The organism is Rhodococcoides kroppenstedtii, assembly GCF_900111805.1.
Lineage (GTDB): Bacteria > Actinomycetota > Actinomycetes > Mycobacteriales > Mycobacteriaceae > Rhodococcoides > Rhodococcoides kroppenstedtii.
In genome coordinates this window covers 1-57,671 of sequence record NZ_FOJN01000005.1, presented here as the reverse complement: position 1 = coordinate 57,671, position 57,671 = coordinate 1, and the positions used below count along the sequence as shown (strand labels likewise).

At 70.2% G+C, this 57,671-nt stretch carries 47 protein-coding genes and 1 tRNA gene (1 of these 48 running past the window's edge); 23 read left to right on the top strand and 25 right to left on the bottom strand.

The genetic code is table 11. The annotated features are described in order from the left end of the window. From BMZ18_RS07420 to BMZ18_RS07405, 4 genes are all read right to left on the bottom strand, one after another. A protein-coding gene (locus tag BMZ18_RS07420) for an SDR family oxidoreductase (protein WP_068363280.1) crosses the window boundary here: on the bottom strand, window positions 1–1,062 show its 5' portion. It extends 186 nt beyond the left edge of the window; only the first 1,062 of its 1,248 coding nucleotides appear in the window; the start codon lies at window positions 1,060–1,062; its stop codon lies off the left edge, out of view. 162 nt (window positions 1,063–1,224) lie between these two features. Continuing rightward, window positions 1,225–2,262 carry a non-homologous end joining protein Ku gene (ku, locus tag BMZ18_RS07415; RefSeq protein WP_068363282.1) on the bottom strand — a complete coding sequence of 346 codons (1,038 nt, stop codon included), beginning with the start codon at window positions 2,260–2,262 and terminating at the stop codon, window positions 1,225–1,227. 43 nt (window positions 2,263–2,305) lie between these two features. Further along, window positions 2,306–3,439, bottom strand: coding sequence for a lycopene cyclase family protein (locus tag BMZ18_RS07410; protein ID WP_244516454.1), 1,134 nt, complete (start codon window positions 3,437–3,439; stop codon window positions 2,306–2,308). Window positions 3,440–3,441: 2 nt separating this feature from the next. After that, the gene (locus BMZ18_RS07405) at window positions 3,442–4,212 is read right to left on the bottom strand and encodes an SDR family oxidoreductase (RefSeq protein ID WP_068101180.1); all 771 of its coding nucleotides are present in this window, start codon (window positions 4,210–4,212) and stop codon (window positions 3,442–3,444) included. Between the two features lie 100 nt (window positions 4,213–4,312). Here BMZ18_RS07405 and BMZ18_RS07400 point away from each other — a divergent pair, with 100 nt between their 5' ends. After that, window positions 4,313–5,944 (top strand): ABC-F family ATP-binding cassette domain-containing protein, encoded by a 1,632-nt coding sequence (locus tag BMZ18_RS07400; RefSeq protein ID WP_068363289.1) that lies wholly within the window; start codon window positions 4,313–4,315, stop codon window positions 5,942–5,944. On the opposite strand, the gene BMZ18_RS07395 is transcribed toward BMZ18_RS07400, so the two are convergent. The 3 genes from BMZ18_RS07395 to acnA all read right to left on the bottom strand — a co-directional run bounded on the left by BMZ18_RS07395 (window position 5,931) and on the right by acnA (window position 10,904). Beyond that, entirely contained in the window at window positions 5,931–7,418 is a 1,488-nt protein-coding gene (locus tag BMZ18_RS07395) for an acetyl-CoA acetyltransferase (RefSeq protein ID WP_068363292.1), read from the bottom strand. The genes BMZ18_RS07400 and BMZ18_RS07395 overlap by 14 nt on opposite strands. Beyond that, window positions 7,415–7,984 carry a TetR/AcrR family transcriptional regulator gene (locus BMZ18_RS07390; RefSeq protein ID WP_068101187.1) on the bottom strand — a complete coding sequence of 190 codons (570 nt, stop codon included), beginning with the start codon at window positions 7,982–7,984 and terminating at the stop codon, window positions 7,415–7,417. Before BMZ18_RS07390 ends, BMZ18_RS07395 begins: the two co-directional genes overlap by 4 nt. A 115-nt stretch (window positions 7,985–8,099) precedes the next feature. Continuing rightward, window positions 8,100–10,904: an aconitate hydratase AcnA gene (gene acnA / locus BMZ18_RS07385; RefSeq protein ID WP_068101190.1), complete on the bottom strand. Its 2,805-nt coding sequence runs from the start codon at window positions 10,902–10,904 to the stop codon at window positions 8,100–8,102. Between the two features lie 317 nt (window positions 10,905–11,221). On the opposite strand from acnA, the gene BMZ18_RS07380 reads away from it, so the two are divergent. Both BMZ18_RS07380 and BMZ18_RS07375 read left to right on the top strand, forming a co-directional pair. Continuing rightward, the gene (locus BMZ18_RS07380; RefSeq protein WP_068363294.1) at window positions 11,222–11,806 is read left to right on the top strand and encodes an Rv1476 family membrane protein; all 585 of its coding nucleotides are present in this window, start codon (window positions 11,222–11,224) and stop codon (window positions 11,804–11,806) included. A gap of 312 nt (window positions 11,807–12,118) precedes the next feature. Further along, a complete protein-coding gene (locus BMZ18_RS07375; RefSeq protein WP_074922067.1) occupies window positions 12,119–13,708 on the top strand; it encodes an NlpC/P60 family protein in 1,590 nt (529 codons plus the stop codon). Window positions 13,709–13,727: 19 nt separating this feature from the next. Here the strand turns inward: BMZ18_RS07375 and BMZ18_RS07370 are convergent, their stop codons facing one another. Continuing rightward, window positions 13,728–15,635: an HNH endonuclease signature motif containing protein gene (locus BMZ18_RS07370; protein WP_074922065.1), complete on the bottom strand. Its 1,908-nt coding sequence runs from the start codon at window positions 15,633–15,635 to the stop codon at window positions 13,728–13,730. Between the two features lie 280 nt (window positions 15,636–15,915). Between BMZ18_RS07370 and BMZ18_RS07365 the strand changes: the two genes are divergently transcribed. The 6 genes from BMZ18_RS07365 to BMZ18_RS07340 all read left to right on the top strand — a co-directional run bounded on the left by BMZ18_RS07365 (window position 15,916) and on the right by BMZ18_RS07340 (window position 21,825). Further along, a complete protein-coding gene (locus BMZ18_RS07365; protein WP_083400186.1) occupies window positions 15,916–17,103 on the top strand; it encodes an AAA family ATPase in 1,188 nt (395 codons plus the stop codon). Then, window positions 17,100–18,050: a DUF58 domain-containing protein gene (locus BMZ18_RS07360; RefSeq protein WP_068101199.1), complete on the top strand. Its 951-nt coding sequence runs from the start codon at window positions 17,100–17,102 to the stop codon at window positions 18,048–18,050. Before BMZ18_RS07365 ends, BMZ18_RS07360 begins: the two co-directional genes overlap by 4 nt. Beyond that, window positions 18,047–19,042: a VWA domain-containing protein gene (locus tag BMZ18_RS07355; protein ID WP_068101202.1), complete on the top strand. Its 996-nt coding sequence runs from the start codon at window positions 18,047–18,049 to the stop codon at window positions 19,040–19,042. Before BMZ18_RS07360 ends, BMZ18_RS07355 begins: the two co-directional genes overlap by 4 nt. Before the next feature lie 85 nt (window positions 19,043–19,127). Beyond that, window positions 19,128–19,856 (top strand): 3-oxoacyl-ACP reductase FabG1, encoded by a 729-nt coding sequence (gene fabG1 / locus BMZ18_RS07350; protein WP_068101205.1) that lies wholly within the window; start codon window positions 19,128–19,130, stop codon window positions 19,854–19,856. A gap of 40 nt (window positions 19,857–19,896) precedes the next feature. After that, window positions 19,897–20,721, top strand: coding sequence for an NADH-dependent enoyl-ACP reductase InhA (gene inhA / locus BMZ18_RS07345; RefSeq protein WP_068365776.1), 825 nt, complete (start codon window positions 19,897–19,899; stop codon window positions 20,719–20,721). Window positions 20,722–20,772: 51 nt separating this feature from the next. After that, complete coding sequence (locus BMZ18_RS07340) at window positions 20,773–21,825, top strand: ferrochelatase (RefSeq protein ID WP_068365775.1); 1,053 nt, start codon at window positions 20,773–20,775, stop codon at window positions 21,823–21,825. A gap of 4 nt (window positions 21,826–21,829) precedes the next feature. On the opposite strand, the gene BMZ18_RS07335 is transcribed toward BMZ18_RS07340, so the two are convergent. Continuing rightward, a complete protein-coding gene (locus BMZ18_RS07335; RefSeq protein ID WP_068365774.1) occupies window positions 21,830–22,636 on the bottom strand; it encodes an Rv1486c family protein in 807 nt (268 codons plus the stop codon). A gap of 114 nt (window positions 22,637–22,750) precedes the next feature. Between BMZ18_RS07335 and BMZ18_RS07330 the strand changes: the two genes are divergently transcribed. From BMZ18_RS07330 to BMZ18_RS07320, 3 genes are all read left to right on the top strand, one after another. Next, window positions 22,751–23,572 carry a DUF3097 domain-containing protein gene (locus tag BMZ18_RS07330; RefSeq protein WP_068365773.1) on the top strand — a complete coding sequence of 274 codons (822 nt, stop codon included), beginning with the start codon at window positions 22,751–22,753 and terminating at the stop codon, window positions 23,570–23,572. A 139-nt stretch (window positions 23,573–23,711) separates the two neighbouring features. Then, complete coding sequence (locus BMZ18_RS07325; RefSeq protein WP_068101217.1) at window positions 23,712–24,143, top strand: NfeD family protein; 432 nt, start codon at window positions 23,712–23,714, stop codon at window positions 24,141–24,143. Then, window positions 24,144–25,343, top strand: a complete 1,200-nt coding sequence (locus BMZ18_RS07320; protein ID WP_082833830.1) for an SPFH domain-containing protein — start codon at window positions 24,144–24,146, stop codon at window positions 25,341–25,343. Between the two features lie 16 nt (window positions 25,344–25,359). On the opposite strand, the gene BMZ18_RS07315 is transcribed toward BMZ18_RS07320, so the two are convergent. From BMZ18_RS07315 to BMZ18_RS07305, 3 genes are all read right to left on the bottom strand, one after another. Continuing rightward, on the bottom strand, window positions 25,360–25,875 hold the full coding sequence (locus BMZ18_RS07315) for a hypothetical protein (RefSeq protein ID WP_068365772.1): 516 nt from the start codon (window positions 25,873–25,875) through the stop codon (window positions 25,360–25,362). Next, window positions 25,872–26,471, bottom strand: a complete 600-nt coding sequence (locus tag BMZ18_RS07310) for a hypothetical protein (RefSeq protein WP_068101226.1) — start codon at window positions 26,469–26,471, stop codon at window positions 25,872–25,874. The genes BMZ18_RS07315 and BMZ18_RS07310 overlap by 4 nt, the downstream gene beginning before the upstream one ends. Window positions 26,472–26,564: 93 nt before the next feature. Next, window positions 26,565–27,278 carry a TVP38/TMEM64 family protein gene (locus BMZ18_RS07305; RefSeq protein WP_139203874.1) on the bottom strand — a complete coding sequence of 238 codons (714 nt, stop codon included), beginning with the start codon at window positions 27,276–27,278 and terminating at the stop codon, window positions 26,565–26,567. A gap of 277 nt (window positions 27,279–27,555) precedes the next feature. Between BMZ18_RS07305 and BMZ18_RS07300 the strand changes: the two genes are divergently transcribed. From BMZ18_RS07300 to meaB, 3 genes are read left to right on the top strand one after another with little or no spacing between them, the layout of a single operon-like run. Next, window positions 27,556–29,430 (top strand): methylmalonyl-CoA mutase family protein, encoded by a 1,875-nt coding sequence (locus BMZ18_RS07300; RefSeq protein ID WP_068365778.1) that lies wholly within the window; start codon window positions 27,556–27,558, stop codon window positions 29,428–29,430. Between the two features lie 14 nt (window positions 29,431–29,444). Then, complete coding sequence (scpA, locus tag BMZ18_RS07295; RefSeq protein WP_068365777.1) at window positions 29,445–31,700, top strand: methylmalonyl-CoA mutase; 2,256 nt, start codon at window positions 29,445–29,447, stop codon at window positions 31,698–31,700. Window positions 31,701–31,702: 2 nt separating this feature from the next. Then, a complete protein-coding gene (meaB, locus tag BMZ18_RS07290) occupies window positions 31,703–32,719 on the top strand; it encodes a methylmalonyl Co-A mutase-associated GTPase MeaB (protein WP_068365771.1) in 1,017 nt (338 codons plus the stop codon). Here the strand turns inward: meaB and BMZ18_RS07285 are convergent. The 5 genes from BMZ18_RS07285 to BMZ18_RS07265 all read right to left on the bottom strand — a co-directional run bounded on the left by BMZ18_RS07285 (window position 32,695) and on the right by BMZ18_RS07265 (window position 38,026). Continuing rightward, a complete protein-coding gene (locus BMZ18_RS07285; RefSeq protein WP_068365770.1) occupies window positions 32,695–33,693 on the bottom strand; it encodes a nucleoside hydrolase in 999 nt (332 codons plus the stop codon). The genes meaB and BMZ18_RS07285 overlap by 25 nt on opposite strands. Continuing rightward, window positions 33,690–35,030 carry a CoA transferase gene (locus BMZ18_RS07280; RefSeq protein WP_083400185.1) on the bottom strand — a complete coding sequence of 447 codons (1,341 nt, stop codon included), beginning with the start codon at window positions 35,028–35,030 and terminating at the stop codon, window positions 33,690–33,692. The genes BMZ18_RS07285 and BMZ18_RS07280 overlap by 4 nt, the downstream gene beginning before the upstream one ends. 4 nt (window positions 35,031–35,034) lie before the next feature. Beyond that, window positions 35,035–36,297 (bottom strand): saccharopine dehydrogenase family protein, encoded by a 1,263-nt coding sequence (locus BMZ18_RS07275; RefSeq protein ID WP_068101239.1) that lies wholly within the window; start codon window positions 36,295–36,297, stop codon window positions 35,035–35,037. Between the two features lie 21 nt (window positions 36,298–36,318). Beyond that, entirely contained in the window at window positions 36,319–37,815 is a 1,497-nt protein-coding gene (locus BMZ18_RS07270; RefSeq protein ID WP_068361382.1) for a glutamate-cysteine ligase family protein, read from the bottom strand. A 125-nt stretch (window positions 37,816–37,940) separates the two neighbouring features. Continuing rightward, window positions 37,941–38,026: transfer RNA gene (locus BMZ18_RS07265), tRNA-Leu, on the bottom strand. 137 nt (window positions 38,027–38,163) lie between these two features. Between BMZ18_RS07265 and BMZ18_RS07260 the strand changes: the two genes are divergently transcribed. Continuing rightward, the gene (locus BMZ18_RS07260; protein ID WP_074922062.1) at window positions 38,164–39,540 is read left to right on the top strand and encodes a M20/M25/M40 family metallo-hydrolase; all 1,377 of its coding nucleotides are present in this window, start codon (window positions 38,164–38,166) and stop codon (window positions 39,538–39,540) included. Window positions 39,541–39,583: 43 nt separating this feature from the next. Beyond that, window positions 39,584–40,111 (top strand): YbhB/YbcL family Raf kinase inhibitor-like protein, encoded by a 528-nt coding sequence (locus BMZ18_RS07255; RefSeq protein WP_068101245.1) that lies wholly within the window; start codon window positions 39,584–39,586, stop codon window positions 40,109–40,111. 52 nt (window positions 40,112–40,163) lie between these two features. Here BMZ18_RS07255 and BMZ18_RS07250 read toward each other — a convergent pair whose 3' ends face one another. From BMZ18_RS07250 to BMZ18_RS07240, 3 genes are read right to left on the bottom strand one after another with little or no spacing between them, the layout of a single operon-like run. Further along, the gene (locus BMZ18_RS07250) at window positions 40,164–41,231 is read right to left on the bottom strand and encodes a quinone-dependent dihydroorotate dehydrogenase (protein ID WP_280141955.1); all 1,068 of its coding nucleotides are present in this window, start codon (window positions 41,229–41,231) and stop codon (window positions 40,164–40,166) included. Window positions 41,232–41,254: 23 nt separating this feature from the next. After that, a complete protein-coding gene (locus BMZ18_RS07245) occupies window positions 41,255–41,488 on the bottom strand; it encodes a DUF5703 family protein (RefSeq protein ID WP_371828492.1) in 234 nt (77 codons plus the stop codon). Window positions 41,489–41,512: 24 nt separating this feature from the next. Continuing rightward, complete coding sequence (locus tag BMZ18_RS07240) at window positions 41,513–42,478, bottom strand: NHL repeat-containing protein (protein WP_211267467.1); 966 nt, start codon at window positions 42,476–42,478, stop codon at window positions 41,513–41,515. 199 nt (window positions 42,479–42,677) lie between these two features. On the opposite strand from BMZ18_RS07240, the gene BMZ18_RS07235 reads away from it, so the two are divergent. Continuing rightward, window positions 42,678–43,058, top strand: a complete 381-nt coding sequence (locus BMZ18_RS07235; RefSeq protein ID WP_235606526.1) for a hypothetical protein — start codon at window positions 42,678–42,680, stop codon at window positions 43,056–43,058. Here BMZ18_RS07235 and BMZ18_RS07230 read toward each other — a convergent pair. Further along, on the bottom strand, window positions 43,055–43,993 hold the full coding sequence (locus BMZ18_RS07230; protein ID WP_068361376.1) for an aldo/keto reductase: 939 nt from the start codon (window positions 43,991–43,993) through the stop codon (window positions 43,055–43,057). The genes BMZ18_RS07235 and BMZ18_RS07230 overlap by 4 nt on opposite strands. A gap of 92 nt (window positions 43,994–44,085) precedes the next feature. Here BMZ18_RS07230 and BMZ18_RS07225 point away from each other — a divergent pair, with 92 nt between their 5' ends. The 5 genes from BMZ18_RS07225 to mshC all read left to right on the top strand — a co-directional run bounded on the left by BMZ18_RS07225 (window position 44,086) and on the right by mshC (window position 48,463). After that, window positions 44,086–44,931, top strand: coding sequence for an undecaprenyl-diphosphate phosphatase (locus BMZ18_RS07225; protein ID WP_170851471.1), 846 nt, complete (start codon window positions 44,086–44,088; stop codon window positions 44,929–44,931). Window positions 44,932–44,954: 23 nt separating this feature from the next. Then, window positions 44,955–45,659: a histidine phosphatase family protein gene (locus BMZ18_RS07220; RefSeq protein WP_068361373.1), complete on the top strand. Its 705-nt coding sequence runs from the start codon at window positions 44,955–44,957 to the stop codon at window positions 45,657–45,659. Between the two features lie 111 nt (window positions 45,660–45,770). Next, on the top strand, window positions 45,771–46,367 hold the full coding sequence (locus BMZ18_RS07215; protein WP_068101265.1) for an Rv2134c family protein: 597 nt from the start codon (window positions 45,771–45,773) through the stop codon (window positions 46,365–46,367). Then, window positions 46,364–47,176 (top strand): Rv2133c family protein, encoded by an 813-nt coding sequence (locus BMZ18_RS07210; protein ID WP_068361383.1) that lies wholly within the window; start codon window positions 46,364–46,366, stop codon window positions 47,174–47,176. The genes BMZ18_RS07215 and BMZ18_RS07210 overlap by 4 nt, the downstream gene beginning before the upstream one ends. A gap of 45 nt (window positions 47,177–47,221) precedes the next feature. Next, complete coding sequence (gene mshC, locus BMZ18_RS07205; protein ID WP_068361370.1) at window positions 47,222–48,463, top strand: cysteine--1-D-myo-inosityl 2-amino-2-deoxy-alpha-D-glucopyranoside ligase; 1,242 nt, start codon at window positions 47,222–47,224, stop codon at window positions 48,461–48,463. Window positions 48,464–48,579: 116 nt separating this feature from the next. On the opposite strand, the gene BMZ18_RS07200 is transcribed toward mshC, so the two are convergent. The 4 genes from BMZ18_RS07200 to BMZ18_RS19340 all read right to left on the bottom strand — a co-directional run bounded on the left by BMZ18_RS07200 (window position 48,580) and on the right by BMZ18_RS19340 (window position 57,402). Further along, window positions 48,580–52,695 (bottom strand): TIGR02680 family protein, encoded by a 4,116-nt coding sequence (locus tag BMZ18_RS07200; RefSeq protein ID WP_068361367.1) that lies wholly within the window; start codon window positions 52,693–52,695, stop codon window positions 48,580–48,582. Next, window positions 52,692–54,026 carry a DUF2398 family protein gene (locus BMZ18_RS07195; protein WP_074922061.1) on the bottom strand — a complete coding sequence of 445 codons (1,335 nt, stop codon included), beginning with the start codon at window positions 54,024–54,026 and terminating at the stop codon, window positions 52,692–52,694. The genes BMZ18_RS07200 and BMZ18_RS07195 overlap by 4 nt, the downstream gene beginning before the upstream one ends. Continuing rightward, window positions 54,023–55,522 (bottom strand): TIGR02677 family protein, encoded by a 1,500-nt coding sequence (locus BMZ18_RS07190; RefSeq protein ID WP_068361362.1) that lies wholly within the window; start codon window positions 55,520–55,522, stop codon window positions 54,023–54,025. Before BMZ18_RS07190 ends, BMZ18_RS07195 begins: the two co-directional genes overlap by 4 nt. A gap of 230 nt (window positions 55,523–55,752) precedes the next feature. Continuing rightward, window positions 55,753–57,402 (bottom strand): hypothetical protein, encoded by a 1,650-nt coding sequence (locus BMZ18_RS19340; RefSeq protein ID WP_139203873.1) that lies wholly within the window; start codon window positions 57,400–57,402, stop codon window positions 55,753–55,755. Window positions 57,403–57,671: the final 269 nt, after the last annotated feature.

The following is a 57,671-nucleotide window of genomic DNA, read 5'->3' as shown; positions in this document are numbered from 1 at the left end:
CGGGGGGATGTGCTGGTTCACGCGCCGGACGAACTCGTCGAACGGCACCAGATCGAGGCCGAGAGCGTCGGCGAGCACGGCGTTCGAGTACGGCTCGGGGTTCGACGGCACGAGGTACGCGAGCGGGGAGTCGGCGAGCGCGTTGTCGGCGAGGACCTGCGTCAGCACGTCCACCGGTGCGTAGTTCATGCCCGGCCCGTCCCACAGCGCGCCGACGCTGTTGCCCAGCTCGATGGCGCGCCAGAAGCTGTAGACGCGACCCGGGTCCTTGCCGACGGTGGTCGATCCGAGCACGTACGGGGACTCGCACAGCGTCACCGAGGCGAGCGCGTCGGCGTTCAGCCACCGCAGCAGACGGCCGTTGATCCACTTCATCTGGCAGTAGCCCGAGTACCACCACGAGTCCGGGCGCAGGAAGTCCTCCGGATTGCAGTAGAGGAAAGCCCCGATGGAGCCCATGTAAGTGAGGTGCTTCCGGCGCGACTCGAGGGTGAACTGCACGACGCGCAGCAGGGACTCGAACCAGTCGCGGCGCAGGTCGAGGTAGGTGGCGTCGTAGTCGGTGCTGCTGGCGGAGTTGAAGACCTGGTCCACCGTCTCGCGGAGATGGACGAAGGTGGCCTCGTCGAGACCGAAACGGGTTCGGGTGGGCACCGCTTCGATCACGGTGATCTTGGACCGGTCGATGTTCGTGATGTCGTAGCGCGCGACGGTCTCCTCGAACCGATCGGCCGCGGGCACGTCCGTGCTTCCGCGGACACCGGCGTAGACGGTGGTGACATCGTCACGGGTCGACAGTTCCGCCACCAGGTGCGCGCCCACGAAGCCGTTGGCGCCGAACACCAGGGCGACCTCGTGCCGCGGCTCGGGCATGTCCGCCACCGCGTCGGCGGTCGCGGAGTCGAGGACCGGTCGCAGCAGGGTGGCGTCGCCTGCGCTCAGAGCGGCGATGTCCGCGTACTTGCGCGGAAACAGCAGCGACGGTGCGTCCGCGGTCAGTGCCACGACCGGACTGACGAGATGGGCGTCGTTTGCGACGGTCGTGAACTCGTGCTCGAACATGTGTCTCTCTCCCCGACTGGTTCCCCCGACAGCCGACTCGGCCGACGTCGACCACGTTCGTTGCGTGGCGTCAGGAAGGAACTCTAAAGACGGGTTCTCTGTGACATAACACCTTCGGCGTTGTGAGGCTTACGGATACGACACCGGCGAATTGTGTTCGTGTCACGCGCCTTTGCGTTCGCTGTGGTCCGCTGCACCACTGCTTTTCTTGGCGGGAGCCTTCTTCGCGGCAGTCTTGTTCGCGGCAGTCTTCTTCGCCGCGGTCTTCGTGGCCGCCGTCTTCTTCGCGGGAGCCTTCTTCGCCGCGGTCTTCTTCGTCGGGGTCTTCTTCGCCGGGGCCTTCCTGGCCGGAGTCGTATCGGTGTCCTTCTCGGAGTCACCGTCACGGCTGTCCGACGCGCGCCCGCGCCCGGACCGGCCGGCGGCCTCGACGCTGCGCTGCAGTGCGGCAACCAGATCGACGACCTCGGCGTCCTCGCCCGTGTCCTCGTCCTCGCGCTCGGCGTGGACGACCTTCTCACCGCCGTTCTCGATGGCCTCGTCGAGAACTTTCCGCAGCTCGATCTGATAGTCGTCCGTGTATTCCGACGGGTCGAAGTCGCCGGACATGCTCTCGACCAGCGCACCCGCCATCTTCAGTTCCTGCGGCCGCGGCGCACTCACGCCGTCCAGTGAGCCGAACTCGGCGGCGCGGACCTCGTCCGGCCAGAGCAGGGTCTGGATCATGAGTACGTCCTCGTGCACCCGCAGGGCCGCGAGCCGGGTCTTCTGCCGAAGGGTGAAGTGCACCAACGCCGTTCGATCCGTCTCGGTGAGGGTGTCCCGCAACAGGACGTACGCCTTGGGCGACGTCGAGTCCGGCTCCAGGTAGTAGCTCTTGTCGTAGAGAATCGGGTCGATCTGTTCCGTCGGGACGAACTCGAGCACCGGGATCTCGTGCTTCTCGGCGGCAGGGAGCGAGGAGAAGTCCTCGTCGGTGAGAATCACGCGATCGCCGTCGGGCGACTCGTACGCCTTGTCGATGTCGGCGTACTGGACGGATTCGCCGCACACCGAGCACTTGCGGTCGTACTTGATGCGACCGCCGTCCTTGCCGTGGACCTGGTGGAACTTGATGTCGTGGTCCTCGGTGGCGGTGTACACCTTCACCGGCACGTTCACCAGCCCGAAGGCGATGGCGCCTTTCCAGATCGATCGCATGGTGTCAATCTTGGGCCACGGATCGTCACGGCGCCACCACCCGTCACGGCAACCACGGAACCGACACGCGTGCGCGTCGGCCGACGGTGCGGACGATGGCACGTCGGTGGCCTGATCCGGCCCCGCGAAAGAGCTCGCCCATGGCCCGCGCCGTCCCCGGGAGGTCGCCGTCGCCGGAGAGGTAGGCGCGCTGCGCGGCCACGGGGAGCTCGAAGAACCGGTCGAAGAAGTCCGCGAGCTCGTCCGGCGGCAGACCCAGCAGCACCTGTGCGCCGAGTCGCCGCAACGACGTCACCGCGGCGGTGGCCCGGGAGGTCACCGGGGTGCCGTCGACGACGTGGCGGGCGAGCGCGTCGGCCCGGCGCAGGGACGACGCGACGCTGTACCCGGTGGCCGGGTGCAGCGCCGCGCTGCGGGCGCCCGTCACCTCCACGCCGGCCGGCGTTACCGACGGCGGGGCCATGGCGAACCGCACGCGTTCGACGGCCTCGTCGCCGCGGAGCGCGACGCCGCGATGCTGCAGGCGGCGGTGCAGTCGCGCGGCCAGCTCGGGTTGGTCGGGTCCGGGCTCGCCGACGAGCGACGTCTCCTCGAGCAGCACCCGATCGGCGTCGAGCTGCACGCCGTAGAGGAACGTGGGGTGTTCGTGCGGGTCCGTGCCGTTGTCATGCCGCCAATCCATGACCAGGGTCTCGGCGCCCCCCAGCGCCGGTTCCGCGACCTCCGGACGCACGATCACCCCGTACGCCCGTTGCTCGGGGACTCCCGGCCCGACGGCCGAACCGCGCGCGTCGATCACGACGCCCGCGCCGAGGCGGCCCCCGCTGCGGAGTGTCACGCCCCGCGCATCGACGCTCACCGCGACGTCCCGCACCACGGCGGCCGGGTCGACGGTCAGGGCCCGCTGCAGGGCCACGGTGTCGAGCACCGTGTAGGCGCGGGCCACGTGGTGCCGACGGGCGCCGACGACGGTGGCGGACCGGGTGGTCGTCGCGCGTACGTCGGCCGGGAGCCACGCCGGCAGTTCGTCGTCCCACATCGCGTAGGTCTGCGTCCACCGTCGATCCGGGTGCGGGTCGACGAGGACGACGACGGCCCCCGCCGCCGCAATGCGGTGCGCCGCGGCGCGTCCGGCCGGTCCCGCACCGACCACCACGGCGTCGGGTGAGGGGAACACGGTCAGAGCGATCCGGTGGCCAGCAACCCGCCGTCGACTCGCACGGTCTCGCCCGTGATCCAGGAGGCGGCGTCGGAGGCGAGGAACCCGACGAGCGCCGCGACGTCCTCGGGCGTGCCCAGTCGCTTCATCGGGTAGCCCTGCGACGCCGCGTCCTCACCGCCGGCGACGAGGGCCTCCGCGAACTTGGTCTTGACGACGCCGGGCGCGACCGCGTTGACGCGGATCCGGGGTCCGAGTTGCCAGGCGAGCTCCTCCGTCAGCCGGATCAGGGCGGCCTTCGAGGCGCCGTAGGCGGCGATGACGCCGGTCGAGCGCAGGCCGGCGACACTCGCGAGATTGACGATCGCGCCGCCGTGCTCACCCATCCAGGCGTGGTAGGCGCGCTGCGTGTACCCGAGGGTGGCGACGACGTTGACGTCGAAGATCTTCTTGACCCCGTCCAGGTCGGCGTCCATGAGGGCGCCGTAGACGGGATTGATCCCGGTGTTGTTGACGAGGATGTCCAGCGATCCCAGTTCCGCGACGGTCCGGTCGACGGTGGACTGCCGGGAGTCCGCGTCCCCGGCGTTGCCCGCGATGGGCAGGACGACGCCGCCGGGCACCGCGGCACGCAGGTCCTCCGCCGCGGCGTTCAGCTGGTCCTCCTTGCGCGCGGTGATGGTGACCGCGGCGCCGCGGGCGAGCAGGTCGGCGGCGACGGCCTTGCCGATGCCGCGACTCGCTCCGGTGACGAGGGCGACGCGGCCCTGCAGATCGGTGTGGGTGCTCATGGCGCAGACGTTAGCGGAGTCACTCTCGGGCGGTGAATTCACTGGTTCGCGGCGGATAGAATGAGGGTTTGCCGCACCGTCGACGTTGGGAGTTCGTGCCGTGATCACCGCCACCGACCTGGAGGTTCGTGCCGGTGTGCGCACCCTTCTCTCCGCCCCGGGGCCCGCGCTGCGGGTGCAGGCGGGCGACCGGATCGGCCTGGTGGGCCGCAACGGCGCGGGCAAGACGACGACGCTGCGCATCCTGGCGGGGGAGGGCGAGCCCTACGCGGGGTCCGTCACCCGCGCGGGCGAGCTGGGATACCTCCCGCAGGACCCCAAGGAGGGCGATCTCGACGTCCTGGCCAAGGATCGCGTCCTCTCCGCGCGTGGCCTCGACTCGCTGCTCCGGAAGATGGAGAAGCAGCAGGCCCTGATGGCCGAGGTCGCGGACGACGAACGCCTGGACAAGGCGGTCCGGAAGTACGGGGAACTCGAGGAGCGGTTCGCCTCGCTCGGCGGGTACGAGGCCGAGAGCGAGGCCGCCCGCATCTCCAACAGCCTGGGCCTGCCGGACCGCATTCTCGCTCAGCCGCTGCGCACGCTCTCCGGCGGTCAGCGTCGCCGGGTCGAGCTCGCCCGCATCCTCTTCGCCGCCTCCGACGGCAGCGGCGGCCGGTCGGGCACCACCCTCCTGCTCGACGAGCCGACCAACCACCTCGACGCGGACTCCATCACCTGGCTGCGCGGGTTCCTGCAGAATCACGAGGGCGGGTTGATCGTCATCAGCCACGACGTCGAGTTGCTCGCGGACGTGGTGAACCGCGTGTGGTTCCTCGACGCCGTCCGCGGCGAGGCCGACGTCTACAACATGGGGTGGAAGAAGTACCTCGACGCACGCGCCACCGACGAGCAGCGACGACGCCGCGAGCGCGCCAACGCGGAGAAGAAGGCATCGGCACTGCGGGCGCAGGCGGCGAAGATGGGCGCCAAGGCCACCAAGGCCGTCGCGGCGCAGAACATGGTCAAGCGTGCCGACAAGCTGCTCGCGAACCTCGACGAGGAACGCGTGTCGGACCGGGTGGCGCACATCCGATTCCCCGAGCCGGCGCCCTGCGGCAAGACACCGCTCATGGCGTCGAACCTCACCAAGGTCTACGGCTCGCTCGAGATCTTCACCGGCGTCGATCTGGCGATCGACCGGGGATCGCGCGTGGTGGTGCTCGGACTCAACGGCGCGGGCAAGACCACGCTGCTGCGCATCCTGGCGGGGACGGAGAAGTCCGACTCGGGCGGTCTCGAGCCGGGCCACGGTCTGCGCATCGGCTACTTCGCGCAGGAGCACGACACGCTCGACGACATGGCCTCGGTCTGGGAGAACGTGCGCCATGCCGCGCCCGACACTCCCGAGCAGGAACTCCGGTCGCTGCTGGGTGCGTTCATGTTCACCGGGCCGCAGCTCGAGCAACCGGCCGGCACGCTGTCCGGCGGTGAGAAGACCCGTCTCGCGCTGGCCGGCCTGGTGTCCTCGGCCGCGAACGTGTTGCTGCTCGACGAGCCGACCAACAACCTCGACCCCATCTCGCGCGAGCAGGTCCTCGAGGCGCTGCGCAGCTACAAGGGAGCGGTGGTGCTGGTGACGCATGATCCCGGAGCGGCCGAGGCGCTGTCGCCCGAACGCGTGATCCTGCTGCCCGACGGCACCGAGGACCACTGGTCGCAGGACTACCTGGACCTCATCACGCTGGCCTGACAGCCAGCACTCCGTTCTCGTCGGTCACCTCGATCGTGCGCCCGACCAGCGGGAGCGCATCGGGCCACGCGCCGGACGCCGTCGTGCGTCCGGCGACGCGGCGGCCGTCCGCGGTCTCGGCGATCAGCAGGGTCGCGTCGGGAGTGCCGTCCCGTCCGTAGGTGGTGGCCGCGGTGAGGACCCTGACCGGTCCGCGGTGATCGGTGACGACATCCGCCGCTCCCGGTGCGATCGTGACGACGTCGCTGTCACCCACCCGTCCTTCGGGGCGCGGTTCCGCGCCGAGCAGGACGACGTGCTGGTGCGTCAGGTACCCACCGTTGGCGTGGACCAGAGCCGGGCCGGCGGTGCGATCGCGGCGGAGCCGGCGTACCGCCTCGGCGATGCCGTGGAGGCTGTAGCTCGACAGGGGACCCCCGAAGAACGAGTGGCCGCCCAGCAGCGTGGGCAGCAGGTCCTCGGCCGCGCCGATCGACTGCAGCTCTGCCAGCAGCAGTTTGGGAACGATCGGGAAGCAGCTGTAGGCATCGACGAGGGCCGGCGGACCCGCGACGCCCAGGCGCTCCATCACGGAGGCGAGAGCGGGGGAGTGCTCGAAACTGCTGCGCCGCACCACGTCCGGGGTGTCGGCGGCGCCCGCACCACCCCACACGTGAACGACGCGATCCTCGGGAACGCCCTTCTCACGCGCGGTCTGCAGCGAGCACACCACCACGGCCGCGGCCTGGTCGACGAAGGGCATGGCGTTCATCGACAGCGGATAGGCGTCGGAGACGGCCCGGTTGTCCGCTGCGACGGAGGCGATCTCGTCGGCGGTGCGGGCACCCGGGTTCCAGGCCGCGGGGTGGTCCGCGGACACCGCGGAGAACCGCGCGTACAGTTCGGCCGACTCTGCGCGAGCACGCTCGGCGGTGAGACCGAGGGCGTGCGCACGGGCGTTCTCGAACAGCGGGTAGATCTGGACCGGAGCGAGGATGCCCGCGCGCTGCATGGCTGCGCTGCCGAGGTCCTCCGGGTCGAAGGCGGGCGGTCCGCCGGGTTCCGCGGTCCACCCGGCGTCCACCGGATCCCGACCGGCCTTGCCCAGCCCCCGCAGCGACGCCTGCGCCTCGCCGCCGACCACGAGAGCCACGTCGTCGGATCCGTCGGCGATCCCGTCGGCGACGGCGTTCAGCAACGCCACCGGCCAGTGTCCGCCGACCGTCGTCGTGAACGACGTCCGCAGGGTCCACCCGTGACGACGGGCGAGCAGGCCGGGCAGATCGTCGTACCGCCAACTGGTCGTCCGGACGGCGTCCACCCGCGTCACTGCGTCCGCCAGTCCCGAGGCGCCGGTGTCTCTCAGCGCACGCTGGACGGCGTCGTCGACGAGATCGAGCGGTTCCGCCGGTGTCGGCGGCCGGGTCGCCGAGCCGCGGGAGAGGTCGGCGACGCCGACGATCACCGGCAGTCGGCGTGGATCGATCCCGGTCATGCGCGCTCCCGTCGGACGGATTCCTCGACCAGGTCGAGGACGGCGGACAGGTCGTCGGTGTCCTGCCCGGAGGCCAGGCGGGTCACCAACCCGTCCATGACCAGGTCGAGAAAGCTCAGCAGGACCGTGGTGGGCACGTCGTCACGCAGTCGGCCCGCGGACCGCTGACGCTCGAGGCGCGCGAGCACGGCCCCACGCAGTTCCACCGAGCGTTCCGTCCATCCGGCCCGGAACTCGGCGTCGGTCTTGAGGCGGCGCGCGATCTCGAGACGCGTGCCGAGCCAGTCGAAGTCCTCGGGTGCGGCCAGCATGTCCCGCATGACCTGTACGAGGCCCTGGTCCGCGGCGACGTCGGCCATACGGTGGGCGTCGTCCCGCGCGAGGGCGAGGAAGAGCCCGTCCTTGTCCTTGAAATGGTGGAAGATCGCGCCGCGGGACAGCCCGGTGGCCTCCTCGAGCCGACGGACGGTGGCGCCCTCGTAGCCGTACGCGGCGAAACAGCGCCGGGCACCGTCGAGGATCTGACCGCGACGAGCGGCGAGGTGGTCCTCGCTGACCTTCGGCACTTTCCGTCTCCTGTTCTTCTCGGGGCACCATCGCAGAACGCGCACGACCGCCGAGCGATCGTGCGCGTTCCGCGTGGGGTGTCCGGCTACGGACCGGTCGATATCCTGGTCGGACTCAGCCGATCATGTTGCGCAGCACGTACTGCAGGATGCCGCCGTTGCGGTAGTACTCCGCCTCACCGGGGGTGTCGATGCGAACCACGGCGTCGAACTCGATCTTCTCGCCGTTCTCCTTGGTCGCGGTGACGTGCATCGTCTTGGGCGTGCGGCCCTCGTTCAGCTCCGTGATGCCGGAGATGTCGAAGGTCTCGGTGCCGTCGAGCTTCAGCGACGCCGCCGACTCGCCCTGCGGGAACTGCAGCGGCACGACGCCCATTCCGATGAGGTTGGAGCGGTGGATGCGCTCGAACGACTCGGTGATGACCGCCTTGACGCCGAGCAGGCGCGTGCCCTTGGCCGCCCAGTCGCGCGACGAGCCGGAGCCGTACTCCTTGCCGCCCAGCACGACCAGCGGGATGCCGGCCTCCTGGTAGTTCTGCGACGCGTCGTAGATGAAGGCCTGCGGGCCACCGTCCTGCGTGAAGTCGCGGGTGTAGCCGCCCGAGACGTCGTCGAGGAGCTGGTTGCGCAGACGGATGTTCGCGAACGTGCCGCGGATCATCACCTCGTGGTTGCCACGTCGCGAACCGAAGGAGTTGTAGTCCTTGCGCTCCACGCCGTGCTCGTCGAGGTACTGCGCCGCCGGTGTTCCCGGCTTGATGGCACCGGCCGGCGAGATGTGGTCGGTCGTGACCGAGTCACCCAGCAGCGCCAGGACGCGGGCACCGGTGATGTCGGAGACGGGCTCCGGATCCTTCGGCATGCCGTCGAAGTACGGAGGCTTCCGCACGTAGGTGGACTCGCTGTCCCACTCGAACGTCTTGCCGTCCGGGGTGGGCAGTCCGCGCCAGCGCTCGTCGCCCTTGAAGACGTCGGCGTAGCCCTTGGTGTACATCTCCTTCGAGATCGACGAGTCGATCGTGTCCTGGATCTCCTTGGGGGAGGGCCAGATGTCCTTCAGGAAGACGTCGTTGCCCTCGGAGTCCTGACCGAGCGCGTCGTGCTCGAAGTCGAAGTCCATGGTGCCGGCCAGTGCGTACGCGATCACCAGCGGCGGCGAGGCCAGGTAGTTCATCTTCACGTCGGGGGAGATGCGTCCCTCGAAGTTGCGGTTACCGGAGAGCACCGCGGTGACCGTGAGGTCGTTGTCCTGGATCGCCTCGGAGATCTTCGGGTCCAGCGGGCCCGAGTTGCCGATGCAGGTGGCGCAGCCGTAGCCCACGAGGTAGAAGCCGAGCTTCTCGAGGAACGGCCAGAGGCCGGCCTTGTCGTAGTAGTCGGTGACCACCTGCGAGCCGGGCGCCATCGAGGTCTTGACCCACGGCTTGCTGGTCAGGCCCTTGTCGACGGCGTTCTTCGCCAGCAGGGCCGCACCGAGCATGACCGACGGGTTGGAGGTGTTGGTGCAGGACGTGATCGACGCGATGGCGACGGCGCCGTGGTCGAGAACGAAGGAGCCCTGCTCCTCGGACTGCACCCGCACCGGGTTGGTGGGGCGTCCCTCGGAACCGTTCGCGGCGGAGTGCAGCGGTGCGGCGTCGTCGTCCGCGAAGGACAGCGTGGCCGGGTCGGAACCGGGGAAGGTCTCGTCGAGGGCCTCGTCCAGCTTGGACGGCGTCGCATCGGTCTTCTCGCCGCCCACGTAGTTGTGGATGTCCTTGCGGAACGCGGTTTTGCTGTCCGAGAGCAGGATTCGGTCCTGCGGACGCTTGGGTCCGGCGATGGAGGGGACCACGTCGCCGAGGTCGAGCTCGAGGTACTCGGAGTACGCCGGCTCGTTCTCGGGGTCGTGCCACATGCCCTGTTCCTTGGCGTACGCCTCGACCAGGGCCAGCTGCTCCTCCGAGCGACCGGTGAGCCGCAGGTAGGAGACCGTCTCGTCGTCGATCGGGAAGATCGCGGCGGTGGAGCCGAACTCGGGGCTCATGTTGCCCAGGGTCGCGCGGTTGGCCAGCGGCACCTCGGCGACACCCTTGCCGTAGAACTCGACGAACTTACCGACGACGCCGTGCTGGCGCAGCATGTCGGTGACCGTGAGGACGACGTCGGTCGCGGTCACGCCCGGCTTGATCTCACCGGTGAGCTTGAAGCCGACGACGCGGGGGATGAGCATGGAGACGGGCTGGCCGAGCATGGCCGCCTCGGCCTCGATGCCGCCGACGCCCCAGCCGAGCACACCGAGGCCGTTGACCATGGTGGTGTGCGAGTCGGTGCCGACGCAGGTGTCGGGGTAGGCCTGACCGTTCCGGACCATGACGGTGCGCGCGAGGTGCTCGATGTTGACCTGGTGCACGATGCCGGTGCCGGGCGGGACGACCTTGAAGTCGTCGAACGCGCCCTGGCCCCAGCGCAGGAACTGGTAGCGCTCGCCGTTGCGCTGGTACTCGATGTCGACGTTGCGCTCGAAGGCGTCGGCGCGACCGAAGACGTCGATGATGACGGAGTGGTCGATGACCATCTCGGCGGGGGCGAGGGGGTTGACCTTCTCCGGATCGCCGCCGAGAGCGGTGACAGCCTCACGCATGGTGGCGAGGTCGACGATGCAGGGCACACCGGTGAAGTCCTGCATGATCACCCGGGCCGGGGTGAACTGGATCTCGATGGACGGATCGGCGGACGCATCCCAGTTCGCGATCGCGTCGATGTGATCCTTGGTGATGTTGGCGCCGTCCTCGGTGCGCAGAAGGTTCTCGGCGAGAACCTTCAGTGCGTAGGGCAGCTTCTCGGTGCCGGGGACGGCGTTCAGACGGAAGATCTCGTACGAGTTCTCTCCGACCTCCAGCGTTCCCTTCGCGCCGAACGAATCGATACTTGCGCTCACGTCAGCTCCAGTCGTCTTCTCTTCGCTACCGCCGACGGGGCTGTGTCGACGGTCTACGAGAGGAAGCGGGTCACCCGCGATCGGGTCGGATCGGGCTGGATCCGGCGCCGCTGCTCTCTCGGTTCGATCCTAACAGTACGCTTGTCCTGTAAGAAAGGCGCGAACCGTGTCCGGTCGGCGCGCCGTGGACCGGCGTACGGCCCTCATCGTTCTCCACCGGCGACACAGGTGCAACGAGCGGGGTCCGGGAGCCGACCGTGCCGTAGGGTTCAGGCGCGATGTCGCTCTCACATTCCGTCCCGGTTCACGCTGCCCCCGTGGCGGCGGAGATTCCGCCGTTCGTGGACGTTCCGTCGACCCTGGCCGACGTCGCCGACGACGGCGTTTCGGCGCCGGCCGAGTTGGTCCCCGGCCTCGAGTCCGTCGTGGCACGGGCGCAGGACGAGGGCATCACCCTGAACGTGGTGGTGCTCGAGGAGCCGGCCCGGCTCGACTCGCACCTGCGGGATCTGGCCACCGAAGTGGGCGCCGCCGACGGGGGCACCGTCCTGGTGCTCGGTCCCGGCCAGGTGGGCACGTTCAGCGACAGCATCGACCGCGTGACGCTGGAAGCAGGCCAGGACAGTGCCTACACGTCCGACCCCGTCCTGTCGGCGAACCAGTTCCTCGACGTCGTGGTCGCGCCGGGTCCGTCCTGGACCGGGCTGACGCTCGCCCTCGTGGCCCTGGTCGCGCTGGTCCTGGGTGCCACGGGGTGGGCCAACGCACGCCGGTTCCGGGCACGGCAGGACGGATCCGCACAGGACGCCGACATGCCCGGTGCCGCGGGAACGACCGCAGTGTCGGATACGGCCGACTCGAGGCATGTCACCACCACGGACGCCGTGCGGGCGAACGACTAGGGAAATCTCCCGAAGAAATTTTGTCCGGCCATTTCCGGACAACCACCTGATCAGCGCAGATGCCGATGTCGAACGACAACTGTGTCATTTGTGACTGGAGTTCCCTCAGCGGTCAGAGTGTCGTACGGTTCTCGTGGCACTGCTTGGGGAAGAAGTGTCGCAGAGGGGCGTTCGTGGTCTCCGGGTCGTGCGTGTCGGGCGTGACGATCGGTGTCGATCCGTCGTATCCGTGCTGCGTCGTGCCTTCCCTCGGCGCTGCGGGGTGACACGCGCGGCCGACACCAGCGCGGTGGGGACACGAGGGAGACACAGGTGAGTCGAACCGGCCTGAGGGGTCGACGGAGCGCTGCGGGCCGTGCCCGGCGTCGGTCGATCGGTGTCGCGGTCCTGCTGGCACTCTCCGTCGCGACGGCAGTCAACCCGCCCCTCGCCTCGGCCGTCCCGCCCCCACCCCCCAATCCGTCGGACGCCGACATCGCCGGCGCGCAGGCACGGGTCGGCGACGGCATCGCCCGCGTCAGCGACCTCATCGACCGCGTCGCCGCCGCGAACCAGCAACTCGCTGCGCTCGACGCCGCCGTCGCCGTCAAGCGCGAGGACGTCAACAAGGCCCTCGTCGACCTCCAGAACGCGCGCTCCGCGGCCGACGCCGCGGCCGCCGCGGTGACCCTGGCGCAACGCGCGCTCCAGGACGCCGGCCAGGTCATCACGGATGCGCAGCGCAAGTTCGACAGTGCCGCCGTCACCGACTACATCCGCGGCACCGGAGCTGCCGGCGCATCGTCCCTTCTGGACGCCGACGGGCCGCAGGACGTGCTCGACCGCGCCCAGCTGCTGCGGTTGCTCTCCGCGAAGCAGAACGCCGTGCTCGACGGCCTCCAGCGCGCCCGCACCGAACAGGCCAACCGGGACTCGGCCGCCCGAGCGAGCAAGCTCGAGGCGGACCGCGCTTCCGCCGCCGCCGACGCGAAGAAGGCCGAGGCGGAACAGGCCATCGCCGCTGCGGTCGCCGCGCAGCAGGACCAGTCCGCACGCAAGGCGGCCGTCGAGGCCAACCGCGACGCGGCCGCCGCCGAGCTGGAATCCGCCCGTGCCGGCGCCGCAGGCCTCGAAGGTCAGCGTGACGCGTACACCCGGTGGGACGCCCAGCGCCAAGCAGAGGAAGCCGCCGCGGCCGAGGCCGCTCGGCAGGCCGAACAGGCGGCCGCAGCAGCCGCAGCACGGGTCGCCGCCGATCAGGCCGCAGCCGACCGCGCAGCGGCGGCGGCTGCGGCCGCCCCCGACCACACCGACCTCGTCGGGGCGACCCGACCGGAGGCCGGGACGTCCTCCGGGTCCGGCACGAGTACGTCGGGTGGCTCGGGGACCTCGGGTGGCTCGGGGACCTCGGGTGGCTCGGGGACGTCGGGCTCGGGCACGTCGAGCGGGGGCACGACCACGCCGAGCAAGCCGAGTGTCGGCAAGCCCGCGGTGACCGGCAGTGCGGCGATCGAGTTGGTGATCGACCGCGGCATGTCGGTGCTGGGGACGCCGTACTCGTGGGGTGGGGGTAACGAGAACGGACCCACCAAGGGCATTCGTGACGGCGGTGTCGCGGACAGCTACGGCGACTACAACAAGGTGGGCTTCGACTGCTCCGGGTTGATGATGTACGCCTTCGGCGGCCTGGGCATCTCCCTTCCGCACTACACCGGCTATCAGTACACCGCGGGCAAGCAGGTTCCGTCGTCGCAGATGAAGCGCGGCGACATGCTGTTCTGGGGTCCGGGCGCATCGCAGCACGTGGCGCTGTACCTCGGTGACGGCACCATGCTCGAGGCGCCGCAGTCGGGCGACGTGGTGAAGGTGTCACCGGTGCGGTGGAGCGGCATGACGCCGTACGCCGTGCGCATGGTGGAGTGACCCACGCCGACCCTTCCCGTCAGAACGGGGGCGGGGTGTCATCGGGTGGGTGACGCTTCGGGGCGTTGCGGATTCGGTTGCGGTTACGTTCCTGTCGGCGGCGGGCGTGTTTCTGTTCGGTGCGTGGGGCAGGTCGTTGGCGCTCGGTGGGTTTCGGGGGCGGCTTGCGCGGGGTCGGCGGGTTGCCGAAGACGATGGCGTCCAGTCCGGGGTGGACGTCGTGGCCGGTGAACGCCGGTCCGAGGACGGTGCGCCCGTCGGGGATGGTGATGGTGCGGATCAGCCGGCTCGGGTCGGCCGGGTCGGGGTACTGGTCGTCGACGAAGTCCCCGAACGTTTTCAGTAGGTGGTGGAAGCGGCATTTGGCGCCGAGTCCGGTCGCGTCGGTACGCCCGCCCCGCTCGGGGTGGGTGTGGTCGTATTCGGTGATGTGGTCGAGGTCGCCGTCCCACGCGGGTCGGTTGCAGCCGGGCCAGGTGCAGAACAAATCCCGGGCACGGATGTACGCGTCGAGGGCGGCGGAAGGCCGGTAGGGGTTCGACGGTTGCGTCGCCGGCAGTGGGGTGTCGGTGCCGTCGCCCAATGGTCGGATGACGGTGCGGGGGTCGGCGGCGAGGTCGCGGACGTGGCCGCCGGAGATTATGCCGATGCCGGGGAGGAATCCGACGCCGTCGACGGTGTCGAGGCCGACGGGCTCCTCGCACCTCCGTGAGTTGTCACCGGCTCCGGCGGTATCGATCCGATCGGCGTCCGCGGTGACGTTCGGCCGGTCCGAGAACTCCGGTTTCGCCGCAACCGTTTTCGTAGCAACCGTTTCCGTAGCAACCGTTTCCGTAGCAACCGTTTCCGTAGTATCCGGTTCCGCCGTAACCGGATCCGTCGTAACCGGTTTCGGTGCGATCGTCTCGGCTCCGGCCGCGTTCGCGGTGGGATCGGCGCCGGGCCGCAGCGGTACATCCGAGTGGCCCATGTCCGGTCGCGCTGGGTGCTGGGTCGACCGGCAGACTCGCTCGGCCTCCGGCGCCGGGACGGGGCCGTCGAGGGTGGTGGTGTCGGTGACGAGGTGGATCACGATTCGCGGCGCGGTCGCCGCGAACTTCTCCAGGTCGATGTTCTTGTAGCGGCAGTCGGTGATGGGGCGGTCGCAGTCACACCCGAACTCCGTCTGGGTGACCAACGCGTAGTGCGCATCGGACGCGCGCGCCGCCTTGGAGCGGGTGTCCTTCGGGCACACCTGCTCCGCCAGTCGCCGCACAGCCTCGGCGAGAGCGGCGACGTCTTCGGCCGACCGGGTGTCCATGGCGGTGGCCATGCCGTCGCGGCCGGTCTCGACGGTGAACTCCCGATTCTGCTTCGCGGCGTCTCGGCGTTCGCGGACGGCGTCGGGATCACGGCGGTGCACCATCTTGTCGACCATTACCTCCATCCGCGCCGGCGACCACGACCCGGGTCTGCGGAGGGCGCGGGCGATGTCGGCGTCGACCAGGGCGGCGTAGCACTGCCCGTCGATCAGTTCGGTGCGGGAGACGATGGTGCGGATGTGGTGCGGGGTGACGACACCGTCCCGCAGGCATTCCGCCACGAGAGGGAGCCGGTCCCGCAACGCGACGGCGTCGGTGAGCAAGGTGCGGGCGGCCCCCTGGGTGATCGACAGGGTGGTGGCGATGGTGGCGGCGCAGCGGGTGAACGCATCGAGCTCGCGTCGGTCCTCGTCCTCGAACGGCTCGACCAGTTCGGCGTGCATGGCGGCGGCGAGTCGGTATTCGAACCACTTCAGGTAGGCGACGCCGGCGGCAGCGTGGACCAGAGTGTCCAGCGCCCGGGCGGAGGGGAGGTCGGTGGTGGCGGGAAGACCGAGCGCAGCGTGGTCGAGCGCAGCCCACGGAACGGTGCCCGTCGCACCTGCCCCCACCTGCACACCGACCATGCCTTCGACCCCCCAGTCGCTCGTATGTTCGAGTGTACCGGCACCCACCGACACGGTCCATGACACGCACGCACGAACCCCGTGGCTCCAGCGGGGGAGTAGGCCGACGGCGTTTCGCAGAGCACCCGGGCCGCCCGTCGTCACCGCTACCGGTCGTCTGTCGGTGACACCTGCCATAGTGGGGGAGGTCAGCAGTGCACACAGGGCATCCGGCGCGCGGTGTCCCGGGCAGAAAGCGGTGGTTCCGAAGGTGACCTCACGAGAGACCGACACGACCGACATGGCGCGGGACGTGCAGACGCTCGAGAAGGCCGTCTACGAGGTCAAACGGGTCATCGTGGGTCAGGACCGGCTGGTCGAGCGCATCCTCGTCGGGTTGCTGGCCCGCGGCCACGTGCTGCTCGAAGGTGTTCCCGGCGTGGCGAAGACGCTGGCCGTCGAGACGTTCGCGACGGTGGTCGGCGGCTCGTTCTCCCGCGTCCAGTTCACCCCTGACCTCGTCCCGACCGACCTGATCGGCACTCGGATCTTCCGGCAGGGCAAGGAGGAGTTCGACATCGAGCTCGGCCCGGTGGTCGCCAATTTCGTTCTCGCGGACGAGATCAACCGCGCACCCGCCAAGGTGCAGTCGGCGCTGCTCGAGGTCATGGCCGAACGGCACGTGTCCATCGGCGGTCGTACGTACCCGATGCCGGATCCGTTCCTGGTGATGGCCACGCAGAACCCCATCGAGAACGAGGGCGTCTACCCCTTGCCGGAGGCCCAGCGTGACCGATTCCTGTTCAAGGTGGTCGTCGATTACCCGTCGGTGGAAGAAGAGCGGGAGATCGTCTACCGCATGGGCGTCGCACCGCCGACGCCCCAGCAGGTGCTGAACCCCGACGAGTTGGTGCGGTTGCAGAAGATCGCGGCGTCGGTGTTCGTGCACCACGCACTGGTCGACTACGTGGTTCGGGTCATCGCGGCGACGCGCAACCCCCGCGACGTCGGGCTCGACGACGTCGCGTCCTGGATTGCCTACGGTGCGTCCCCGCGCGCGACACTGGGCATCATCGCGGCCTCCCGCGCCCTCGCGCTGCTGCGCGGTCGCGACTACGTGGTTCCCCAGGACGTCCTGGAGGTGATTCCCGACGTGCTGCGCCACCGGCTCGTGTTGTCCTACGACGCGTTGGCCGACGAGGTGACCCCCGAGCAAGTCATCACGCGCGTTCTGCAGACCGTGGGCCTTCCGCAGGTCGGGGTCCAGGCCGTGCCCCAGCAGACCCGACCGCCCCAGCAGGGTCCCGCGCCTCAGCAGGGCCCGAACCCCCAGCAGGTCCCGGCACCGCAGCAGGGCCCGAACCCCCAGCAGGTCCCGGCACCGCAGCAGGTCCCGGCACCGCAGCAGGGCCCGTCACCGCAGCAGGGCCCGTCACCGCAGCAGGGCCCGGCATCCCAGCAGGCTTCGGCGACCGATTCGTCGCGGTGACGGACACCGAGCATGGTCGGCCCCCGTCGTTCGCGTCGGGGTCGCTGGAGGATCCCCGGCTGACGTCGGCGCTGCGCACCCTGGAGCTGACGGTTCGTCGTCGTCTCGACGGCGTGTTGCACGGCGATCATCTCGGCTTGATCCCCGGTCCGGGTTCGGAGCCGGGTGACGCCCGCGAGTATCAGCCCGGCGACGACGTCCGTCGGATGGACTGGTCGGTGACGGCGCGGACGACTCAGCCCCACGTTCGTCAGACCGTGGCGGACCGGGAGTTGGAGACGTGGCTGGCGATCGACCTGTCCGCCAGTCTCGATTTCGGAACGGCCGGTTGCGAGAAGCGCGACCTGGTGGTGGCGGCGGCCGCGGCGATCGCGCACCTCACCAGCGGTGGCGGCAATCGCCTGGGCGCGGTGATCACCACCGGCGACCGCGTCGTACGCGTACCCGCGCGCGGGGGACGGCCCCATCTGCAGTCGCTGCTGAAGACCATCGCCACCACGCCCCACGCCGCGGAGGGCACTCGCGGCGATCTGGCCGGCGCGATCGACTCGCTCCGACGCCCGGAACGTCGGCGCGGCCTCGCCGTCGTGGTCAGCGACTTCCTCGGATCGACCGACTGGGAGCGCCCGCTACGGGCGATCGCGGCGCGTCACGACGTGCTCGCCGTCGAGGTGTTGGACCCGCGCGATCTCGAGCTTCCCGACGTCGGTGACGTGGTGCTGCACGATCCGGAGTCGGGGCGCACCCGCGAGTTCTCCGTGACGCCGCAACTCCGATCCGACTTCGCGCGCGCCGCGAGTGATCACCGGCGCGACGTCGAGAAGATCCTGCGTGGTTGCAATGCACCGCGGTTGACCTTGCGGACGGACGGCGACTGGATCGCCGACGTCGTCCGATTCGTGTCCCGGCGACGCTTCGGCGCGAGCGTGGGGGCGAGCACGCGATGAGCCTCTCCGGATTCTCTGCGCCCTGGTGGTTGCTGTTCCTCCTGGTGGTGGTCGGCCTCGTCGTCGCCTACGTGTGGGCGCAACGCCGGCGGGTGCGCAACACACTCCGCTTCACCAACCTGGAACTGCTCGAGCGGGTCGCCCCCGCCCGCCCCGGCCGATTACGTCATCTCCCCACGGCGCTGATGCTCGTCGGACTGCTGTTCCTCGGGATCGCACTGGCCGGTCCCACGTCCGACCAGCGGGTACCCCGCAACCGCGCCACCGTGATGCTGGTGGTCGACGTGTCGTTGTCCATGGAGGCCACCGACGTCGAACCGACCCGCCTGGCCGCTGCTCAGGAGGCGGGCAAGCAGTTCGCCGACGGGCTCACGCCCGGCATCAACCTCGGACTCGTCGCGTTCGCGGGGACGGCCTCGGTGCTCGTGTCCCCGACGGTCGACCGGGACGCGACCAAGTCGGCCATCGACCGGTTGCAGCTGGCCGAGCGGACGGCGACCGGAGAGGCGATCTTCACGGCCATGCAGTCCATCGACACCCTCGCGGCGGTGCTCGGCGGTTCGGACGCGGCCCCGCCCGCCCGCATCGTGCTGCTCTCCGACGGGAAACAGACGGTGCCGGACGATCCCGACGACCCGCGGGGCGGGTACACCGCGGCCCGGGAGGCCGAAGCCAAGGGCATTCCCATCTCGACGATCTCCTTCGGCACCAGCTTCGGCACCGTCGACATCACCGACGAGCAGGGCGACACCCAACGCGTCGCGGTCCCCGTCGACGACCCGTCGCTCGAGGAGATCGCGAACCTGTCCGGCGGCAGTTTCTTCACCGCGTCGAGCCTCGAGGAACTCACCGAGGTCTACGACACCCTCGAAGAGCAGATCGGATTCGAGACCACGCGCGGCGACGCCAGTCGGCCTTGGCTGATCGCCGGAGTCCTGTTCGTCACGGCAGGATTCGTCACAGCATTGTCGCTGCGCCAACGGGTGCCCTGACGCACGTCGGTAGAGTACCGGCGGGCCGTCCGGCCCTCGATCGTCCGCGCTGCGGCCGTCGTCCCCGAGAGAGAGTCGAGAGTTCATGTCGTCCGCACCCGAATCGTTCGTCGCCCGGTCCGTCCTGGTCACGGGAGGCAACCGGGGTATCGGACTCGCCGTGGCGCGTCGGCTCGCGGCGGACGGGCACAAGGTCGCCGTCACCCACCGCAGCTCGGGTGCCCCCGACGGTCTGTTCGGCGTGCAGTGCGACGTCACCGATTCGGACTCGGTCGATGCCGCCTTCACCGAGGTCGAGAAGCACCAGGGTCCGGTCGAGGTGCTGGTCGCCAACGCCGGCATCACCGACGACACCCTGCTCATGCGCATGAGCGAGGAGCAGTTCACCTCGGTGATCGACGCCAACCTCACGGGTGCGTTCCGGGTGGCCAAGCGGGCCAGCCGGTCGATGCTCCGGGCCCGTTTCGGCCGCTTCGTCTTCCTCGGCTCGGTGGTCGGCATGGCCGGTGGCCCCGGCCAGATCAACTACGCGTCGTCCAAGGCGGGCGTGATCGGCATGGCTCGATCGCTGACCCGCGAGCTCGGGTCGCGCTCCATCACCGCCAACGTCGTCGCACCCGGGTTCATCGACACCGACATGACCGCCGCCATGGACCAGAAGTACCGGGACATGGCGCTGCAGGCGATCCCGCTGCAGCGTGCCGGCACCCCCGAGGACGTGGCCGCCGTGGTCAGCTTCCTCGCCTCCGAGGACTCGGCCTACGTCTCCGGCGCGGTGATTCCGGTCGACGGCGGCATCGGCATGGGTCACTGACCACTCTTCTTCTCTCGTCGACGAAAGGCTCGAAGACCTCATGGGCGGACTGCTCGAAGGCAAGACCATCCTCATCACCGGCATCATCACCGATGCCTCCATCGCGTTCCACGCGGCCAAGGTCGCGCAGGAGCAGGGCGCGACGGTGATCATCACCGGGTTCGACCGGCTGCGACTGATCGACCGCATCGCCCAGCGGCTTCCGCAGCCGGTCCCGCCGGCCATCGAGCTGGACGCGACCAACGAGGAGCATCTCGCGGCGCTGGCCGACCGGGTGCGCGAGGTCGCGCCGAACGGTCTCGACGGCGTGCTGCACTCCATCGCGTTCGCCCCGCGCACGCTCATGGGACCGGACGCCAAGCCCTTCCTCGAGGGACCGGGCCCGGATGCGGCCGCGGCGTTCCAGATCTCGGCGTGGAGCTACGCCTCCGTCGCCCGTGCGGTGTTGCCGGTCATGAACGAGGGCGGCTCCATCGTCGGTATGGACTTCGATCCCCGCACGGCCATGCCGTACTACAACTGGATGGGCGTCGCCAAGGCCGCACTGGAATCGGTCAACCGTTACGTGGCGCGCGAGGTGGGTGCGGCGAAGAAGGTGCGGTCCAACCTCGTGGCGGCCGGCCCGATCAAGACCCTTGCGGCCAAGGCCATTGCCGGGACCGCCACCGGCGACGCCGCGAAGATGAACCAGCTCAACGAGTACTGGGACGGCGCCTCGCCCATCGGGTGGGACGTCGAGGATCCGACCGCGGTGGCCAAGTCCATCTGTGCGCTGCTCTCGGACTGGCTTCCCGCCACCACCGGGTCGATCGTCTACGTGGACGGCGGCGCCAGCCACAACACCTGGTTGCCCGAGAACCTCTGATCCTGCTCGGGCCGGGCGGAAGCGACCCGCCCGGCCGGGCAGAATGGAGCCATGAACTACGACGCGCTGTTGGTGCTGTCCTTCGGTGGCCCGGAGGGCCCGGACGACGTGCGACCGTTTCTGGAGAACGTCACGCGCGGCCGAGGAGTCCCACCGGAGCGTCTGGACGCGGTGGCCGAGCACTACTTGCACTTCGGTGGTGTGTCGCCGATCAATCGGCTGAACCGAGAGATCATTGCCGCGGTCGAGGCCGAATTCGCGCTCACCGGTGTGGATCTGCCCGTGTACTTCGGCAACCGAAACTGGCATCCGATGGTGGAGGACACCGTCGCCGGCATGCGTGACGACGGTGTACGGAACGCTCTGGTGTTCCCGACGTCCGCCTGGGGCGGGTATTCGGGGTGCCGCCAGTACCACGAGGACATCGCCCGGGCGCGTGCTGCGGTCGGCGAGGGTGCCCCGCAGCTGACGAAGCTACGTCAGTACTACGACCACCCGTTGCTCGTCGACGCCTTCGCCGACGCGATCACCGCTGCGCTGCACCGACTTCCGGCCGACAAGCGTGCCGGTGCGCGCGTGGTGTTCACCGCGCATTCCGTACCGGTCTCGGCGGACGCCGCCGCGGGACCCCCTTCGGCGGGTGGCCATCTCTACAGCCGGCAGGTCGCCGAGGCCGCGCGGCTGTGCGCGGCGGCCGCCGGAGTCGCGGAGCACGATCTGGTGTGGCAGTCCCGGTCCGGTCCGCCGCAGATCCCGTGGCTGGAACCGGACATCTGCGATCACCTCGAGACCCTCGCCGACAGCGGGGTGGACGCGGTGGTGGTCTGTCCCGTCGGGTTCGTCTCCGATCACCTCGAGGTGATCTGGGATCTGGACACCGAGGCCGTCGAGAAGGCCGCGGAACTCGGCATGGCCTTCGAGCGCGCCGGAACCCCGGGCGACGACCCGCGCTTCGCCACGTTGGTGCGAACGCTGGTGCAGGAGCGTACGTCCGGGGTCGCCGCGGCGCGTCTGGGTTCCGAGCCGGCGTTCGGCACGACGGTGGACGGCTCACCGTGCAACCCCGGGTGCTGCGAGCCGCCGGTTCGCCGGCGACCCGCCTGACCGATCAGGAGTGCAGGAAGCGGTCCACCGCGTCCGTGACGGCGACGCGGCGGGCCGTGCGCACCGCGGTGCGCAACGACCGGACGGTGGTCTCGCGCGTCTCGGCGCCCGTGCTGGTGGGCGCTTGCGACGGGGCCGCGACGTCCGCGGCGTCGAGGATCGCGTCCACGCGGTCCGCGGTGTCCAGAACGCGCGTGATGCGTTCGGAGAGAGGCGGATACGGGTGCGCCTGAGCGGCGGCCAGACGCTCGGTTATGAGAACGTGCGGGTCGCCGAGCCGCCGGGTGACCACGGCGGGCGCGGAGCCGAGGACGTCGGCCGCCTCCCGCACCACCTCCCGCATCGCGTACTCGACCTCACCGAGCGCGGTGTCGCGACGTGGATGGGGCTGCGGGAACCGGAACACGGTCCAGCGCAGCACGTCCGGACCCTCGACGGTGGGGACCAGGCCGATTCCTGCGCCGCCGGGTACCCCGACCATGACACCCTCGCCCGCGGTCAGGGCGGCGGCCGCGAAGGTGGTGCCGGTGGGCAGACCGGCGACGTCGCCGGGGACGGGCAGGACCAGTTCGACCGTCCCCGCCTCGCCGGCCGGGACGGCGAGGCGGAGAACGCTCAGCAGTGTGGCGGATCCGACGTCGCGGGGCGTCGGCCACGGTAGGTCGAGTTCCTCGGCGACGTTCTCGTCGTCGGCGACGATCAACGTCAGCGGAGCCCACCGCGCAAGCGCGTCCAGGACGTCGTCGGGCGCGGCCCGTCCGCCCAGCCAGGCGCCGGACCAGATCGCGAGAGATGCCGAGGGTGAGGACACGAGAGTCGAGTTTAGGCGGGGGCACCGACAGGGACGGCGTGGCGACCGCGCCCGGAGGACGGCGCCGACTAGCGTGGATCGGCCCGGTGACGGAACGGACGAAGGCAGGTCGCGATGGCGAGCCAGGGATACGGGGACATCTTCGCGGGCCACGCGCGACGACGACGCACGGCGGCACCCACCGTCGCGGCCGAGCGTGACCTCGTCGTGGAGGACGCCGCGACCGGGTTCTGCGGCGCCGTGGTGGGATTCGAGCGCACCTACGACGGCGAGTTCGTCCGGCTCGAGGACGGACGGGGGCGCACGCGACTCTTCGCGATGCGCGAGGCGGCGTTCCTCGTCGACGGATCACCCGTGACGTTGACCCGGCCTGCTCCGAGAGCCACCGCCGCACCGCGACGCTCGGCGTCCGGCTCGACGCGCGTCGAGAACGTCCGCGCCAGTGTCGCTCTGCCGAGCCGGATCTGGGTGGAGGGCGTCCACGACGCCGCGATCGTGGAACGGGTCTGGGGCCACGACCTGCGCGTCGAGGGTGTCGTCGTCGAGTACCTCGAGGGACTGGACAACCTGGGAGATCGCCTGCAGGAGTTCGGCCCCGGCCCGAAGCGCAAGGTGGGGGTGCTCGTCGACCACCTCGTGGCGGGGACGAAGGAGGAGCACCTCACGCGCTCGCTCGGACCGTTCGTGGAGGTGACCGGTCACCCGTACATCGACGTCTGGCAGGCGGTGAAGCCGTCCGCTGTCGGCATCGCGGCCTGGCCCGTCGTTCCGCGCGGGATCGACTGGAAGACGGGGGTCTGCGACGAATTGGGTTGGGGCACACCGCGCGACGGGTGGCGTCGAGTCTACGAGTCCGTGTCGTCGTTCCGCGACCTCGAGGCGCCGTTGATCGGTGCCGTGGAGCGGCTCATCGATTTCGTGACCGACCCGTCGTGACCCGACGGACGCGATCCCGCCGTCGACCGGGGTCCTGCTCCGTGTCCGATTCGTCCCGTTCGGGGACAGCTCGATAACGATCCGTCTCGACCCCCGGCACGCCGACGCCCGGGTCGGTTTTCGTCGCTAGTGTGGAGTCGTGGTTGCACTTCTGTGGGTCTTGGGTGCGGTGATCCTCGCCGCGGGCGAGGCGCTGTCCGGCGACTTCTTCCTGCTCATGCTGGCCGGTGGCGCGCTGGGCACGGCGGGCGTCTCGGCACTCACCGATCTTCCGGTATGGGGCGACGCGCTGGTGTTCGCGGCCCTGTCGGCCGCGCTGATCCTCGGTGTCCGGCCGGCCCTGACGCGGCGGTTCTCGACGCCGCCCCCGACGCCGACCGGCATCCAGGCGCTCACCGGAAAGACGGCACAGGTGCTCGAGCCCGTCGACGAGGTCTCCGGGACGGTGCGTCTGGACGGTGACGTGTGGACGGCGCGTCCCCTCGATCCGACGGAGGTGTACGCGGCCGGAACGACCGTGACCGTGATGAAGATCGACGGCGCCACGGCCGTCGTGTGGAAAGGACCCTAGATGGCTGATTACATCGCCTTGATCGCGCTGGTCGTCGTCGTCCTGTTCGTGGCTCTCGTCGTGGCCAAGTCGGTCACTCTCGTGCCGCAGGCCGAGGCCGCGGTGATCGAGCGTCTCGGTCGGTACTCGAAGACCGTGTCCGGACAGCTGACGTTCCTCGTTCCGTTCGTCGATCGGGTGCGGGCGAAGGTGGACCTGCGTGAGCGGGTCGTGTCCTTCCCGCCGCAGCCCGTCATCACCCAGGACAACCTGACGGTGTCCATCGACACCGTCGTCTACTTCCAGGTGACCAATCCGCAGGCCGCGGTCTACGAGATCAGCAACTACATCGTCGGCGTCGAGCAGCTGACCACCACCACGCTCCGCAATGTGGTCGGTGGCATGACGCTCGAAGAGACGCTGACCTCCCGGGACTCAATCAACGGGCAGTTGAGGGGTGTGCTCGACGAGGCCACCGGTCGGTGGGGCCTGCGCGTGGCGCGAGTCGAGCTCAAGAGCATCGATCCGCCGCCGTCGATCCAGGAGTCGATGGAGAAGCAGATGAAGGCGGACCGCGAGAAGCGGGCCACCATCCTCACGGCGGAGGGCAACCGCGAATCGTCCATCAAGACGGCCGAGGGTGCGAAGCAGAGCCAGATCCTGTCGGCGGAGGGTGCCAAGCAGGCCGCCATCCTCGAAGCCGAGGGCGAGCGGCAGTCGCGAATCCTGCGCGCGCAGGGTGAACGTGCCGCCAAGTACCTGCAGGCCCAGGGCGAGGCGAAGGCCATCGAGAAGGTCTTCGAGGCCATCAAGGCGGGCAAGCCGACGCCGGAGCTACTCGCGTACCAGTACCTGCAGACGCTGCCGAAGATGGCGCAGGGCGACGCCAACAAGATGTGGGTCGTGCCGTCCGACTTCGGCGACGCGCTGAAGGGCTTCGCCAAGCAGCTCGGCGCCCCGGGCGACGACGGCGTGTTCCGGTTCGAACCGAGTGCGCACGACGACGTCCGGAGCAAGCCGGAGGACGATTCGGACGAGGTCGCGGAGTGGTTCACCACCAAGACCGATCCGGCCATCGCCGAGGCCGTCGCCGCCGCGGAAGCGGTGGCGCGCAAGCCCGTCGACACCTCGCTCGCGGCGGCGGCACGGGATCAGCGTGCGTCGGAGATCGAGCAGCCGGCGGTGTCGTCCCCGGAGCAGACCAAGCAGCTCGACAGCTGAGTCCGGCCGGCCGGGGTCATCGGAGCAGAGCGAGTCCGATGCCCCCGGCCGCGGCGGCCCAGAGGACGCTGGCGAACGTCCCGATGATGAAGTACTCGGACGACTGCGCGCGGCGGAGTTCGGGGTAGCGCGCGAGACCCTTCACGGCCAGCACCACGGCGATTCCCTCGGGCCAGCCGGCCAGGATCGTCACCACGACGGCGGTGCGTTCGAGCGCGCCGATCACCAGTCCGCCGCGGAGCACCGTGTCCGGCCGGTCGTCGTCGCGGTCCGTCCCGGACACCGTCGGCGCGAGGCGAAAGACGCTGGGTGCGAGCGTGAGTCCGCCGAACACGGCGGCGAGACCGCACAGCACGATCGAGACGGCTGCGGGGACACCGGTGACCGGTGTGGACCGCGCCACCGAGGCGACCCCGGCGACCGCCAGCGCACCGGTGGCCGTGACCGAGGGCAGCCACCACGCCACTCGCGCGACCGGAGGAAGGGCTGCCGCTGTCGCGGCGGCGAGAGCGACGATCACCAGGACGATCACGGGACCTCCTTCTCGGCGAGACGGTCGGCGGTCGCGAGCATTCGGGCGACGACGGGCCGTGCGGCGCGTTCGAGATGCCACCCGGCGACGGCGAGGCGTTGGGACACCGCCTGCGGAGTGATCGACAACTCTTCCGCGACGGCGTTCTGCGAGCCGAGTCGGCGGAGCGCGGCGATCGCGTCACGGCCCTGGTCGGTGCGCCGGGCGACGAGCACGGCGAGGAGTGCGAGGACCGCGTCGGCGTCCGCGGCGGAGTCGGCGTCGACGCCGCGGACGGCGATGCGGGCAGGGGCGCTCTTGGCGCTCTCCACCGCCTCCCGTGCCGACTCGAACGCCGCTCCGCGCCCCGCGCGGGTGGAGTCGGGAAGCGGGTGTTCGACCGGCCCGATGCCGATGCCGACGCTCCAGTGGCCGTCGTCGACGAGATCCAGCGCGACGTCGAGCACGGTGTCGGCGGTGTCGACGACCGCCTGGATCTCGTCTCCGGCGGTGCGCTCGAACGGGCGCACCAGAGCGGGACGGGGGGAGCGCAGGACGTCGGCCACGCGGTCGACGTCCCGCCGACTGCCGCGTTGGTCGACCGTCATCACGAACATGAATCAACCCTAGAGACTTGAATCGGCCGAATCAAGCGTGCAGCGTTGACCGGTGACGTCAGAGGGCCTCGTCGATGCCTTGATCGGGCCGAATCAAGTACCGAGGCTTGTCGGCGAGGATTCACGCGACGCCGACGCGTCCGACGATCCCGTGACGGGGAGCCGAGCGTCGACGAGCAGTCCGAGGACTCCCACGGCGATGCAGACACCGGACACGGCCAACATGAGGGGATCGGCATCCCCGGCGAGGGCGTTGCCGAGCAACACCACTCCCACCGTGCCGGGAACGACACCCACCACCGTGGCGAGCGCGAACGGAGCGAGCCGCACCGAGGACACCGCCGCCGAGTAGTTCACCACGGAGAACGGAACGGGCGCGATGAGGCGCAGACTGCCGACGGCCAACCACCCTCGCCGTTCGAGGCGGGCGTCGACGGCACGCACGAGCGGATGGCGAAGGTGGCGGGCCACCACGCTGCGTCCGAGAGCACGCACCGCCACGAAGGCGAGAACGGCACTGACCGTGGTCGCACCGACCGCGACGAGCAACCCCGTCACGGGCCCGAACAGCACGCCGGCCGACACGGTGAACAGGGTGCGCGGAACGGGCAGGACCGTCACCAGGGCGTGTGCGAGAAAGAACACCAGGACGAAGGTCGGCCCGACGGCCGTGGCCCATTCGCGCACCCGCTCGACGGACGGCAGCGGAACGAGCGCGGCGAGCACCACGAGCGCGGCGACTGCTAGCAGCGCCCCCGCTGCGCGCACGCCCGGCCGGCGGTGGGCGGGACGCGGAGTCGTGGTCACGTTCGCCGAGCCTAACGGCGCGTGCGCCGCGACCACCGAGAACGGTCGGAGGACCGACGCTCGGACGACCTAGCATTGTGAAGTTTGTCTCAGGTCCGGGGCCGTGCATGACGGTCCGAGGTGTCGGACGGTGCGGTTAACATCACAATCGTTCCGCGTCCGAAGCAGTGTCGCCGAAGCAGTGTTCGAGAGGCAGTCCGTGTCCCCAAGCCAGTCGCAGGTGCCCACCGAGGGTGGTGTTCCGTCGCCGGTGAAAACGACCGACAGCACGGACCCGGTGGGTGCGGAGGTCCCGGTCCGCAGCGCCGAGGACGGTCTCGCCGCCTGGCGCGACGCCGTCGCCGGAGTGCTGGCGAAGAGTCGCCGCACGGATCGCTCGGCACTGCCGGACCGTCCCGAGACACTGCTCGAGACCACGACGTACGACGGCGTGACCATCGCCCCGCTCTACGGGCCTCTCGACGAGCAGCCGGAACCGCCGTTGCCGGGCCACTTCCCGTTCGTCCGCGGTGGTGACCGGCACCGCGACGTCCACGTGGGGTGGCGCGTCGCCGGGCGGTACGGCCGCGACGGCGCCGACGCGGCGACGGTCAACACCCGCATGCTCGACGGTCTGCAGAACGGAGTCAGTGCCCTCTGGCTCTCCACCGGCGTCATCGGTGCCGGTGGTGTGGCCGAGGCGCTCACCGGCGTGCTGCTCGACCTCGCCCCGCTCACCGTGGACGCCGGGGCGGATCTTCCCGCGGTCGCCGACGCCGTGTTCGGCGTCCTGCCGGCCGAGACCCGGGTGTCGGTGTCCCTGGGCGCGACTCCGTTGACCGACGCGGTCGCCGGAGTTCCGACCGTCTCGCTCGAGGACACCGTCGCCCTCGCTCGCCGGGCCGGCGCGGACGGTCGCGGCGTCCGTGCGATCACCGTCGACGGCACCGTGTTCCACGACGCGGGCGCGGCCGACGGGCAGGAGATCGGGCTCGCCGTGGCCGCGGGCCTCGAATACGTGCGCGCACTTCTGGCCGCCGGCGCCACTGCCGCGGAGGCTCTGTCGCAGCTCGAGTTCCGCTTCGCCGCCACCGACCAGCAGTTCGAGACCATCGCGAAGTTCCGTGCGGCGCGCCGTGTCTGGGCCCGCGTCGCGCAGGTCCTCGGCGCGCCGGACCACGGCGCCGCACCGCAGCACGCGGTCACGTCCGCCGCGATGATGACGCAGCGCGATCCCTGGGTGAACATGCTGCGCACCACCCTCGCGGTGTTCGGCGCGGGCGTCGGTGGGGCCGACGCGGTGACGGTGCTGCCGTTCGACGTCGCCCTGCCGGGCGGCGCACCCGACGTCAGCGAGACGTTCGCCGCACGCATCGCGCGCAACACGCAGCTGCTGTTGCTCGAGGAGTCGCATCTCGGCCGGGTCCTCGATCCCGCGGGCGGGTCCTGGTACGTCGAATCTCTCACCGACGCCACCGCGGAGGCCGCGTGGACGGTGTTCCAGTCGATCGAGCGCGCCGGGGGCTACCGGACCGCCCTCGACAGCGGCGAGATCGCGCGGACGGTCGAGCGCACGCGCGTCGCCCGTGAGCAGGACATCGCGCACCGACGCACGTCGGTGACCGGGGTCAACGAGTTCCCGAATCTGCAGGAGCCCCCGGTGACACCCGGCGACGGCACCGTGGACGGTCGCCCGGTCGCCCGGTACGCCGCCGCCTTCGAGGCGCTGCGTGACCGTGGCGACGCCGTCGCGGCCGAGCGGGGGAGTCGCCCGGTCGTCCTCCTGGCCCCCCTGGGGTCGGTCGCGGAACACAACGCCCGCACCACCTTCGCGGCCAACCTGATGGCCTCCGGCGGCATCGAGGCCCTGAACCCCGGCGCGAACGCCGACCTGACGGCCGTCGCGACGGAAACCGGGTCACCCGTCGCCATCGTGTGCGGCACCGACAAGCGCTACGCCGAGGAGGGTCCCGCCGCCGTGCGAGCTCTGCGCGACGCCGGCGTCACCACCGTCCTGCTCGCGGGGAAGAGCTCGACCTTCCCGGCCGACACGGATTCCGCCGCGCGGCCGGACGGCGACCTCACTCTGTCGATCGACGCCGTGGCCGAACTGAGCCGCATCCTGGACCTGCTCACGGGCACCGACCCCGCTCCGGAAGGACAGCCCGCATGACGCCGAACGCCGAGATGCCGAACGCCGATGTCCCGAACGCTGAAGTCCCGAACTTCGGGGACATTCCGCTGGTCGACCCGGGGGCCGACACCACCCCCGCGGACGGCCCCGACGCCGCCACCCACATCGCCGCCGGTGCGGAGGCCAACGGGTACACCACCGACCAGGTCACCTGGTCCACGCCCGAGGGCATCGACGTGCGTCCGGTCTACACGCGAGCGGACCGCACGGAGGCCGGCGAGCAGGGCTACCCGCTGGATTCCTACCCCGGCGCCGCACCGTTCCTGCGCGGCCCGTACCCCACGATGTACATCAACCAACCGTGGACCATCCGCCAGTACGCCGGTTTCTCCACGGCGTCGGAGTCCAACGCCTTCTACCGTCGCAATCTCGCCGCCGGGCAGAAGGGCTTGTCGGTCGCGTTCGACCTCGCGACGCACCGCGGTTACGACAGCGATCACCCGCGCGTGCAGGGCGATGTCGGCATGGCGGGCGTCGCCATCGACTCCATCTACGACATGCGCCAACTCTTCGACGGCATCGACCTCGGGTCGGTGTCGGTGTCGATGACCATGAACGGTGCCGTGCTGCCGATCCTCGCGCTCTACGTGGTGGCGGCGGAGGAGCAGGGGGTGGGGCCGGAGAAGCTCGCCGGCACCATCCAGAACGACATCCTCAAAGAGTTCATGGTGCGCAACACCTACATCTATCCGCCCGAGCCGTCCATGCGCATCATCTCGGACATCTTCGAGTACACCTCGACGCACATGCCGAAGTTCAACTCGATCTCCATCTCCGGCTATCACATCCAGGAAGCCGGAGCGACGGCCGACCTCGAGCTGGCCTACACCCTCGCGGACGGTGTCGAGTACATCCGTGCCGGACTCGCGGCGGGCATGGACATCGACACCTTCGCCCCGCGGTTGTCCTTCTTCTGGGCCATCGGGATGAATTTCTTCATGGAGGTGGCCAAGCTGCGCGCCGGTCGTCTGCTGTGGGCGGAGCTGGTGCAGCAGTTCGAGCCGTCGAGCCCGAAATCGCTGTCCCTGCGCACCCATTCGCAGACCTCGGGATGGTCGCTCACCGCACAGGACGTGTTCAACAACGTCGCCCGCACCTGCGTCGAGGCCATGGCGGCCACCCAGGGGCACACGCAGTCGCTGCACACCAACGCACTCGACGAGGCGCTGGCCCTGCCCACCGACTTCTCGGCCCGCATCGCGCGCAACACCCAGTTGCTGCTGCAGCAGGAATCCGGGACCACCCGGCCGATCGACCCCTGGGGCGGGTCGTACTACGTCGAGTGGCTCACCCACCAGCTCGCCGACCGGGCCCGGGCGCACATCGCCGAGGTCGAAGCCGCGGGCGGAATGGCGAAGGCCATCGGTGAGGGCATTCCGAAGCTCCGCATCGAGGAGGCGGCCGCGCGGACGCAGGCGCGGATCGACTCGGGCCGCCAGCCGCTGGTGGGAGTCAACAAGTACGTGCCCGACGAGCCCGATTCCATCGAGGTGCTCAAGGTCGAGAACTCCCGCGTGCGGTCCGAGCAGCTCGAGAAGCTCGAGCGACTGCGGGCGGAACGGGACCAGGACCGTGTCGACGCCGCGTTGGCGGCGTTGACGGCCGGTGCCGAGTCGCGCGAGGGCGGGATGGAGACCAACCTGCTCGCGCTCGCCGTCGACGCCGCGCGCGCGATGGCGACGGTCGGCGAGATCTCCGACGCGCTCGAGAAGGTCTACGGTCGGCACCGTGCGGAGATCCGCACGATCAGCGGTGTCTACCGCGACGAGGCGGGGAAAGCGAGCAACATGGTGCGCGCCGGAGAACTCGTCGACGCCTTCGCCGAGGCCGAGGGACGACGCCCCCGCATCCTGGTGGCGAAGATGGGTCAGGACGGCCACGACCGCGGCCAGAAGGTCATCGCCACGGCGTTCGCCGACATCGGATTCGACGTGGACGTCGGCCCCCTGTTCCAAACGCCCGACGAGGTGGCGCGTCAGGCCGCGGACAACGACGTGCACGTCATCGGCGTGTCCTCGTTGGCGGCCGGCCACCTCACGCTGGTCCCCGCGTTGCGCGAGGCCCTGGCGGAGGTCGGACGCCCGGACATCATGGTCGTGGTGGGCGGGGTCATCCCGCCCGGTGACTTCGACGCGCTGCGCGAGGCCGGCGCTGCGGCGATCTTCCCGCCCGGCACGGTCATCGCGGACGCGGCGGTCGATCTGGTGCAGGCGCTCGCCGAGTCGCTCGGACACGGAGCGAACGCCTGACCATGGCCGATCGACCCACCGTCGCCCGGCCCGTCGTCGACGTCGACGCTCTCGCCGCGTCGGTGCGCGCGGGGGAGCGCGCGGGACTGGCGCGCGCCATCACGCTCGTCGAGTCGACGCGCGAGGACCACCGAGACCGGGCGCAACAGTTGCTCCAGCAACTGCTCCCGCATGCCGGTGGCGCTCATCGCGTCGGGATCACCGGTGTTCCCGGGGTGGGGAAGTCGACGTTCATCGACGCGCTCGGGATGTACCTGATCGGACAGGGGCATCGGGTGGCGGTGCTCGCGGTCGACCCGTCGTCGTCGCGCACGGGGGGATCGATCCTCGGGGACAAGACGCGCATGGCCAGGCTCACGGTGTCGGACCGGGCGTACATCCGGCCGTCGCCGACGTCGGGCACGCTCGGCGGCGTCGCCAAGGCCACCCGTGAGACCATCGTGCTGCTCGAGGCCGCCGGCTACGACGTGGTTCTGGTCGAGACGGTCGGTGTCGGCCAGTCCGAGATCACCGTCGCCGGGATGGTCGACTGCTTCTGCTTCCTCACCCTCGCCCGCACCGGGGACCAGTTGCAGGGCATCAAGAAAGGCGTGCTCGAGCTCGCCGATCTGGTGGCGGTCAACAAGGCCGACGGCAACCACATCCGGGACGCGAAGAGTGCCGCCCGCGAGCTCGCCGGAGCGCTGCGCTTGATCCACCCGCACGACGCCGTCTGGGTGCCGCCGGTGCTCACCACCAGCGCCGTCGAGGAGACGGGTCTGGACGAGTTCTGGGCCACCGTCCTCCGTCACCGCGAGACCCTCATCGCTGCAGGACAGTTCGAGGAGAAGCGCCGCACCCAGACCGTACGGTGGGTGTGGACGATGGTCCAGGATCAGGTGATGCGCCGCCTCGAAACCGACCCGGACGTGCGGACCGTTCGAGGCGACGTGGAGCGACGCGTGGCCGACGGGTCGCTCACCGCGGCGCTGGCGGCGCAGGAGATTCTGGCGGCCTACGACCGTCCCAGCGACATCTGAGCACGTCGCGCTGCGAATGCGCCGACCCTCGCGACGAGGTCGTCGAAGAAGGCCTCCGGATCGGTCGCCACGGCGATGGCCGCGTTCGGCGGCCGCCCCCAGTGACCGCGTCGGTCGGCCACCGTCGTCCCGCGGGTGAGGGTTCCGGTGAGTTCGACGTCGACCGTGGCCGTGCGGTACTCGGCGATCTCCGGGCGCAGGGCGACCGCCGCGGCGAAGGGGTCGTGCATGTGCGCGAGGTAGCCCTCGCCCTGCGCCTCGTGGAACTCGAAGTAGAAGCGGATGGCGTCGGCGAGGTGCCGCACGATCGGCACGTCGGGTCCGCCCGCCGCTTCGATCATCCGGTCCACGTGGTGCGGGTGCATCTCGATCGACTCGGTGAGGTTCAGGCCGCAGACGATCGGTTCGCGTCCCGCCGGTGCCGCGGAGAAGGCGTCGAACACCTCCTTCGCGGCCTCGGGATCGACCGCGACGTTCCACTCCGTGGTCGGCGTCGTGTTGCCGGGGTGATCGAACGATCCACCCATGATCACCACCCGCCGCAGCAGGGTCGGCAGGGCCGGCTCGAGGCGAAGCGCGAGAGCGAGATTGGTCAGTGGGCCGGTGACGAGGCCCGTCAGCTCGCCGGGATGGGCGCGCGCCAGCTCCACCCAGGCGGTGGCCGCGGACCGCGCGGACAGCGACCGCGTGGTCGGCGGGAGCTCTGCGTAGCCGACGCCCAGGGGGCCGTGGGTGTCCTCGGTGGTCATGAGCGGCGCGACCAACGGACCGTCCGCCCCGACGCACACCTCGACCCCGTCGAGTCCGCAGAGATCGAGCCAGGACGCCGTGTTCCGGGTGACCTGCGCCGTCGGCACGTTGCCCGCCGTGCAGCACACGGCGACGATCTCGGCGGCCGGGTCGGCGGCGAGCAGAACCAGGGCGAGGGAGTCGTCGATGCCGGTGTCGACGTCGACGATCAGACGGGTGGTCACACGGACTCCGAAGTCGGGTAGCGGGCCTCGTCCGAGCCCCACGGTCGGGCGGGCCACGGGTAGTCGTCGTACTCCGCCAGAGCGGGACGCGCGGTGCGGACGGATCCGTGAGTCACGGTGTGCGCCTCGGGAATCGTTGTTCGCTCGGGTATCTCGGTCGGGCGCGGCAGGGCGAGCAGATGCGCCGCTGTTCGAGCCAACGACGCCGTGACGGTCCGCCCGATACCGCTTTCCGCGCGCAGGGCCAGAGCGTCCACGATGCCGGCCGCGAGGAGGTATCCGGTGGCGTGGTCGAGCGCCTGCACCGGCAACGCGCCGGGGCGGTCGTCGCTGCCGCTCAGCACCGCGATCCCGGACGCGGCCTGCACCAGACTGTCGAACCCGCGTCGACCGGCGAACGGACCGCGCGTCCCCCACGCCGACACCGACGCGACCACCGCCCCGCCGGGCCGGACGGACTCGACGACCGACATCACCGTCGAGCCCGGCCGATAGCCGCACACCACGACGTCGGCGGTGGTGGCCAGTGCGGCGAGACGGTCACGCTGGTCGGGGTCGTCGACGTCCAGCAGGGTCGACGCCTTGCCGGCACCGGTGTCGAGGTGCTGCGTCTCGATCTCCGGCAGCCGCGGCGAGTCCACTCGCAGCACCGACGCGCCGAGCAGTGCCAGGGCGCGAGTGGCCACGGGGCCTGCGAGAACGCGCGTGAGGTCCAGGACGCGGATACCGGCCAGCGGACGTCGGGCGTCGGTGGGCGGGTCGGGCAGCGACGAGGTCCCGTCCGGGCGTACCGACGTCGTCACCAGGGGACCGGTCGCGGCGAACCGCCCCGCCGGCTCCTCGTTCCACTCCGACGGCGTGCGCACCGCGACGACCAGCGCACCCGCCGGGGCCGCGGCGTCCTCGATCTCTCGCGCCGAGACCCGCGCGAAGGCGGCGGCGACGGCGCCCGGCTCCTCGGGCACGCCGAGCAGCGCGCACAAGCGTTCCCGGTGGTGGGGGTAGTTGGCGTGGGTACGCACCCACCCGTCCGCGGTGGGCCAGAAACCGGACAGGGGTGCGAATCCCGGCGCGGCATCGCCGTTCACGCGGAGCAGGTCACTGCCGGCGAACGACGACGCCACGCGGTCGCCGTCGACCGACCACGGCAGGAGCTCCAGACCCACCTGCCGGCGATGACGATCGACCGCCGAGCAGAGCGCCGCCACGCTGCCCGTCGCGAGTGCGGCGACCGGCAGCGGGCCGGCCAGGACGCCGGGTGACGACGACACGACCGGGATGTGCTGCCGACGCTCGTGACCGTGGTCGGCGTCGTACTGCGCGGGCGTGTCGAGCACGCGCTCAGACCTTGCGCGCCGAGATCTCCATCCCGGCGGCGCGCAGGCGCGTGATCAGCGCGGTCCCGATGCCCGACGCCGGGGTGAGCACGCCGCCGCCGAGCGAGGGCAACTCGTCGCGGTTCTTCACCAGAGCCAGCGCGGACTCGCCGAGCATCATCGCCGTGGCGGCGTAGCCGGGGTCGCCCTTGGCCTTCACCCGCGAGACGTAGTGCTCCCCGCTGGTGGTGGTCGTGTAGATGTCGACGACGAAATGGCCCTTCTGTCGGGTCTTCTCGCTGGGGCCGCTGCCCGGAGCGGGCAGCACCTTGTCCAGGAGGAACCGCGTCGGCTTGAACGCCAGCCCGGCCACGAACGCGCCCAGACCGGCGAGGACACCGGCCGCGAGGACGGGGGAGACGGGGGACGAGCCCACGCTCATGACCTCGTTGTACTTGAAGGTCTTGCCGTAGGGATACCCGAGGATGGCGTTGGTGCGCCGCACCACGCGGGTGTTGTACGACGCCATGACGAACGGCGCCTTCCACCCCTTCAGCGACGGGTGAATCGACGATCCCTTGAGCACGGGAGCGTCGTTCTGCCGGCCGAAGTCCGGCTCGATCGAGCGGTCCGGGCTCAGGGAGTACGGGCTCGCGGCGAGCTTGGCGGCCGCGCGGTCCTTCGTGATCTCGTCGATCTGACCGCGCAGCGAATCGATGGTGCCGCCGCTGACGCCGCCGCTCATCGACGTCACCACGAGCGTGGTGTCGGTGAGGTCACCCGCGCCGTCCTCGGTGACCTTGCGGTGCAATTCGAAGACACCGATGTCGGACGGCACCGAGTCGAAGCCGCAGGAGTGGACGATGCGCGCGCCGGTCCGGACGGCGGTCTCGTGGTTCTCGTCGGCGCTCGCGCGGGCGAAGAGGACCTCGCCGGTGAGGTCGACGTAGTCGGTGCCCGACTCGGCGCAAACGCGGGCGAGGACGCGGCCGTACTTGGCGTAGGGACCGACCGTGGTGAGGACGACGGACGTGCGCTGCGCGAGAGCGGTGAGCGCGGCCTCGTCGTCGGCGTCGGCCACGACGAGCGGCCAGTCCGCCGCTCGCGCCGGCAGTCCCCGGCGGGTGGATTCCAGCTTGTCCCGACTTCGGCCCGCCAGCGCGACGGTGGTGCCGTCGGGAGCGTGGCGAGCGAGGTACTCGGCGGTCAGAGCCCCGACGAATCCCGTTGCGCCGTAGACGACGATCTCGAATTCGCGGGCGGTGGACTCACGCGGGGAATCAGCCATTCCCTGACACTACTAGCGCGCTCACCAGGACCACGTGTGGACCGGCTCGCCGTCGTGCATGCGGTCGAGATAGTCCGCGAGCATGCCCGCGAGCGCGCGGCCGCGGTCGTCTCCGGCTCGCTCTCGCGCGGCCAGCGCCGAACGCTGCCACACGGCGCCGTTCTGCCGGCGCAGGCACCGACCTTCGATGACCCGCAGGTACCGGTCTCGGACGTCGGGGTCGACCCCGAAGGCGTCGAGGCCCGCCTCGGCCATCGGGAGCAGGCGCCGCAGGACCAGCTCCTGGGGCGACACCCAGCCCACCTCCGGCCAGTAGCAGCGGGCGTCGATGCCGCTGCGCGCCGCGGAATGCAGGTTGTCCTGCGCGGCGTCGAAGGACATCTGGCTCCACACGGGACGGTCCGCGTCCACCAGCGAGCGCAGCGCGCCGTAGTAGAACGCGGCGTCGGCCATCACGTCGATCACCGACGGTCCGGCGGGCAGCACCCGGTTCTCGAGACGCAGGTGGTGCTCGCCGTCCGACGTGTCGTAGATCGGCCGATTCCACCGGTAGACCGTGCCGTTGTGCATCTTCAGCTCGGTCAGTTCCGGGGTCCGGCCGGCGGCGAGCTCGGCCATCGGATCCTGGTCCGACACCACCGGCAGCAGCGCGGGGAAGTAGCGGGAGTTCTCCTCGAAGAGATCGAAGATCGACGTGATCCACCGTTCCCCGAACCAGACGCGCGGTCTCACGCCCTGGTTCTTGAGCTCCTGCGGGCGCGTGTCCGTGGCCTGCTCGAAGAGCGGGAGTCGGGTCTCGTGCCACAGGGCGCGTCCCGCGAGGAAGGGGGAGTTGGCCGCCAGGGCCACCTGCACCCCGGCCAGTGCCTGCGCGGCGTTCCAATGCGCCGGGAACTCGTCCGGCGCGACCTGCAGATGCAACTGCACGGACGTGCAGGCCGCCTCGGGCAGGATCGTGTCGACGATACGGTGCAGCGACTCCGCCTCCCGACTGCCCGGCAACGGGACCCCGGTGACGTTCAGCTCGATGTCCTCGCCGCGCGCGGCGAAGATCTGGCTGTTCAACAGGTCGTACCGCGGGTTCTCCGACAACCACTGCGCGGCGAAGTGCTCCTCGCGCAGCGTCGGCAGCATGCCGATCATGGCCAGGGCGGAGCCGGTGTCCTTCGCCCGCGCGTCCGCGTGGTCCAGCGACGCGCGGAGTTCGGTCTCGAGGGTCCGCATGCGGTCGCCGGCGAGCGGCGCGGGCGCGACGTTGATCTCGATGTTGAATCGGCCCAGTTCGGTCTGGAAATCCGGATCGGCGATCGCCTCGAGCACGGCGGTGTTGGCCATGGCCGGATCCATCGCGTCGTCGACGAGGTTGAGTTCGATCTCCATCCCGATCCGCGGCTCGTCCACCGCGAAGGTGTCGTCGGCCAGCATCGACGCGAGGGCGTCGAGGCACTGCTGGACCTTGCGCCGGAAGTCCTGCCGGTCCTGGCGGCTGAACGTGCGCTGCTCGACCTCGTCACCCATGGGGACATCTCATCACGCACGGACCTCGGCAACGAGACAGAGGGGGACGACGAGACACGGGGCGTGAATACGACGAAGGCCCCGGATCCGGTGATCCAGGGCCTTCGTGAGAATTCTGTTCGACGTGTCCGAGGGGGGACTTGAACCCCCACGTCCGTTAATAGGACACTAGCACCTCAAGCTAGCGCGTCTGCCATTCCGCCACTCGGACCTGCTCGCACCGCTTCTCGCGGTGCGCAGATGAATGTAGTCGATGCGCCGCGTCCCACCAAAACGGCACGTCACACGGTGCCTACCCACCGCGCCCACCCACTACCCACCGGCACCGCCGATGGTAGGAACGAAGCCGTGTCCACCAGCGAGCAGAACCCCGAGACCAGTTCCGAGACCACCGCCTCCGGCACCGTCGCCGTCGAGGAGGTCGTGGACCTGGTGGCGTCGTTGATCCGCTTCGACACCACCAACACCGGCGATCCGGCGACGACGGTGGGGGAGCGGGAGTGCGCCGAATGGGTGGCGCGGCAGCTCGAGGAGGTCGGGTACGAGACGGAGTACGTCGAGTCCGGAGCGCCCGGGCGCGGCAACGTGTTCGCCCGGCTACCCGGAGCGGACCGCTCACGCGGCGCGCTCCTGGTGCACGGCCACCTCGACGTGGTGCCGGCCGAACCCGCCGACTGGAGCGTGCATCCCTTTTCCGGTGCGGTCGAGGACGGGTACCTCTGGGGCCGCGGTGCGGTGGACATGAAGGACATGGTCGGCATGGCACTGGCCCTGGCGCGGCAGTTCCGGTCGCAGGGCACCGTGCCGCCGCGCGACCTCGTCTTCGCGTTCCTCGCCGACGAGGAGGCCGGCGGCAAGTGGGGCTCGCACTGGCTGGTCGAGCACCGCCCGGACCTGTTCGAGGGCGTGAGCGAGGCCGTCGGAGAGGTGGGCGGCTTCTCGCTCACCGTCGCCCGCCCGGACGGGGAGGAGCGGCGGCTCTACCTGGTGGAGACGGCCGAGAAGGGCCTTGCCTGGATGCGCCTGACCGCGAAGGCCCGCGCCGGTCACGGGTCCTTCCTGCACGACGACAACGCCGTCACCTACCTCGCCGAGGCCGTCGCGGCACTGGGCAAGCACCAGTTCCCGCTGGTGATGACCGAGTCGGTCACCGAGTTCCTCGCCGCCGTGTCGGCCGAGACGGGGCTGGAGTTCGACCCGGGTTCGCCGGACATCGACGGCACCCTGGCCAAGCTCGGCAGCATCGCGCGGATCGTCGGCGCGACCCTGCGCGACACCGCCAACCCCACCATGCTCGACGCCGGCTACAAGGCCAACGTCATTCCGCAGACGGCCACCGCGACCGTGGACTGCCGCGTGCTGCCGGGCCGCAAGGAGGCCTTCGAGAAGGAGGTCGACGAGCTGATCGGCCCGCACGTCGAACGGTCGTGGATCGCCGATCTCGAGCCGTACGAGACCACGTTCGACGGGCATCTGGTCGACGCCATGAACGACGCGATCCTCGCGTTCGACGAGAACGGCCGCACCGTGCCGTACATGCTGTCGGGCGGAACGGACGCGAAAGCCTTCGCCAAGTTGGGGATTCGCTGCTTCGGCTTCGCGCCGCTCAAGCTGCCCCCGGAACTGGATTTCGCTGCGCTGTTCCACGGGGTCGACGAACGGGTACCCGTGGACGCGTTGGTGTTCGGCACGAAGGTGTTCGAACACTTCCTGCTGCACAGCTGACCCGACACCGGGTCGGCCCACCGCTCTCCGAGAGGAATCGCCGATGTCACGGGACCCCTACGCCGACCTGCCGACGCTGCCCACCTTCGAGCTGACGTCGTCGGACATCACCGACGGTGAGCCGCTGAAGAAGGATCAGGTCAGCGGCATCATGGGCGCCGGCGGACACGACAACTCGCCGCAGCTGTCGTGGTCGGGCTTTCCTGCCGAGACCAAGAGCTTCGCCGTCACGGTCTACGACCCCGACGCCCCCACGGGCTCCGGGTTCTGGCACTGGGCCGTCGCGAACATCCCGGTCGGCACGACCACGCTGGTCTCGGCCGCGGGCGACGACTCCTCGACCGGTCTGCCGAACGAGGCGATCACGCTGAAGGGCGACGCCGGACTGGCGCGCTACATCGGCGCCGCACCGCCGCAGGGGCACGGCGTCCACCACTACTACGTGGCCGTGCACGCCGTCGACGTCGAGCGGCTCGAGATCGACGAGACGGCCACCCCGGCGTACCTCGGCTTCAACCTGTTCTCGCACGCCATCGCGCGCGCGGTGATCCACGGGACGTACGAGCAGTAGACCGCAGCAGGAGACCGCACCGGGCGCGGTCGGCAGCGTCGGGCGTGCAGGGTCACGCGAGGTCGCTGCCGACCGCGTCGGACACTCGCGCGTAGCCCGCGGCGCGAGCGCGCTCGGCGAGTCCGGTCGCGAGGCGTCGCGCCCAGAACGGTCCCCCGTAGACGAAGCCGGTGTACCCCTGCACCAGCGTGGCCCCGGCGCGGATGCGCGCCCATGCATCATCCGGCGTCTCGATGCCGCCGGCGGCGACGAGCGTCACGCGGTCACCGACACGCGCGCGCAAGCGCCGCAGGACCGCGAGCGACCGGTCGGCCACGTACGGTCCGGACACCCCGCCCGCTCCGAGTTCCGCGGCTCCGGGAGTGCGCAGCCCATCTCGAGCGATGGTGGTGTTGGTCGCGACGATGCCCGCCGCGCCCAGGTCGAGCGCCAGATCGGCGACGGCGTCGACGTCGTCGTCGGACAGGTCCGGTGCGATCTTCACCAGGACCGGCACCGACACCGCCGCGATGACCGCGCCCAGCAGAGGACGCAGCGACTCCACGGCCTGCAGGTCGCGAAGACCGGGGGTATTGGGGGAACTGACGTTGACCACGACGAAGTCCGACAACGGGCCCAGCAGGCGAGCGCTGGTGGTGTAGTCGACCGCCGCGTCGGCGGCCGGCGTCACCTTGGTCTTGCCGATGTTCGCCCCGATCGGCAGATCACCGCGGCGGCGCCGAAGACGGTCGGCCACGGCACCCGCGCCCTCGTTGTTGAAGCCCATGCGGTTGAGCAGACCGCGATCCTGCGGGAGACGGAACAGCCGGGGCGCCGGGTTCCCCGGCTGCGCGTGCGCTGTGACCGTGCCGATCTCCGCGAACCCGAATCCCAACGGCCCCCAGGCGTCGACGCCCTCGCCGTTCTTGTCGAAGCCGGCGGCCAGGCCGACCGGGGTGGGGAACTCCACGCCGAACGCCTCCGTGCGCAGTGCGGGATCGTCCACCACCAGCACCCGCGCCACGAGCGCGCGGAGCGGGCCGAACCGGGTGACCAGCCGCATCGCCGCGAAGGCGAGGTGGTGGATGCGCTCGGGCGGCACCAGGAACATCAGGCGCAGCAGGATCCGGTAGGGACTCACGTCGGTGCGGTCTCCGTCTCTCGTCACAGTTCGGGGTCGGGAACGTGCTGGGCGGTCTTGCGGCGCTTGAGCAGCACGCGGCGGCTGCCGTCGGTGTACAGGCGCACGCGGGAGAGCTCCCACCCGCCGAACTCCGCCGAGATCGCGAGCCGCATCGACGCGGTCACCCGCGTCACGTCGGGCGGCAGCTTGATCGGCACGTACTCCCAGTCGTCGGACTGGATCTGCCAGCTCGCGGGGACGGCTCGGTTCGGCATGGGCATCGCGACTTTCGGTCGGGGTCACTCGCGGGTCGGTATCACCTGCACACCGGCACCGTCGTTCGAGCCTACGAACAATCGTCCGGAACGCGAATCGACCGCGAGGGAATCGGGCTGCTTCACGGTGGGAAACCGTGCCGTCTCCACCGGAATTCCGCCGGAGACGTCGAAGCCGACCACCTCGTTGGTGGCCGTCGTCGTGACCCACACCGTGCCGACGTCGTCGCACGCCACGGCGAACGGCGACCCGGCCACCGGATAGCGCTGGCGCATGATCAGGTCGTCGCCGGTGAAGATCATCAGCTCGTCGTCGGCGGTGTCGGAGACCGCGATCGCCCCGGTGCTGCAGCCCACCGTCCGGGTGGCGCCGTCGCCGGCGCGCAGCGCTTCGCCGAGCCGGTCGCCCGCGACGTTCACCGTGGTCATGGACGTCTGCCGGGTGTCGAGAGCCACCAGGTCGTCCCCGGCGGGGACCAGTCCGTCCACCGAGGCGAGTCCGCCCACCGTCGACGTCACCGCGCCGTCGGCGTCCAGCACGGACACCCGGCCGGTCGCCGAGCCCACGGCGTACCCGTCGTCGAACACGGTCGCCGAGATCGCGCCACCCTCGACCGGCCACTCCGTGGTGGCGCCCGAGTCGGCGTCGACCCGCACGAGCCCGTCCGCCGTGGTGACCAGGATCTCCCCGGCGCGGCCGGGATGAACCGAGGTTCCGGGCGACGGCAACGTCACTGCGCGCGGCGCGCCGTCGTCGCCGGCCAGGAGCACGCCGTCGTCGGTCAGGATCGCCAAAATCGAGGTGTCCGCGTCGACGGCCAGCCCGCGTACCGTGACCGGCCCGCCGAGAGTGGGGGGTGCGACGGTGCCGGCGGGCGTCGTCGACACCTCGGGCGAGGCCGCCGCCGTTTCCGGCTCGCGGGTGTTGGTCGGCGTCGATTCGCTCTGTTGCCCACCACACGCGGCCAGGAGCAGTGCGATCACGCTCACCGCGACCGTCCCCGCCGACCGGGACGTCCGTCGTCGCACATTCGTCGTCGTCGCAGGTCCCACGGGTCGTCTCGTTTCCTCGTCGCTCGCCATCGCGTCCATCCGATCACGCCCCGCGGCGGGGAGACGCGACAGCCCCCGCCGACGGTGGGTACGGTCCGAAGTGTCCGTTACCGCAGGTTCCACGGGAGTGTTCATCGTGAGCCGTCCGACCATGCCGGACCCCACCGGCCCCGAGTTCTCCGTTGACGACGTCACCACCGGCCCGCACGCGCACGGCTTCGGTACCGCCGCCGACGGTCGCGCGTTCGCCTTCCGCGTGCGCGGCAAGACCCTGCGCGTGGAGGTCTACCGTCTCGGGGCCACCGTCACCGTGCCCGCGGACGTCGACGTCGACGGGGTGGCGGACGTCGACGTGACCGACGTGGACCTCTGCGACGAACGCTCGGTCACCGCCGCCGTGCGGGACGCCGTCGCCACGGTGCACGCACCCGACGACCCGCGGTCCGCCGACACCACGCTGGTCCGCGCATTGCTCGGCCGACTCGGCGCCCTCGATCCGCGGGGCGGATCCGACTAGCGCCACGGCGAGCTGACGTCGTCCAGGGCCGCTGCGATCGCCGACGGCAGGTCGACGTCCTCGGCCGCGAGTACGCCGGTGAGCTGGCCGATGTCGCGAGTTCCCACCACGGTCGACGCCACACCGGGCCGATCGCGTGCCCACGCAAGAGCCACGGCCAGCGGCGAGGTTCCGAGACCGTCCGCCGCGGTCAGCACGGCCTCGACGACCTTGCTCCCGTCCTCCCCGAGGAAGGGTGCGATGCCCGCGGATCGCACGGGATCGGCGCCGCGGGCATCGGCGGGGACGCCGTCGCGGTACTTGCCGGTGAGCACCCCTCCGCCGAGCGCCGAGACCGCCAGGACCCCGACACCGTGCCAGGCGGCGGCGGGAATCAGATCGTCCTCCGTTCCGCGCGCCAACAGGGAGTACTCGGCCTGCGCGGCCACCACCGAGACGCGGGACGCCAAGGTCGCCAGCTGCCATCCGCGGTACCCGCGCACCCCCGCGTAGCGCACCCGCCCGGACGACACGGCGGTCTCGAGCGTCGCCGCGATCTCGTCGAGCGGGGTCCGCGTGTCCCATGCGCCGACGCTCCAGAGATCCAGGTGATCGGTGCCGAGATCGCGCAGGGTGCGGTCGAGACCGGCGAGCAGCGCCCGCCGCGAGCAGTCGACGGTCCAGTGCCCGGCGGCGTCGGCCGGACTGACGCCGGAGTCGACGCTGAGCACCAGGTCGGCGCGGGGGACCACGTCGTCGAGAATCTCCGCCAGGACACGCACGGCCCGGCCGTCGCCGTACGTGTCCGAGGTGTCCACCAGGGTCCCGCCCGCCTCGACGAAGGCCGTGATCTGGGCGGCGGCGTCGTCGCCGTCCACCCCACGTCCCCACTCGCCGGTGCCCAGTCCCAGGCGGGAGACGCGAAGTCCGCTGGTACCGACGGTTCTGTGCTTCATGGTGGTGACTGCTCGCTTCGTTTGCGGACGGCGGGTGACCCCGTGATCGAGGGACGACCCTAGTACGGTCGGCACTCGTGACGTCGACCGTGATCGCCGATTCCATGTCCTGGCTGCAAGCCGTGGTGCTCGGCGCCGTGCAGGGCCTGACCGAGTTCCTGCCGATCTCCTCCTCCGGCCACCTGCGGATCGTGTCCGAGGTGTTCTTCGGTGACGACGCCGGCGCGTCCTTCACGGCGGTGACCCAGCTCGGGACCGAGGCGGCGGTACTGCTCTTCTTCGCGAAGGACATCGTGCGCATCGTGCGGGCGTGGTTCCGCGGACTGTTCGACGCGGCCCATCGCGGCGACCTCGACTACCGCATGGGCTGGTATGTCATCTTCGCGACCATTCCCATCGGCGTCATCGGCTTCGTCTTCAAGGACGCCATCCGCACCGGTGCCCGCAACCTCTGGATCGTGGCCACCATGTTGATCGTGTTCGCCCTGGTCATCATGATCGCCGAGAAGGTCGGCAGGCAGCGCCGACCGATCGAGAAGCTCACCACCCGCGACGGCCTGGTCATGGGTCTGGCGCAGTGCCTCGCGCTGATTCCCGGTGTGTCCCGGTCCGGCGCGACCTCGAGTGCCGGCCTGTTCCTGGGGCTGACGCGGCCCGCCGCCGTGCGGTTCTCGTTCCTCCTGGCCATCCCCGCCGTCACCGCGTCGGGCCTGTTCTCCCTGCCCGACGCGTTCGCGCCGTCGGGCGAGGGCCTGCAGGCGTCCGGGCCGCAGCTGTTGGTGGCGACGCTGGTCGCCTTCGGGCTCGGCTACGCGTCCATCGCCTGGCTCCTTCGCTTCGTGGAGAACCACTCGCTCAACTGGTTCGTCGGGTACCGCATCGTGCTCGGTCTCGCCGTCATGGCACTGCTCGCCACGGGGACCATCGCCGCGACCTGACGCGCGATCCCTAGGCTGGTCCCATGACGGTCATCCTGCTGCGGCACGGGCGTTCGACGTCCAACACCGCCGGTACCCTCGCCGGCCGGTCCGAGGGCGTCCAACTCGACGAGGTCGGACGCGAGCAGGCGGAGAAGGTCGTCGCCCGACTCGACGGCATTCCCGTCGCCGCGATCGTGCGATCGCCGCTGCTGCGCTGCGAGCAGACCGTCGCGCCGCTCGCGGCTGCGCGCAGCCTCGACCCGGTGGTCGAGGATCGACTCCTCGAGGTCGACTACGGCGAGTGGACGGGCCGCGCGATCAAGGACCTGACCGGTGAGAAGTTGTGGAAGGTCGTCCAGCATCATCCGTCGGCGGCGGTGTTCCCCGGCGGCGAGGGGTTGGCCGATGTCCAGGCTCGCGCCGTCCGCGCGGTTCGAGACCACGACGAGCGGCTGGCGGCCGAAGCCGGTCACGACGTCGTGTGGGTCGCATGCACGCACGGCGACGTCATCAAGTCCGTGCTCGCGGACGCCCTCGGCTCGCACCTCGATCAGTTCCAGCGCATCGTGGTCGATCCGTCGTCCATCTCCGTCGTGCGCTACACCGAGACGCGGGCGTTCGTCCACCGTGTCGGTGATCTGGGCGGTGATCTACGTCAGGTGGTGCCGCCGCCCCCGAAGGACCCCGAGAACGCCGACGGTGGCGAGTCGTCCGACGCCGTGATCGGCGGCGGAGCGGGTCGCTGACCGCGCACGCTGGACAGCACGCGGATAATGACGATGGAGGTCGCCAGGCCACCATCACCGCCGGGCACGTACCCCCACACGGGGCCCGGCGCGGATACGGAAGGTGAAAGTATGTCCCGCGCGATTCACGTCTTCCGCACTCCCGATCGGTTCGTCGCCGGCACGGTGGGCGAACCCGGTGATCGGTCGTTCTTCCTGCAGGCCGTGCACGAGGCCCGCGTCGTGTCGGTGGCACTCGAGAAGCAGCAGGTGCAGGTGCTCGCGGACCGTGTCGGGCTGCTCCTCGACGAGGTGGCCCGGCGGTTCGGTGCCGAGGTGCCGCCGTCGGACACCGATCCCTCCGACATCGACCCCCTGGTCACCCCCGTCGACGCCGAGTTTCGCGTCGGCACGATGGGCCTCGGCTGGGACGCCGACGCCGGGGCCGTCGTGGTGGAACTGCTCGCCATCACCGAGACCGAGATCGACGAGTCGGTGGTTCTCGACGACACCGAGGAGGGCCCGGACGCCGTCCGCGTCTTCCTCAGCCCCGAGCAGGCGCGCGAGTTCGCCGCGCGCAGCGAGCGGGTGATCGCCGCCGGTCGGCCGCCGTGCCCGCTGTGCGGGGAGCCGCTCACGGCCGGCGGACACATGTGCGTGCGCACCAACGGCTACCGGCGCGGACCGGTGTCCGGATCCGCCGTCACAGACTTCGGGGACGACTCCTGACCGCCCCCGACGATCTCGACCTGCTGACCACGGCCGAGCTGACCATCGTCGGTCGCGTCGTCCAGGCGTCCAACGCGACCCTGGTCTGCGAGATCTCCCGGGCCGACTCCGATACGCCCTTTCGCTGCGTCTACAAGCCCGTACGCGGCGAGCAGCCACTGTGGGACTTCCCGGACGGCACGCTCGCCGGCCGCGAGGTGGCGTCGTACCGGGTGTCGGAGGCTCTCGGTTGGGGGACGGTGCCGACCACCGTGTTGCGCGAGGGTCCCGTCGGCCCGGGCATGGTGCAGCGATGGATCGACACCGTCGAGCGACACCCGGAGTCGGGTGACGGCATCGACCTGGTCGACATCTGCCGGCCCGACCTCGTTCCCGACGGCTATCTCCCGGTCCTGCGCGGTCACGACGAGACGGGGGAGGAGATCACCCTCGTGCACGCCGACGACCCCCGGCTGCATCGCATGGCCGTCCTCGACGTCGTGCTGAACAACGCCGACCGCAAGGGCGGTCACGTCCTCGAGGGACTCGACGGCGCGGTGTACGGCGTCGACCACGGTCTCGCGATGCACCGGGAGAACAAGCTGCGGACGGTGCTGTGGGGGTGGGCGGGGGATCCGATCGGCCCGGACCTCGTGGCCGATCTGGAGCGGGTTCTCGACTCGCTCGGGGGGTCGCTGGGCGACGAGTTGGCACCGCTGATCACCGACGCGGAGATCGACGCGCTGCGGCGGCGCATCCGCACCCTGGTCGAGCGGCCCGTGATGCCGGCACCGACGTCCTCGCGGCCGCTGCCGTGGCCCGCCTTCTGAGCCTGGCGAACGGTCCGTCCCCGGTCACCGGATAGTCTGGGGGCCATGCAGTCCTGGCCCGATGTCGCTGTCCCCACGGTTCCCGGAGAGGGCCCGGCCCTGCGTTTGTACGACACCGCCGATCGCGCCGTCCGGCCGGTCACGCCGGGCTCGACGGCCACCATGTACGTCTGCGGCATCACCCCCTACGACGCCACGCACCTCGGCCACGCCGCCACCTACCTCACCTTCGACCTGGTGCAGCGCGTGTGGCGCGACGCCGGCCACGACGTCCACTACGTGCAGAACGTCACCGACGTGGACGACCCGCTGTTCGAGCGTGCGGCCCGCGACGGCGAGGACTGGCAGTCCCTCGGGCAGCGGGAGACCGACCTGTTCCGGTCCGACATGACGGCGCTGCGCGTGCTCCCGCCCCGCGACTACATCGGCGCCGTCGAGTCCGTCGCCGAGGTGGTCGAGCTGGTGGAGAAGCTGCTCGCCTCCGGCGCGGCCTACACCGTCGACGACGCCGATTACCCCGACGTGTACTTCCGCGCCGACGCCACCGAGCAGTTCGGGTACGAGTCCGGCTACGACCGCGACACCATGGCTCGCTTCTTCGCCGAGCGCGGGGGCGACCCCGACCGCGCCGGCAAGCGGGACCCCCTGGACGCGTTGATCTGGAAGGCCGCCCGGCCCGGCGAGCCGTCCTGGCCGTCACCGATGGGTCCCGGCCGCCCGGGCTGGCACATCGAGTGCGCGGCCATCGCGCTGAACCGCATCGGCTCCGGGTTCGACGTGCAGGGCGGCGGCAGCGACCTCATCTTCCCGCACCACGAGTTCTCGGCGGCGCACGCCGAATCCCTCACCGGCGCCGACCGTTTCGCGCGACACTACGTGCACACCGGCATGATCGGGCTCGACGGGGAGAAGATGTCGAAGTCCCTCGGCAACCTGGTGCTGGTGTCCAAGCTCACCGCCGCCGGCGTGGACCCGGGCGCCATTCGCCTGGGCTTGTACGCCGGCCACTACCGCCAGGACCGCACCTGGGACGACGCCACGCTCGCCGCCGCGCAGCAGCGACTCGAGGCCTGGAAGGCCGCGGCGGCGCTGAAGTCCGCGCAGTCGGCCGAGGACACCGTCGCCCGCGTCCGCCAGCACCTCGCCGACGACCTCGACACCCCCAAGGCCCTCGACGCCCTCGATGCCTGGGCGCGCGACGCCGTCACGATCGGTGGCTCCGACACCGCGGCGCCGGGGTTGATCGCCGACACCGTCGACGCGCTGCTGGGTGTGCGGCTGCGCTGAGCGCCCCGTGCGGCTCGGACTCCGTGAACGCGGTTTCCCGCCGCAATCGAGGCTCGAATGAGGAGTCGACGGCATCCCGCGCGAGAAGCCGCCGAGACGCACACCGTGCTCGGCGACTACACCTCCGCGAAGTCGAGTCCCCCCGACACCGGGGTGGGCACCCGCCGCCGCTGGGGTGAGCCGAGGGCGGCGGCGAGGTCGGACCCGTCGTGTTCGGCGAGGAGTTCGCCGTCGTCCCAGACCAGCAAGGCTGCACTGACGGTGTTCTCGGCGGCGGAGTGCGCCAGGTCGTAGTGCGCGCAGCCGGGAACGCCGGCGTAGGTGATCCAGAGGTCGTAGCCCGTCATGAACAGGTCCAGATCGAATTGCACACTGAGGCCGAGCAATTCGCGGCGGCCGTTGTCGTCCACACCGGCGAACGCCTCGTCCAGCGCCAGCAGCCGGGGGGAGTGCGGGTCGGCCGACGAGAGCATCACGTGCGCCGCCGCGAAGAGCGGGAGGTGCAACGACACCGACTGCTCGCCGCCGGAGAGAGCGCTGTGCCGGGCGACGGTCAGCCGATCCTCGGACCCGTCCGCACCGAGCAGCGTGAAGGCGAACACCCGCCACTGCCGGTAGTCGAGTGCCTCCGTGAGGATCTCGGGGTAGGACCGCTCCGGATGCGCCGCCCGGGCCGTACGGATCCGCGCCGCGAACCAGGCCCGGATCCGCGCGAGGTCGTCCGGCGACAAGGCGGCGCTGTCGCGCTCGAGCAGTTTCGAGACCGCTCGCCCCTCCTCGTCGAGCGTGTCCGCCAGCACCCAGTGGACGCCGATGGTGGAGCCGGACGACATGCGCCGTTCCTTCATCTCGGCGCCCATCCGAGCGATGAGGGCCCGCGCGTCGACGGTGCGCTCGTGAATCTGCTGCGCCAGGCCCGTCAGCAGCGCGTCCTCGAGGATGCGGCGTTCGGCGTCGGTCAGCAGGGACTCCTGGTCACGCCGCGCCTCGGCCACCCGAGAGGCGAACTCCGCCACGGTCGTTCGGCCGCGCTCGTCCTGTACCCGCACCACCGTCACGCCGTCGACGGCATCCCACTCGAGGCGGAAGTCCTGACCCGACGCCGCCAGACCGGCATCGAAATCCTGCAGCGCCGCGGTGAGGGCGCTGCGGGTGGATTTGCGCGTGGAGTCGGTGGCCTTGACCTCGGTGGTGGCGGTCTCCAGGGCGTCCAGCAGCGCGCGGACCTCGGTGGGCAGCACGTCGGGCACCTCGTCGGGTGTGTCGGCCGCCTCCGCCCGGTAGAGCACCTGATCCGGTGTGGACCAGGCGGCCTCGCTGGTGGGCCACGGGTGATACGGGGCGCCGAGGACGGTCAACAGGTCGCGTTCGGCGTACGGGGCCAATCGTCGCGCATCCGTGAGGCTTTCGGTGACGGCCGCCGTGAGTTCTGCCGTCGCGGTGCGCAGAGCGCCGTCGGCGGCTCCGGTGTCCTCACCCGCGGCGGTCGCCGCCTTGCGGGCCGCGGTCTGCTCCTTCTTGCACTCCTCGATGCGCCGGCGGACCGCCGCTAGTTCGGCGTCGATCTGTTCCGCGTCGGCGCCGAGCGACTCGCGCAGGACCTCGAGTTTCGCCGACTGCTGCTCGTACCCGGTCTCGGCGATCGCCGCTTCCTCCGCGTACTCCTCCGCGTTCCCGACGGCTTCCTCGAGGCGTGCCGACGCCTCCCGCTCGCGTTCGGCGGCGCGGTCGACGTCGCCGCGGTGCCGGAGAAGGGCGTGTCCGGTGTTCTCGAAATGGCGGATCGCGGCGGCGAGGGCGTCGAGCTCGCGTCCCGAGGCGGGCACGCGATGCGTCACCGCGGCGGTCCGCAGCGCTCTCTCCGCGGCTGCCTGCGCCGCGACCGCGCGGTCGAGGTCCTGGTCCGCCGCGGCCGCGGACTCCGAGACCGAGCGCAGTGCACCGGCGGCCTCGACGGTGCTGCGCAGCGCCGCCGTGATCGAGGACGTGCCGGGCAGTCGGTCGACCGACCGCTGGACGGCGTCGAGACGCGCGCGGGCCTCGACGGCGGCACGGTCGGCGGCGTGCGCCCGACCACGGGTCCGGTCGATCTCGGCGTCGAGTTCCGCCGCGCGGGCAGCTCGTCGGCGTGCCCGCGCCGTGGCGCCGATGTACTCCGCGGCGTGCTTCGTGTGCGAACCCCGCAGCACCCCGAGGGCGAAGGACCCGTCGGCGGCGACGCGAACGGGCCCGTCCCCGCCGAGCGCGACCGACTCGAGGACCCGTCGCACAGTGCCCGCGTCCACTGCGGGATCGTCCTCGACCGTGAGCACGTCGGCGAGCGACGGTCCTCGGGCCGGCTCGAGCGCGGTGAGCGCAATGTCGCCCGGCACGTCCTCGCCGACGAGGGCGTCGAGAATGCCTGCGGCCTCGAGTGCGGCCTCGAGACCGGCCGCGTCGGCGTCGTCGACATGCTCGGCGAAGCGCACGAGCTGCCAGAGCGCCACCCCGTTCTCACGCGGCCGGCGGGTGTGCGGCACGGGCGGCGCGTCGTCGTGCTCTGCGGCGACGCGAACACGGTCGGACTCGAGCTCGACGAGGAGTCCGCGTGCGTCCTCCGCGGCGCGCACCGCTTCCCGTTCGGCGGTCCGGAGGGCGTCGACCGTGTCGCGCAGACGCTCGCGCAGCACGTCACGGAGCGACGGAGCGTCGTCGTTCCCGATCGCGTCGAGCGCGTCGGCGAGCGCCGCGGGAACGCCACCGTCGTCGACGACGCGCGAGGCCTCGATCCACCACGACCGCAGTTCCCCAGCACACCGTGCCCGCGCCGCCGCGACCGTGGCCTCGGCGTCACGCAGGGCAACCGACGCACGGTCGCGCTCGTCACGGCCGCGGTCCGCCGCCCGCTCGGCACGGGCACGGTCGGCGGTCGCGCGGTCGACCTGCTGCGCCGCCGCGCGGACCGCCCGGACGTCGGCGTCGCGCTCCTCCGCGTGGCCGCGCACGGCCGTGGTGATGCGATCGACGCGTGCGTCGGCGGGCAGGGCTGTCCAGGCGATCCCCGCTTCCTCTGCGGCGGCCGTCAGCTCGTCCTCGGCGCGGGCGACGACGGCGGCCACCTCCCGGGCTCGCTCCGCCGCGGCGTCGGCGTCCGCTCGGCGACCGGCGACGGCCTCCTGCGCCCGGCGGGCCTTCTCGGCCTGCTGCTGGGTGGAGATCTCGAGGCGCCGCACGGCGTCGGCGAGGTCGTCGAGTTGCTGCTTGCCCTCGTACGCCGACGAGCGTTGCAGCGTCTGCTGATCGGTCAGCGCGCGATCGAGGGCGCGGTCGGCCTCGTCGAAGCGGAGTTCGGCGGCCTCTCGCTCGGCGCGGCGTCGGTCCTGTAGTGCGCGCGCGGCGAACACGGCGGTGACGGCGTGATCGACCGCGTCGAGGCGGCGGGAGACCTGGTCGACGTCGGTCCGCGCCTGCACCGCCAGATAGCGGCCGTAGACGTCGAGAAAGGACGTGGCGGCACGATCCGCTTCGGCGATGCCCTCGAGCGCGCGGCCCACTTCCTCCATGTCGCTGAAGGACCGTGCCGCGTCCAGGACCAGATGGTCGTCCAGCGGGCGCAGGCCGTCCGACAGCGCCCGCGAGAGGCCCTTGGGATCGAGGTTCTTCGCGAGTTGGGGCCGTCGGAGCGTGAGGACGAGGGTGATGAGCTGGTCGTAACGCTCGGCCCCGAGTCCGAACATGCGAGCGTCGATCGCCGCGCGGTAGTCGATCGGACGATCGACGATGGCGTCGCTGCCGATCTGTTCGGCCAGCTGCTTCTTGGTGAGTGGTCGGTCGTCGTCCCCGAGCAGCGAGAAGTCCACGCCCACCCGGCCGTCGACGACGAAGTACCACCGAGTGACCTTGTCGACGGACCGGGTGGCGCGCATGCCGATCCCCACCGTGACGCATTCCGGGTCGTCGGCGCGGCCGCGCCCGAACTCCATCCACACGTAGCTGTGTGCCGAATCCTGGCCGCGGTACAGAAGATTGGACTTCATGGTGCGTTCCTCGCCCGCGAAGGGGTTGAGGCGACGCGGCTCGATGCGGCCGTCGAGCACGAAGGGGTAGAGCACCTCGAGGGCCTTCGTCTTGCCGGAACCGTTGGGCCCGCGCAGCACCAGGCGACCGTCGGCGAATGAGAACTCCTGGTCCCGGTAGTCCCACAGGTTGACGATGCCCGCGCGCGTGGGGCGAAAACGGGAACTGCGTGTCACGAGAGATCCTCCGTGCGTGCGGGTTCGAACAGGTCGGGGGCGGCCGAGCGCTCACGCACCGTCACCACCACCCCCCGATAACGCGCAAGCGCCGGCAGCGCCGCGACGCCGCCGTCGACGGGAACGATCAGCGTCAGTCGCTCGAGCACGGTGAGCGCAGCGCGTCGAAGTCCGTCGGCGTCCGCCTGCCACTGGGCGGCGAACGTCCGCCCGTAGGACCGAACGACGGACTCGACGGTCTCGGCGAGCCAGTCGTCCGACACCACCGGGTACAGGTGCGATTCGGCCGCGTCGTCGTCCGGGTCCGCCTTGAATTCGTGCTCGTCACTGAGGGTCTCGAACACGCCGCCCATCGGGACCGCCGTGTCCAACGCCGCGACCAGGTCCGCGGTGCGGTCCATCGTCGCCGCCGCCCGGGGCAGCGGATCGCCGTCGGGGTCGAGCACTTGATCGGCGATCTCCCCGGCCAGCAGCAGCGCCACCTGGGCGACGGTGCCGGTGGACGGGAACCGCAGATCGGACAGCCGGCCCGACGTGTCGATCAGTGCGACGCCCTCGGCGCGGCGTTCGGCGGTCAGGCCGGTGAGCAGCGCCACGTCCGCGATCGACCGCGCGTCGGGCACGTCCTGCTCGGCCGGCGCGCCGTACACCACGGGCCGTTCGACGAGGGCACGGCGGGCGCGGCGGGCACGGTCCGCGCCGTCGCGGGGCGGGTCGGCCAGCAGACCCGCCGCGCCGCCGAGGTGTTGCACCGGTCGGGGTGGGCGGAACAGGGCGGCGACGATGCTCGGGTCGATGTCGTAGAGCGCCTCGCCGGACTCCGGGTCACGGGCCCAGCCGCCCGCATCGCCGTCGGCGAGGCTGATCGCGCCGCGGGTGGCGAGCCACGAGACCGCGTCGACGAAGGCGTCCCGGTCGGACGACCGCTCGGTGTCGAGGTCGACGCCGACGACGCGGCCGGCTTCCGACGTCACCGCGTCGGCGAGTTCGGACAGCGTGACCTGGTCGCCCGCGCGGCCGAGCGCGGCCAGCACCAGGGCCACCAACGCGTAGCGACGACGGTCGAACACCCGGTCCGCAGCCGTGCGGGCCGGCCGGGTGGCGTCGAGGCGGTCGACGACGGGATGCAGGCGCGCGGTGGTCTCGGTGACCTCTAGCCGGTAGCCGAACGCCTCCTGGAGATCCTCCCGCAGTTCCGTCGCCCACCGCCGGACCAGCGGCAGGGCGATGCGGTCCGGGTACGTCCGGGTGATCAGGTGGTGGGACAGGACGGTCCGGACGGCGCGTTGGTAATTGTCGAGCGCGAGGCCGGGGACAGAGTGCACCCTCATCGGCGCGTTCCGGTGCGTCGAGTGACGGTGACGGCCAGCTTGTCCAGGTGCAACGCGCCGCGATGAGTCCGGACGACGGTGGAGTGCTCGCACGGGGCGAGGGTCAACGACGTCGCTCCTTCGGTTCCGGTGGTCGACCGGACTCGCCCGGTCACCGGTACGCGCGCACCGAGGGCCGCGTCGAGGAGGGAGAGCAGGACCTCGGTTTCCTCGGGTCCGAGGACGCGACCGTCGACACCGCCGTCCCCGAGCGCCGTCGCGGCGTCGGCACGGCGACGCTGCGCGTCGAGCTGGCGCTCCCGCAGACGGCGCATCCCGGCGTCGTTGCGGTGCACGCGCGCGGGCGCACCCGCGGCCGGAGCCCGGCCCGTCTCGGCGAGGGTGCGGGCGATCTCGACGGGGGGAGCGTCCCACCACGATCGGTGGTCGGGAATAAGCTCGGCGTCGGGATGCGCCATCGACAGATGCCGTGGTCGACCCAGCCCGAACGTGGCGTCGAACAGCGCGTGCGCCGCGTCCTCGGTGGGAGCGGCGGCGAACCAGCCCGCGAGGTGCCGCAACTGCGACTCGCGGCTGACGCCGGTGCGACGACTCTCGGTCACCCGCCGCAGCAACGCGAGCACCGCGGTGATCGCACTCATGGTGCCGTCGCGGAGCCGGTCGACCTCGGCGGTCCCGTCGTCGGCCGAGAACCAGTGGACCAGACCCGCCCAGCGGGCCGCGCGGTCGGCGCGGCGATCGGCCCGCGCGAGGAAGACGCGCTCGTCGCTGTCGGCCGCGCGGTCCAACAGGGCGTCGAGGCCGGTCCGCTCGACCGCCTCTATGGCCGCCGTGAGCTTCGGCGCGTAGCGCGCGAGGTCGGAGGAGAACTCCCGCATGTGCGCGAGCAACGCGTCCTTGTGGGCGAGGAACGCCTCCGGGGTGACGTCCGTGGTGCGCACCAGGTCCCCGAGCGAGAGGTAGAAGTGTGCGGCGCGGGTGGCCAGGTCGTTCAGCGCCGCGTCGAGGCGGACGAGCTTGCGGTGCACCAGGTCCGCGTCGCCCGCCCGGTTGGCGGCGGCCAGGCCCTCGAGGTCGGCGAGCAGTTCGGGCAGGGCCAGTCGCGACAACGACGCATCGTCGGGGCGCGCGGCGACGACGTCCTCCACCGCGCGGTAGGCGTGGTAGCCCACCTGCCCGAACTGGTACACGTAGTGGCGGTTGCGATACTCCGCCAAGGTGGCGGCTCGCGACCCGTCGTAGCTGCGTTCGAGCACACCCCAGGTGTGCAGCTGGTCGAGCAGCGGCCCGATCTCGGCGGCGGTGAGTGCGTCACCGGTGTCTGTGCGGGCCAGGATGTCGGCGACGTCGCCGGCGTGCAGGAGTACGACGTACCCCGTCCGGGCGTGATCGAACGCCCGGAGGACCCGCAGGTAGTCGAGCCGCTTCTCGGCCGTGGCGAACGACAGCAGCCGGAGCCGGTCGTCGAGCTCTTCTCGACCCACGGCTTCAGTCACCCGGCTAGGCTAGGCGGTAGCCAGACTCAAAACGAATCGGGTCTGCGCTTTCTCGGCATCCTGGGCCGAGGGGACGCGACTGGAATGGCAGCCAAGCTTGAAGGCCGCCAGGCTTCCCACTCACCAACGAAGTTGGTGACAGCCGGACGCAAAACCCTCACTCGTTTGACGAAGCCAGCTTTGCTGCGCTGTTCCAGTTTCGGGGATCTTGCAAGGCGCCGGCACAACCTTCAATCATCCTCGCAGACGCGCTTGACTTCCTCTGACTCCATCACCAACCTGTGGAGCGGTCCAAGCGAGGTTGCGAAATCCTTGCCCTTCGTGCCTACATAATTGACTCCGAGCGGAGAGAGAACGGAAGCTTGGAGCCTGAACATCTTGCCGTCGACCTTCACTGCCCCCAACCTAATCAAAGAGTCGCGGATAGCCCCTAGCATCGCATTCTTGCCGACTACGATATTGTCAATCATCTCTTTATGTTGGCTGGGGTCCTGCGCCGCTCCGCCCTTGAAGGACAATAGAATGCGACGGAGTCCGATGAGAACTTCGGCAGAAAGCGCTTCTGATTTATGAGACGTTTGAGGGAGTTTGCTGAAGTATGTTTTCCACGGATGCCAAGCATTCGGCCAATTGATGACTAGGGATTGGTCCGAGCGTGTTGTAATTTTGGTCGCTTGGTCTGCGACGAATTCTTTCGTCATGAGGAGTGCGCCGGAAGCGGTCTCGTCGTCGTGAACGCCCCTGCTTGAGGAAACATTTACGGTCCGAGCCCGAACTTCAAGCATTTCCGACAGTATGGTGCAGTGTGGCCCGATTTCGACAGTGTCAGTGACCGAGCTGAGAATCACGCCGAATCGACGCGTGATGATCCAGCATCGACTCACCGAAGTTGTCAGTTCAATCGCCCCGGACTTCTCAAGGACTCTGAATTCAAGCACGTCCGAGAGAGACAACTGCTTCGCGGTGCCCTCGAACGGATGTAGCACTAAGCTAGTGTGCGTCGGGCTATCTAGGATTGAAAATGCGTCATTACCCCTACTGCCAGCAGCGTACGATTTTATCAAATCATCGATTATCGACTCGCGGATGATGAAGTCATAAGATTCACGACGCTCAACGCTAACTTGGTTAGCTAGCGCGTGACAAAAGTGCGCAAAAAACGGACCCGGCTTCATGCACGCGGCCAGAAGATCTGCACGACGTACACCGTGCAATTCAACGGTATCGGCGGTTGCGACGTAGGCCCGCACGTAATCGGCAAATACCGGATTGGAGTATTTTTTAAGCGACAAAAACGGGTGCTCCCCAACGAATCCCGCGATGTGTTCCTCATAAGCTACGCGATCTGCAGCCCTGAGCACGGCCGGCGACTCCAGGCGCATATTGCCAAGAAACTTGCCTAATATGCGCAGTATTTGTTCTTCTCGCGTGTACAGGAGCGAAAACGTCTCGTTCGGCAGATCCAAGAAGTTGTCGATCTGATTTCTCACTTTTTGCGATTCTCGATCGAGAATTGTCTCCGTCACGCTCAAGAGCAGAATCCCTCTGTCGACTCTTGAACGAGAGCCTGCCGAAGCTTCCTGGGCGCGCATGAGTTCTGCCCTAGGGTTTTCTACGGCAAGCCTCCTAGCAATTGCCAAAATCACCGGCGGATAACCGAGGAAATCGGACGCCACACTGCCATCTTCTGCCCCGTCGATATCAAGAGCCGTGGCAATATCGTCGAAAATCCACTCGCGCAAATCCGCAAACGGTTGGCTATGGGTACGATGAGTCTCGTACCGACGCCCGTCGACAAGTGCGGCATCCAAAGCTAGGTCGGTCAATTCAGCAGCCTGAATTCGGGTGAGGGGTGCAAGCTCAGCTGTCTCCACAGGCACGCCGCATTCCTCGAAGACTAATTGGGTAGTAAGTATCGATTCCGGCCTACCCAATATTACAACCTGCCTATTGGGAGTGGATCCAGCCAGCAGGCCCGCAATGTCCTGTAGGAACGCCCAGAAGTGTTCGGGTCCGGCGGCCAACGCAGCCTCGTCTAACGAGTCCAAGAGGAGGCTAGGGCGTGTCTCCCAATTGGCGTAGCCAGGTGAGAATTGCGCAGAGGGTGACGGCGGCTCGGTAGGTGATTGCGAGTTTGTCGTAGCGGGTG

Coding starts and splice junctions, on each gene's coding strand:
- BMZ18_RS07395 (WP_068363292.1), bottom strand. CDS start 7,418: ATGACCGGGATCGATCCACGCCGACTGCCGGTGATCGTCGGCGTCGCC.
- mshC (WP_068361370.1), top strand. CDS start 47,222: ATGCAGTCCTGGCCCGATGTCGCTGTCCCCACGGTTCCCGGAGAGGGC.
- BMZ18_RS07215 (WP_068101265.1), top strand. CDS start 45,771: ATGTCCCGCGCGATTCACGTCTTCCGCACTCCCGATCGGTTCGTCGCC.
- BMZ18_RS07340 (WP_068365775.1), top strand. CDS start 20,773: ATGAACTACGACGCGCTGTTGGTGCTGTCCTTCGGTGGCCCGGAGGGC.
- fabG1 (WP_068101205.1), top strand. CDS start 19,128: ATGTCGTCCGCACCCGAATCGTTCGTCGCCCGGTCCGTCCTGGTCACG.
- BMZ18_RS07370 (WP_074922065.1), bottom strand. CDS start 15,635: ATGGTCGGTGTGCAGGTGGGGGCAGGTGCGACGGGCACCGTTCCGTGG.
- meaB (WP_068365771.1), top strand. CDS start 31,703: ATGGCCGATCGACCCACCGTCGCCCGGCCCGTCGTCGACGTCGACGCT.
- BMZ18_RS07405 (WP_068101180.1), bottom strand. CDS start 4,212: ATGAGCACCCACACCGATCTGCAGGGCCGCGTCGCCCTCGTCACCGGA.
- BMZ18_RS07220 (WP_068361373.1), top strand. CDS start 44,955: ATGACGGTCATCCTGCTGCGGCACGGGCGTTCGACGTCCAACACCGCC.
- BMZ18_RS07195 (WP_074922061.1), bottom strand. CDS start 54,026: ATGAGGGTGCACTCTGTCCCCGGCCTCGCGCTCGACAATTACCAACGC.
- ku (WP_068363282.1), bottom strand. CDS start 2,262: ATGCGATCGATCTGGAAAGGCGCCATCGCCTTCGGGCTGGTGAACGTG.
- BMZ18_RS07330 (WP_068365773.1), top strand. CDS start 22,751: ATGGCGAGCCAGGGATACGGGGACATCTTCGCGGGCCACGCGCGACGA.
- BMZ18_RS07245 (WP_371828492.1), bottom strand. CDS start 41,488: ATGCCGAACCGAGCCGTCCCCGCGAGCTGGCAGATCCAGTCCGACGAC.
- BMZ18_RS07310 (WP_068101226.1), bottom strand. CDS start 26,471: ATGTTCGTGATGACGGTCGACCAACGCGGCAGTCGGCGGGACGTCGAC.
- BMZ18_RS07230 (WP_068361376.1), bottom strand. CDS start 43,993: ATGAAGCACAGAACCGTCGGTACCAGCGGACTTCGCGTCTCCCGCCTG.
- BMZ18_RS07355 (WP_068101202.1), top strand. CDS start 18,047: ATGAGCCTCTCCGGATTCTCTGCGCCCTGGTGGTTGCTGTTCCTCCTG.
- scpA (WP_068365777.1), top strand. CDS start 29,445: ATGCCGAACGCCGATGTCCCGAACGCTGAAGTCCCGAACTTCGGGGAC.
- BMZ18_RS07255 (WP_068101245.1), top strand. CDS start 39,584: ATGTCACGGGACCCCTACGCCGACCTGCCGACGCTGCCCACCTTCGAG.
- BMZ18_RS07270 (WP_068361382.1), bottom strand. CDS start 37,815: ATGGGTGACGAGGTCGAGCAGCGCACGTTCAGCCGCCAGGACCGGCAG.
- BMZ18_RS07365 (WP_083400186.1), top strand. CDS start 15,916: ATGGCGCGGGACGTGCAGACGCTCGAGAAGGCCGTCTACGAGGTCAAA.
- BMZ18_RS07320 (WP_082833830.1), top strand. CDS start 24,144: ATGGCTGATTACATCGCCTTGATCGCGCTGGTCGTCGTCGTCCTGTTC.
- inhA (WP_068365776.1), top strand. CDS start 19,897: ATGGGCGGACTGCTCGAAGGCAAGACCATCCTCATCACCGGCATCATC.
- BMZ18_RS07275 (WP_068101239.1), bottom strand. CDS start 36,297: ATGGCTGATTCCCCGCGTGAGTCCACCGCCCGCGAATTCGAGATCGTC.